Source organism: Aquirufa sp. (genome assembly GCF_044239315.1).
Lineage (GTDB): Bacteria > Bacteroidota > Bacteroidia > Cytophagales > Spirosomataceae > Aquirufa.
The window spans coordinates 1-43192 of sequence record NZ_JBIIBQ010000024.1; the positions used below are offsets into that span (position 1 = coordinate 1).

Annotated in this window: 32 protein-coding genes, 2 tRNA genes and 1 pseudogene; 10 read left to right on the forward strand and 25 right to left on the reverse strand. The window is 43.2% G+C overall.

Features of this window, described 5'->3' with window-relative positions; translation table 11 throughout:
* From ACILP5_RS09060 to ACILP5_RS09085, 6 genes are all read right to left on the reverse strand, one after another.
* A partial coding sequence (locus ACILP5_RS09060) for a hypothetical protein (RefSeq protein ID WP_395618338.1) occupies nt 1–309 on the reverse strand: 309 nt, incomplete at its 3' end.
* Between the two features lie 269 nt (nt 310–578).
* Entirely contained in the window at nt 579–6224 is a 5646-nt protein-coding gene (locus ACILP5_RS09065) for a beta strand repeat-containing protein (RefSeq protein ID WP_395618339.1), read from the reverse strand.
* Between the two features lie 10 nt (nt 6225–6234).
* A complete protein-coding gene (locus ACILP5_RS09070) occupies nt 6235–6924 on the reverse strand; it encodes a hypothetical protein (RefSeq protein ID WP_395618340.1) in 690 nt (229 codons plus the stop codon).
* A gap of 113 nt (nt 6925–7037) precedes the next feature.
* Nucleotides 7038–7715, reverse strand: coding sequence for a helix-turn-helix domain-containing protein (locus ACILP5_RS09075; protein WP_395618341.1), 678 nt, complete (start codon nt 7713–7715; stop codon nt 7038–7040).
* A 724-nt stretch (nt 7716–8439) separates the two neighbouring features.
* Nucleotides 8440–8525, reverse strand: a tRNA-Leu gene (locus ACILP5_RS09080).
* A gap of 43 nt (nt 8526–8568) precedes the next feature.
* Nucleotides 8569–8641, reverse strand: a tRNA-Gly gene (locus ACILP5_RS09085).
* Nucleotides 8642–8739: 98 nt separating this feature from the next.
* Here ACILP5_RS09085 and ACILP5_RS09090 point away from each other — a divergent pair.
* Complete coding sequence (locus ACILP5_RS09090; protein WP_395618342.1) at nt 8740–9210, forward strand: Lrp/AsnC family transcriptional regulator; 471 nt, start codon at nt 8740–8742, stop codon at nt 9208–9210.
* Nucleotides 9211–9214: 4 nt separating this feature from the next.
* Here the strand turns inward: ACILP5_RS09090 and tgt are convergent, their stop codons facing one another.
* The 6 genes from tgt to ACILP5_RS09120 all read right to left on the reverse strand — a co-directional run bounded on the left by tgt (nt 9215) and on the right by ACILP5_RS09120 (nt 17808).
* Complete coding sequence (gene tgt / locus ACILP5_RS09095; RefSeq protein WP_395618343.1) at nt 9215–10348, reverse strand: tRNA guanosine(34) transglycosylase Tgt; 1134 nt, start codon at nt 10346–10348, stop codon at nt 9215–9217.
* 149 nt (nt 10349–10497) lie between these two features.
* Nucleotides 10498–14103: a PVC-type heme-binding CxxCH protein gene (locus tag ACILP5_RS09100; protein ID WP_395618344.1), complete on the reverse strand. Its 3606-nt coding sequence runs from the start codon at nt 14101–14103 to the stop codon at nt 10498–10500.
* Nucleotides 14104–14106: 3 nt separating this feature from the next.
* Nucleotides 14107–15219: a Gfo/Idh/MocA family protein gene (locus ACILP5_RS09105; RefSeq protein WP_395618345.1), complete on the reverse strand. Its 1113-nt coding sequence runs from the start codon at nt 15217–15219 to the stop codon at nt 14107–14109.
* A 248-nt stretch (nt 15220–15467) separates the two neighbouring features.
* On the reverse strand, nt 15468–16349 hold the full coding sequence (locus ACILP5_RS09110) for a DMT family transporter (RefSeq protein ID WP_395618346.1): 882 nt from the start codon (nt 16347–16349) through the stop codon (nt 15468–15470).
* Nucleotides 16350–16352: 3 nt separating this feature from the next.
* Nucleotides 16353–17423: an LptF/LptG family permease gene (locus ACILP5_RS09115; RefSeq protein WP_395618347.1), complete on the reverse strand. Its 1071-nt coding sequence runs from the start codon at nt 17421–17423 to the stop codon at nt 16353–16355.
* A complete protein-coding gene (locus ACILP5_RS09120) occupies nt 17410–17808 on the reverse strand; it encodes a DUF983 domain-containing protein (RefSeq protein ID WP_395618348.1) in 399 nt (132 codons plus the stop codon). The genes ACILP5_RS09115 and ACILP5_RS09120 overlap by 14 nt, the downstream gene beginning before the upstream one ends.
* A 108-nt stretch (nt 17809–17916) precedes the next feature.
* On the opposite strand from ACILP5_RS09120, the gene ACILP5_RS09125 reads away from it, so the two are divergent.
* Genes ACILP5_RS09125 through ACILP5_RS09135 form a run of 3 tightly spaced genes read left to right on the forward strand, consistent with a single transcriptional unit; the run spans nt 17917 to nt 19764 of the window.
* Nucleotides 17917–18354, forward strand: a complete 438-nt coding sequence (locus tag ACILP5_RS09125; protein ID WP_395618349.1) for a hypothetical protein — start codon at nt 17917–17919, stop codon at nt 18352–18354.
* A 10-nt stretch (nt 18355–18364) separates the two neighbouring features.
* Nucleotides 18365–18874, forward strand: coding sequence for a D-glycero-alpha-D-manno-heptose-1,7-bisphosphate 7-phosphatase (locus tag ACILP5_RS09130; protein WP_395618350.1), 510 nt, complete (start codon nt 18365–18367; stop codon nt 18872–18874).
* Nucleotides 18871–19764 (forward strand): aldo/keto reductase family oxidoreductase, encoded by an 894-nt coding sequence (locus ACILP5_RS09135; RefSeq protein ID WP_395618351.1) that lies wholly within the window; start codon nt 18871–18873, stop codon nt 19762–19764. The genes ACILP5_RS09130 and ACILP5_RS09135 overlap by 4 nt, the downstream gene beginning before the upstream one ends.
* Before the next feature lie 125 nt (nt 19765–19889).
* On the opposite strand, the gene ACILP5_RS09140 is transcribed toward ACILP5_RS09135, so the two are convergent.
* The 4 genes from ACILP5_RS09140 to rnr all read right to left on the reverse strand — a co-directional run bounded on the left by ACILP5_RS09140 (nt 19890) and on the right by rnr (nt 27274).
* Entirely contained in the window at nt 19890–20726 is an 837-nt protein-coding gene (locus ACILP5_RS09140; protein WP_395618352.1) for a sugar phosphate isomerase/epimerase family protein, read from the reverse strand.
* A gap of 7 nt (nt 20727–20733) precedes the next feature.
* On the reverse strand, nt 20734–21564 hold the full coding sequence (locus ACILP5_RS09145) for a ThuA domain-containing protein (RefSeq protein WP_395618368.1): 831 nt from the start codon (nt 21562–21564) through the stop codon (nt 20734–20736).
* Nucleotides 21565–21620: 56 nt separating this feature from the next.
* Nucleotides 21621–24776: a PVC-type heme-binding CxxCH protein gene (locus ACILP5_RS09150; RefSeq protein WP_395618353.1), complete on the reverse strand. Its 3156-nt coding sequence runs from the start codon at nt 24774–24776 to the stop codon at nt 21621–21623.
* Nucleotides 24777–25039: 263 nt separating this feature from the next.
* A complete protein-coding gene (gene rnr / locus ACILP5_RS09155) occupies nt 25040–27274 on the reverse strand; it encodes a ribonuclease R (RefSeq protein WP_395618354.1) in 2235 nt (744 codons plus the stop codon).
* 104 nt (nt 27275–27378) lie between these two features.
* On the opposite strand from rnr, the gene ACILP5_RS09160 reads away from it, so the two are divergent.
* Genes ACILP5_RS09160 through thrC form a run of 4 tightly spaced genes read left to right on the forward strand, consistent with a single transcriptional unit; the run spans nt 27379 to nt 31470 of the window.
* Nucleotides 27379–28374: a M28 family peptidase gene (locus tag ACILP5_RS09160; protein WP_395618355.1), complete on the forward strand. Its 996-nt coding sequence runs from the start codon at nt 27379–27381 to the stop codon at nt 28372–28374.
* A gap of 3 nt (nt 28375–28377) precedes the next feature.
* Nucleotides 28378–29463 carry a glycine cleavage system aminomethyltransferase GcvT gene (gene gcvT, locus ACILP5_RS09165; RefSeq protein WP_395618356.1) on the forward strand — a complete coding sequence of 362 codons (1086 nt, stop codon included), beginning with the start codon at nt 28378–28380 and terminating at the stop codon, nt 29461–29463.
* Nucleotide 29464: 1 nt separating this feature from the next.
* On the forward strand, nt 29465–30169 hold the full coding sequence (locus tag ACILP5_RS09170) for a 2-phosphosulfolactate phosphatase (RefSeq protein ID WP_395618357.1): 705 nt from the start codon (nt 29465–29467) through the stop codon (nt 30167–30169).
* Entirely contained in the window at nt 30166–31470 is a 1305-nt protein-coding gene (gene thrC / locus ACILP5_RS09175; protein ID WP_395618358.1) for a threonine synthase, read from the forward strand. Before ACILP5_RS09170 ends, thrC begins: the two co-directional genes overlap by 4 nt.
* Here the strand turns inward: thrC and ACILP5_RS09180 are convergent.
* Genes ACILP5_RS09180 through ACILP5_RS09205 form a run of 6 tightly spaced genes read right to left on the reverse strand, consistent with a single transcriptional unit; the run spans nt 31462 to nt 39874 of the window.
* Nucleotides 31462–31827 carry a hypothetical protein gene (locus ACILP5_RS09180; protein ID WP_395618359.1) on the reverse strand — a complete coding sequence of 122 codons (366 nt, stop codon included), beginning with the start codon at nt 31825–31827 and terminating at the stop codon, nt 31462–31464. The genes thrC and ACILP5_RS09180 overlap by 9 nt on opposite strands.
* Nucleotides 31828–31862: 35 nt before the next feature.
* Nucleotides 31863–33599 carry a single-stranded-DNA-specific exonuclease RecJ gene (gene recJ / locus ACILP5_RS09185; protein WP_395618360.1) on the reverse strand — a complete coding sequence of 579 codons (1737 nt, stop codon included), beginning with the start codon at nt 33597–33599 and terminating at the stop codon, nt 31863–31865.
* 1 nt (nt 33600) lies between these two features.
* On the reverse strand, nt 33601–35298 hold the full coding sequence (locus ACILP5_RS09190) for an OmpA family protein (protein WP_395618361.1): 1698 nt from the start codon (nt 35296–35298) through the stop codon (nt 33601–33603).
* On the reverse strand, nt 35295–35876 hold the full coding sequence (locus ACILP5_RS09195; RefSeq protein WP_130895520.1) for a TIGR00730 family Rossman fold protein: 582 nt from the start codon (nt 35874–35876) through the stop codon (nt 35295–35297). The genes ACILP5_RS09190 and ACILP5_RS09195 overlap by 4 nt, the downstream gene beginning before the upstream one ends.
* The gene (locus tag ACILP5_RS09200; RefSeq protein ID WP_395618362.1) at nt 35869–36759 is read right to left on the reverse strand and encodes a TIGR01777 family oxidoreductase; all 891 of its coding nucleotides are present in this window, start codon (nt 36757–36759) and stop codon (nt 35869–35871) included. Before ACILP5_RS09200 ends, ACILP5_RS09195 begins: the two co-directional genes overlap by 8 nt.
* A 1-nt stretch (nt 36760) precedes the next feature.
* Complete coding sequence (locus ACILP5_RS09205) at nt 36761–39874, reverse strand: glycoside hydrolase family 3 N-terminal domain-containing protein (RefSeq protein ID WP_395618363.1); 3114 nt, start codon at nt 39872–39874, stop codon at nt 36761–36763.
* A gap of 135 nt (nt 39875–40009) precedes the next feature.
* Here ACILP5_RS09205 and tpiA point away from each other — a divergent pair, with 135 nt between their 5' ends.
* A complete protein-coding gene (tpiA, locus tag ACILP5_RS09210; RefSeq protein ID WP_395618364.1) occupies nt 40010–40771 on the forward strand; it encodes a triose-phosphate isomerase in 762 nt (253 codons plus the stop codon).
* 193 nt (nt 40772–40964) lie between these two features.
* Nucleotides 40965–41645: an HAD family hydrolase gene (locus ACILP5_RS09215; protein WP_395618365.1), complete on the forward strand. Its 681-nt coding sequence runs from the start codon at nt 40965–40967 to the stop codon at nt 41643–41645.
* Nucleotides 41646–41815: 170 nt separating this feature from the next.
* Here ACILP5_RS09215 and ACILP5_RS09220 read toward each other — a convergent pair whose 3' ends face one another.
* The 3 genes and pseudogenes from ACILP5_RS09220 to rplU all read right to left on the reverse strand — a co-directional run.
* Entirely contained in the window at nt 41816–42409 is a 594-nt protein-coding gene (locus ACILP5_RS09220) for a NifU family protein (protein ID WP_395618366.1), read from the reverse strand.
* A 289-nt stretch (nt 42410–42698) separates the two neighbouring features.
* Nucleotides 42699–42956, reverse strand: a pseudogene (rpmA, locus tag ACILP5_RS09225) (50S ribosomal protein L27); the annotation flags it as partial.
* A gap of 45 nt (nt 42957–43001) precedes the next feature.
* Nucleotides 43002–43192, reverse strand: a 191-nt coding sequence (rplU, locus tag ACILP5_RS09230) for a 50S ribosomal protein L21 (RefSeq protein ID WP_395618367.1), incomplete at its 5' end; no start/stop codon positions are given.

The following is a 43192-nucleotide window of genomic DNA, read 5'->3' on the forward strand; positions in this document are numbered from 1 at the left end:
AGTAACGTTATAATTATTTGTTCCAACAGGTTGGGTTCTTACTGGTGCAATTAGATTAATATCACCATTCGAACTATTCAACTCTATTGCATGGGTATTATAGTAATTTGTGCCATTTCCACTATTAGCTAATGATATTTGAAAGTTCACATTAATATCACTATTCGACTGGATCTTTAATAACTTATTATAAGTGGTCGATCCTAAATTTGCATCCGCGTTAATGGGAGTACTAACCGTGACAGTTCCGGGCTGAGTACAAGAAATACAAGAAGTTAAAATAGTTACATTACTAAAATTTGTGGACAAGCGAGTGTTAATATCACTAACATTAATATTTGCACTATTGGCACTTGGTGTAAAAACATAGGAAACGTTGTTACCGGTTGCAGGCGACCAACTACCCCCACTCGTAGCTGAAGTACTGATAGTAACATTACTATTCTGAGCGAAAACAGTAAAATTAGAAAAACTGAAAAATGCAAAAATCATACATCCGCTTAACAAGACAGAGTCTCGAAAAAACCGGTGAAGTATGTTAATGATTTTGTACATAAAAACGTAAAGAGAAAAACCTATCAATAAAAATAAACAAATGCAACCCGATCATTGGCAGAAATATCATATGATCCGTTAAAGGTTTTATTATATACCACCCATTTTGTAGGAGTTGTTGTGGTGGTTGCAAAAGTTGCATCTGTTCTATATGAATAAGCATTAAAACTAATTAGGATACCATTGACAAACATTTTGAGCTTAGAAAGGCTGTTAGGTGTTTGGGTGAGGGTAAAATTTGTTTGCAAACTTGTAGTCGCGGACATAGTTCCCGTTGAAGCTCCTACGGTTGTTTCATCAAAAACTTCCCTAACTGTAGTGCCAGCAGAACTCCAAATGGCTACGCCTGCAGAACTTAGGGTAAGCACTTGTCCGGTTGTACCTGTCGCAGTTGGGAAAGTGGTACCTCCTGCTGTTAATATATTTGACCCAGATACAGTTAGTGCACCTGTTACAGAAGTAGTTCCTGACAAAATTGCGTTACTTATGGTCTTATTCGTTAATGTTTCAGTACCAGAAAGCGTAGACAAAATACCTGATGTAGGTAACGTAATATTAGTGGCCGCTGTAGTAGTTAAAATTGTATTGAAATTGCCAGAAGTGCTTAAATTCCCGGCAAGAGTAATCGTGTTATTTCCATTATTTACTCCTGTGCCACCGAAGGTTGGAGAAATCACTCCACTGATGGCAGAGGTTCCATCGAAATTAGTACCAAAAATACTTCGAGGAGTTTGTAATGCAGTAGCTGTACTTGCATTACCAGTTAAGGCAGCAGTAATGGTTGCTGCAGAGAAATTGCCACTAGCATCTCGCTTTACTAAAGCATTAGCCGTATTGCTGGACGTAGCTGCTAAAACAGTAGTACTTAAAGAAGAAATGGTCGAAGAACTGACGCCCCCGATTTGATTCACAGTAGGTAAATCTGCGGTACCTCCTAAATCATTGGTTAATTTAAGCTTACCCTTATTGGTAGCATCCGCATCTGGTGTATATGTGCCTCCCGCCATAGCAGAAACAAATGCGGTTGTTGCTATTTGATCTGTACTTGTTCCAGCTGCTGCTGTGGGTGCCGTAGGTGTACCTGTAAATGAAGGGGATGCAATAGTTGCTCTTAAGGCGATATCTGATGTATTTAATGTGATGCTAGCCGTGTTAGCTGCGACTGAGGTGGGCAATGTCGCGATTGTAGTTGAACTTACGCCTCCCACACTATTCACTGTTGGTAAATCTGCTGTGCCTCCTAAATCATTGGTTAATTTAAGCTTCCCTTTTGTTGTTGAATTTGCATCCGGAATTGACGCACCCCCTACTAGAGTAGTGACAAATGCTGTTGTTGCAATTTGATTACTATTTGAATTTGCTGCAGGAGATGGTACGGTGGGAGTACCGGTAAAGGATGGTGAATTTATAGTTGCTTTTAATGCTAAATCTGTTAACAATGCTGTAATACTCTCTGTATTTGATGCAATAGCTGTGGTATTTGAAGTTGTATTTGATGCTAGTGAATTTGTTAAAGTGGTGAGACTCGCTGTAATCGAAGCTACTGAAGTTGGCAATGTCGCAATTGTTGATGAACTAACTCCACCTACACTATTTACAGTAGGCAAATCTGCTGTACCTCCTAAATCATTGGTTAATTTAAGCTTACCCTTATTAGTAGCATCTGCATCTGGGGTAAAAGTACCTCCTACCATAGTAGAAACAAATGCAGTTGTTGCTAACTGATCTGTACTTGTTCCAGCAGCTGCTGTAGGTGCCGTAGGCGTACCTGTAAATGAGGGGGATGAAATGGTTGCTCTTAAGGCTATATCTGAAGTATTTGATGTGATACTAACCGTATTAGATAAGATCCTCGAATCTAATAATGACTCTGCATTTTGAGCTCTCGCAATTTCCGATGTAATACTAAACGTATTTGCTGTTACTGAATTTGATAAGGAGGTAATACTCGCTGTATTTGCTGCGACTGACGTAGGTAATGTCGCAATTGTTGATGAACTAACTCCACCCACACTGTTCACTGTTGGCAAATCTGCTGTGCCTCCTAAGTCATTGGTTAATTTAAGCTTACCCTTATTAGTAGCATCTGCATCTGGAGTAAAAGTACCTCCCACCATAGTAGAAACAAATGCAGTAGTCGCTAGTTGATTTGTACTTGTTCCGGCAGCTGCTGTGGGTGCCGTAGGTGTGCCTGTAAATGAGGGTGATGCAATAGTCGCTCTTAAAGCTATATCTGATGTATTGGATGTGATGCTAACCGTGTTAGATGCAACTAAGGTAGGTAAGGTTGTGATAGTTGCTGAACTAACTCCACCTACACTGTTCACTGTTGGCAAATCTGCTGTTCCTCCTAAATCATTGGTTAATTTAAGCTTTCCCTTTGTAGTTGAAGTAGCATCTGGAGTCGAAGCAGAAGATATACCTGATTGTAAATTTGATTGAACTATAGCTTCTACAAAAGCAGTAGTTGCAATTTGGTTAGTATTGGTGCCGGACGGCGCGGTGGGTGCCGTAGGCGTACCTGTAAATGAGGGAGAATTAATAGTCGCTCTTAAGGCAATATCTGATGTATTGGATGTAACTCTTGAATCTAATCCTGAAATAGCACTACTATTCGATGTAATACTGGCAGTGTTGGAAGTAACCCGGGTATCAAGATCAACGATAGCATTAGCATTCGAGGTGATACTTGCAGTGTTCGATGCTATGTTCGAAGTGTTAGCCGTGATACTATTTGTATTCGAAGTCACCCTAGTTTCAAGTCCAGCAATAGCAATTGTATTCGCAGTGATACTTGCGGTGTTGGAAGCAATGTCTGTGGTATTAGACGTAATACTACTTGTATTCGATGTAACTCTAGTATCAAGACCTGCAATAGCATTTGTATTCGCAGTGATACTTGTGGTGTTGGAAGTAACCCGGGTATCAAGACTAACAATAGCACTCGTGTTCGCAGTGATACTTGCGGTGTTGGAAGCAATGTTTGTGGTATTAGACGTAATACTACTTGTATTCGATGTCACCCGAGTATCAAGACCAGTAATTGCATTCGTGTTCGCAGTGATACTTGCAGTGTTGGAAGCAATGTTTATGGTATTCGCAGTGATACTTGCAGTATTCGATGTAACTCGTGTGTCAAGACCAGAAATAGCATTCGTGTTCGTGGTAATACTTGCAGTGTTAGAGGCAATGTCTATGGTATTGGCAGTAATACTTGCCGTATTCGAAGTCACCCGAGTGTCAAGACCAGAAATAGCATTCGTGTTCGTGGTAATACTTGCAGTGTTTGATGTAATCCTAGTATCAAAACCAGTAATAGCATTCGTGTTCGCGGTGATACTCGCGGTGTTAGAAGTAACTCGAGTATCTAGTCCTGTAATAGAATTAGTGTTAGTAGTTATGCTGGAAGTATTCGCGACAATACTATTTGTGTTTGCTGTAATGCTATTGGTGTTTGCATTTAGATTATTTGTTAATACTAATTCAGCAGCTGTTGCTCTATTCATCTCTGCGGTAATACTGGCCGATAATACATTCGCATTTAAAATTATGGCCGCAGTATTATCTGCTACTGAATTTGATAAAGAGGTGATACTCGCTGTAATTGACGCGACTGATGTAGGCAATGTCGCAATTGTTGATGAGCTAACTCCACCCACACTATTCACTGTTGGTAAATCCGCTGTACCTCCTAAATCATTGGTTAATTTTAGCTTACCCTTATTTGTAGCATCTGCATCTGGTGTAAAAGTACCTCCTACCATGGTAGAAACAAATGCGGTGGTTGCTAATTGATTTGTGCTTGAACCAGCTGGTGCTGTAGGTGCCGTGGGTATACCCGTAAATGAGGGTGATGCAATGGGAGCTCTTAAGGCAATATCTGATGTATTTACTGTGATGCTAGCCGTATTAGATGCAACTGAAGTGGGCAATGTACCAATTGTAGTTGAACTTACCCCTCCCACACTATTTACGGTAGGTAAATCTGCTGTGCCTCCTAAATCATTGGTTAATTTTAGCTTACCCTTAGTCGTAGCATCCGCATCTGGCGTAATAGTACCACCCAAAATAGTGGAAACAAATTCGGTTGTCGCTAATTGCGTTGTACTTGTTCCAGCTGCTGCTGTGGGTGCCGTGGGTATGCCAGTAAATGAGGGTGATGCAATTGTTGCTCTTAAGGCTATATCTGATGTATTTGATGTAATACTAACCGTATTAGATAAGATCCTAGTGTCTAATAATGACTCTGCATTTTGAGCTCTTGAAATCTCAAATGTAATACTCGCTGTATTCGCAGCTACTGAATTTGTTAATGAGGTAATACTCAATGTATTTGCTGCTACTGATGTAGGTAATGTCGCAATTGTAGTTGAACTTACTCCTCCCACACTATTTACAGTTGGTAAATTCGCGGTGCCTCCTAAATCATTGGTTAATTTTAGCTTCCCCTTAGTAGTGGCATCCGCATCTGGTGTATTTGTACCTCCCAAAATAGTGGAAACAAATTCTGTTGTCGCTAATTGAGTTGTACTTGTTCCAGCCGCTGCTGTGGGTGCCGTGGGTATGCCAGTAAATGAGGGTGATGCAATAGGCGCCTTTAATAATAGTTCATTAGTATTAGATGTAACTCTTGAATCTATTCCTGAAATAGCACTTATACTCGAGGTAATACTAGCCGTATTTGAATTAACTAGTGTTTCTAGTCCTGTAATGGAATCTGTATTGGACGTAATACTTAGGGTATTTGCTTGAACCTTTGCCTCTAAGGAAGTAATACTCGCCGTATTGGAGGCAACTGCTGTAGGTAAAGTACTAATTGTCGACGAAGACACTCCTCCTACGGTATTCACTGTGGGCGATTCTTTTATACCCCCTAAATCTCCACCTAAACTTACCGCGTTCGGATTACTTCCTCCTGTACCAGAAACCCCTAGCATAGATGTCACAAAAGCCGTGGTAGCTATTTGATCTGAATTGGTGCCATTGGGTGCCGTAGGAGCAGTAGGTATGCCGGTCAAAGCAGGTGAAGCCAGTGGAGCCTTCAATAAAATATCGGCTGTGTTGACATTAATTTTGGCCGTATTTTCTAAAACGACCTGTCTTAAAATAGCCACTCTGGATATTAACGTATCTAAATCATTTAATGATACAAACTGCTTATCATTCAGGAATTCAGATAATTTGGTTGGTGCATTTTGGACGTTGCTATACTTCACATTATCCGCGTAAAATGAATAAGGAGTATAGGTTAATAGTTGAGAACTTACCTCCGAAAAGGTTTTACAACCATCTAAACTGATTGCTACTTTTAGGGTCTTGGTGTCCGATGACCAAAAAACTGTTTCAAATGAGTTATAATTCGGTGTTGCATTTCCACTGTATACTAAGGGTTGTTTTCCTAAACCAATAGATAAATCCACCAGTCCATACCCATCAGTGGAATCCTCTTGGATCTCTTCGTACTCTAATTGTTTTTGTGGATTGTAGAAAGAAAAGCGAATACATACCTTACCGTTCGCATAAGGTTGATTCGATAAGCCCGTACCGGGAATATCCTTTGTGCTGGGATCAATTATTACCGCCTGGTAATTCAATGTCCTTTTACTAGCTTGAGAAAACCCAACTAAAGAACATAAAATTAATACGAAGACGAGTAAAAGTCTTTTCATAGGTTAGGTCTTACTTGTTTATTCTTAAACCCACTGAAAAAATGGCGGGGGCAAAATTTAGCAAGGAATTATTTACAGGGGATACTCCCATGGTTTGGCCTTTCTGGTATGAAAAATGGCCGACCAATTTATCGGTAAAACTTTTTTCAATTTCAAAACCATAACCCGCTATAATTTTTATTCCTGAAAATTGAGGGTCGTCAATTAAATTCAAATAGCGATTACCCAATAGCTGATTGCCGTGAGCTATTTTATTAACACTCAAAATTCCCTGCACATTAATGGCAACCTGATAGGGAAGGGGAACTCGAACGCCTAGTTTTCCAAAGACTCCTAGAAAATCTGTTTGATAAGAAAAAGCTGTAGGTGGAATGTCTCCTACCGCATTGAGCTGAGTAAATTGAGCGCCCACATCATAATTCATGTAGCTTAAAGCTTTAGCAAGGAGCTTGTTTTTACTTAGGTAGATGGCAAAGGGTTTTTGGGAAACTTGATATTTCGCTAAATCAACAAGCCTTGGCTTGTGCAACGAGATTTGAAAAGCAATTCCAGAACCAGACTTTAATGACGTAATCGCCTGCCCTTGATTATTTACGTAATCATAGGTTGTGAAGGAAAGACCTTGACTTAATTTAATCTGTTGACTAAACGAAGAAAAGGCGCAAAAAATTATTAGAACAGTGAGCTTTAATAATTTCAATTTACAGTTGTTTATGGAGGGGACTTAGCAACATAAATCTACTTTAGTAAAATTCAACTCTGATTAAAAAGCAACGAAGGGTTGCTCCCAAATATTACAAAGGAGCAATGATATCAATTTGATACGTTTGAAGGGAGGACCCCTATGCGACTCTTGAAGGCTGTAGAAAATTTACTCCGACTTTGAAATCCGACTAGAAGAGCTAAACTCTCAATTGTATGGTTTTTTAAATAGCCATTCTTTACCAAATTATTAGCATAGTCTATCCGCAAATCTGACTTCCATTGGGCAAATGAGCTGCCTAAATATTCGTTAAAATAATAGGTAAAAAAACGGTCAGAAATTTTTAATTCAGTAATCAACTTTGGCTTTCCAAAATCCGAAGAAAGATAGGGGAGAGTAATTAAGTATGCCTGTAACATTTGCTCAAATTCTAGAATTTGCCCTTTCTCTGGCTGCAAGGTTTCTGGAGGATCTATCTGCTTTTTAACTTCTCCGTACAGAACATTGGGAAAGAATAAGACACTGATATACAGCATTGTCCCCACTATTGATGATACAATTAATACAGGATAAGGATTTACAAAATCTCCATTCCCCAAATTAGTAAGCCTATATGCAGTAAAGAATATAATTAATAGGTTTGAAATCAATATGGAAGGGATGAAAAAATCTAACCACTTGCTTTTCCCTTTATGCAGTATTAAAATGCCCCTATTTTTAATTAATAAATACCAAGCACTTATATACAACATGTAACCTGTCAGGATTATATTTTTAGCGATAAACATATATTTTACCGGAATAATCAGGAGATTCATTTTATCAATGGCCTCGTAATTGGAGACATGAAAGAACGCAACAAATCTATACTTGTATTCTAATGTTTGAAAAACATAGGGGGATATGACAAGTATACATAGAATAAAAGGCAAAAAATGGATTAAATCAGACGACTTTATCTGATTCGACTTTGTCAATTCATGCCTGATATAAAAGTAAATGCAAGGCCCCAATAATAAAAAGAGAGGCGAGATGTGCACTAAAAGGATGACTGAGATGATTGGAATTTTATAATAAAAAACGGCAGCATAGAAAACTCCATACAAGCTGTTCAAAAAGTAAAACGCCGCTAAATATCGATTATTGGGATTAAATCGAATGATGACTAAACTTAACAGTATTCCTAGAAACGAAAAGAACAGGACTAACATACAGATAAATTACATAGAAATATAAGTATTTCAATTGATAAGGCAACATCTCCCCCAATTAATCGACTCAAAAGTCCCAGCATTTCAGGTAATTAAGCCAGCTCTTATCTTTAAATCAATGAGCCCAAATTCTCAGAGGCTAGCTGAGAAAACTCAAAAAACAAATCGCAGGTATCAATTTTAGAACATTTAGCTAATGTTAAGGTAAGAAAAAATAATCTAATTGTTATCCTTTTGATATGAGTCGGGCGTAAAACAAAAAAGCCTTCCCGAAGGAAGGCTTTTTCAGACGCTTGAATTGTACTTGGGATGGGAATCGAACCCACACGAGCGTTACGGCTCACGGGATTTTAAGTCCCGCGTGTCTACCAGTTCCACCACCCAAGCGTCCTGATAAAACTAAAAGCACCGATGGTGCTTTTTCGTTTCGAGCGAAAGACGGGGTTCGAACCCGCGACCTCGACCTTGGCAAGGTCGCGCTCTACCAGCTGAGCTACTTTCGCGTTTTGTGGATGCAAAAATAAGCCCTCCTATTGAATTATGCAAGTCGAAATCAAATTTTAGTAAAAATATTCTCTAAATTTATGCTTTCGAAAAAAATATGAGCATCAACAAACTCGACCAAACTGATCACAAATTATTGGAGATTCTTCAGCAAAATGCGAAGATCACAAACGCACAATTGTCTAAGGAAATCGGTCTTTCGCCGGCACCTACTTTGGAACGCGTAAAGAAACTAGAAACGGTAGGAATTATCCAAAGCTATCACGCTCAGGTGGATAGAGAAAAAGTAGGCTTAGGTGTGAGCACGTTTGTGACAGTAACCTTAACCGGACACAAGAAGCAAGTGACCGAGTCTTTCGTCAAACAAATCAACCAAATTCCAGAGGTGATCGAGTGCCATCATGTGACGGGTTCAGGCGATTTTATGTTGAAAATTATTTCGAAAGATATTTCTTCTTATCAGAAATTAATGCTCGAAAAAATCAATGAAATAGAAGAAGTAGCAGCCACATCGACTATGGTGATTCTGTCTTCGTTCAAAGAAAGTAAAGTATTGCCTATTCCTTGATAACTTATAATCGATGCATAAACTGCGGGATCATTCGGTTTTTCCAAGCCGTAAACGTCCCCGCTTGAATTTCCTTGCGAGCCTCACCTACCATCCACAAATAGAAACGTAGATTGCAAACACTCGCGATCATCGCTCCCAGCATCTCCTCGCAACGCACGAGATGACGCAAATACGACTTCGTATATTGACCGTGAACATCGTTCACAAAATGTGGATCAACCACAGAAAAGTCAGACTCCCACTTCTTATTCTTGATATTGATAATTCCTTGTGTCGTAAAAATCATCCCATTACGCGCATTTCGAGTAGGCATCACGCAGTCGAACATATCGATTCCGAGTGCTATTCCTTCTAAAATATTCGCCGGTGTCCCCACGCCCATTAGGTAGCGAGGCTTGTCTTTGGGTAAAATATCGGTCACCTCATCCGCCATTGCATACATATCTTCTACTGGCTCGCCCACGGATAAACCGCCTATAGCATTACCAAAAGCCCCTTTGGAGGCAATATACTCCGCCGATACCTTCCGTAGATCGGAATAAACACTTCCCTGAACGATAGGGAATAGCGTCTGATTATAACCGTATTTAGGATCAGTTTCATCAAAACGTGTGATACAACGATCCAGCCAGCGGTGCGTCATATCCATCGATTTGCGGGCATATTCGTAAGTGCATGGATACGGCGTGCATTCATCAAAAGCCATGATAATATCCGCCCCGATTGTGCGCTGAATATCCATCACTCCTTCTGGCGTGAAATAGTGAATACTTCCGTCGATATGTGATTTGAATTTAACTCCTTCTTCCTGAATTTTTCGTCCGGTTCCTGCCAAAGAATACACTTGATACCCTCCTGAATCCGTCAAAATAGGCCCTTGCCAGCCATTGAATTTATGTAATCCTCCCGCCCTTTCAATCACCTCTAAACCCGGACGCAGGTACAGGTGGTAGGTGTTTCCGAGAATGATTTGGGCTTTAATCGGGTCTGTTAATTCTGAAATATGAACGCCTTTTACGGTTCCAGCCGTGCCTACAGGCATGAAAATGGGCGTTTGAATCGTCCCGTGATCGGTCTGTATTTCTCCTGCGCGCGCTTTCGAGCTAGGATCCGTGTGGCTTATTGAGAATTTCATAGCGCAAAGCTATGAAACAGATAAGAGATTATAGAGTAAAGAGTAGAGATATTTAAAAACATCCTCCGACTATATTCTACAATCTCCTATCTATACTCTCTACTCTATTATCTCTACTCTCATGAAAGTTGAATAATTCCCAGGGGGAATTATTCAACTTTCATCACCCCATTCATAATCCTCCAGTGACCTGGGAAGGTACACAAGAACGGGTAATTGCCTGGAACAATTGGTGCCTTGAAGACCACTTTCACCCGGCCATCGGATTCGACTAATGGAGTGTAAGCTAACACTTCCGGCATCGCAGGAATATAATTTTTTGCCGCGCCATCCGCTGCGGTGATCATTTTGTCAGCCGCCAAACCGATTTTTTCTTGGCTACCTAAAGCGCCTAAAACCCAGTTGTGCTGCATCGCATCGACGTTTTCGAAGATCAATTCGACCGTAGCACCTGCAGGTACCGTGAATTCCGCTGGGCTGTATTTCATCGCTTCTTTGATCGTCATAATCGTACGTTTTACGACTACACCTTTCACCTCGGCAGTAGGAATTTCTACTTTCCAAAGTCCGGCTAAGCGTTCATACGCCTCCACATCTTGCGGACGCAATTGCTTGCCTAAGCCTTTGATGAAACTTACATTATCAGCTAATAAATCTGCTGAGCGTTTCGCATTCCAAGTTGCAGAAGCCCCTTTCAAAGCAGCTCCCATCGTAGGACTAGCCACTTGTTTGATCGAGCGCAATAAAGCAACGATGTCGTTAGCGGAGTCATCTGAGGTCATGCCGCGGAACGATTTCTCTACAATGTACGAGCCTAAATCAGCTGGCAATGAAACCACAATCGGTTGTCTGAAGGTGTTGTTATTACGATTTGATTCGCCTAATACCGCTTTTGTGTCTAGGTTGATTTCCATCACATAGTTACCTGCTTCGTCAGCTGTCCAACCTAAGTTTCCTGTCCAAGGACCATTGTTGTTTTTCACCACTGAAACCGTTTCACCTGGAGCTGCACCATCTGTGAAGGTATAGGATTCTAAATCAGTACGACGACCCATGCCTTCGATTTTGACGGTTAGGGGAAGTGGAGTGCCTTTTGGTAGTGCTTTATCGCCTCTGTTTTTCACGCGGATCACGAAACTAGCACCTTCACGTAAACGGAAGTTGCCGCCTTTGATTTGAACTTCTTCCACGACTAAGTCTAGGCCTGATTCGGTGCCAGTAGTTGATGGATTTTTCGCTTCTTTCGCTAATTTCTCGGCTACTACTGCACTTGATTGAGCCCCTTGTTTTGCGATAAATGCAGCACGACGTACAGGGCCACCTGCCATTACGTAAGCTGTTAAAGCATCTGGAATCCAACGGTCAGTGGTTTTCGCCGAGACTGCGATTTTACGCGCCATCGCCGCTTCAATTGCTGGGGAGGACGGGGATTCGATTAAGGCTAAAATAGAATTTAAAACAACTAGAGAGTCTTTGTCGTTGAGCATTTTTTGGTCCAAAATCAATTTCGCTGACGCCGCCGTGCGAGGTAAAACTTGTACCGCTTGCTTACGCACTGCGGCTGAAGAATGCTTCATTGCACGTGCCAGAACGTCCATCGGTAAAACGCCTAATCCTTCTAAAGTTCGTAGGGCGTGAATTGCACCGGGAGCGAGACCGATTTCATCGGTTTTGGCAGAACCAATTAAAGCCACCAGAGCCGGAACCACGTCTTTATTTCCGCGCTCTACTAATAAACGTTGCGCGTTCAATCGCCAAAATAAGTTCGAATTGCTCAAGGCAGCCACACATTCTGCCGGAGTCTTTAAAGAAACAGGTGTATAAGCTGGCGCTTTGTTATAGCCCACGCGATAAATACGACCGTGGGTAAAATCACGTAAATCCGTATCGTAGGCATTTCCTCCACCATTCTTAAATCCTTGCGGCGTCGGGTTGTGCTGGATGATGTACGAATACCAGTCCGCCACCCAAACAGCCCCATCCGGACCTACTTGCGCAAACACCGGAGATACCCATTCGTCTGCTCCAGCAAGGAAATTGAATGCTTCTTTGTCGTTGAAATCTGAACCTGTAGAAACCTGGCGATTCTGATGAATCACGTGGCCTGTCGGCTCTGAAACGAAGGCGATTTGGTTCCAATATTCTTTCGGGAACGAGCGCGCAGAATAGAAATTATGTCCAGCTGCTGCTGTAAATCCACCAAAAACATCGACCTGACGCACTTTCTTCGTGATCGTCCGCATATCCTTGTGCGTATCCGTATTTTTGGAACCATTCAAAGTCATAGGTGCATGCCAAATATTGCGGTGCGGAATGGCCATATACCAGCCATGAGCGTTATTGGCGGTTGAACCAAACACATCGCCCGCCTCGTTAAAGTCAAAACCCCAGGTATTATTCGAGGTCGTGGTCATGTGCTCCATCTTCGAACCATCTGGCTTAAAGCGGAAGAATGCCTGTGCAAATTGCAGCGAATCCGCTCCCACTTTGCCCTTGTAACCTGAATAACCTACAGAACCCCAGATCCAGTTATCGAATCCATAATGCAAATTCGAAGGACCTGCGTGTGTATCACCTGTCCCAAAACCGGTGAACAAAATCTTCTTCTCATCCGCCACGTCGTCGCCGTTCGTGTCTTTCAACAAGATCATGTGCGGCGCCTGCGAGATGATTAAGCCACCATTAGCGAACACCATTCCAGTAGGAATACTCAATCCATCCGCCCATTTCGTGAACTTATCAGCTTTGCCATCGTTATTCGTGTCTTCACACAATAAGATATAATCGCTACCGCCCGTTTCTTTTCGCTCGTTAGGATAGTCTTTGGTAATCAACACATACAATCGTCCGCGCTCATCCCAAGCCATCGCAATCGGGTGCATCACGTTCGGTTCAGACGCAAAAACCTGCAAACTGAAGTCCACAGGCACTTGAATAAACTTCACCGATTCCTCCGGACTCAAAGGCAATTGCTGCAATTGAGCGCCTTCACGTTTCTCGTAGTTAGGCAATTTGGCCTCGCGGTATTTCAATACCGGAATATTTAATGCCGTTAATAAAGCCCTTTTTTCTGCCCCTACCGCGTGTAAAATGCCTTGGGTTACTAGATCCTGAAATCCTTCCGTTTCCCACGTGCGCTCGTCATGACCATAAGCCGTATAGAATACGTTACCCTTTCCATAAGTTCTGGTCCAAGTATAAGGTTCAGTAGTCGCACCCGGTTTGTCTTTCGCTTGTTCTGGGCCTATAATTCTAGATTGCCAAATCTGGTTATCCGGCTGTAACTGGCTGTGCAAATACGTCTCGTCTACTGTCTTAATCTTCACGAAAGTATTCGCCTCGTTTTTCACCCGAATCGAATCCATCCCATGACGCCAAAACTGCCCACCCACCATCTTCACAAATTCTTTCGAATTGCGGAAGTTAAACGAAGCACAGTGAATGGCCACTAAACCGTGACCCGAAGCCACATAATTCAAGAGCGCTTTCTCCTGCGGTGCGGCGATAGAATCGTGGTTCGCATAGATCACCAAGGCATCGAATTTGTTCAAATAAGCCTCATTTAAATCTTTCAAAGATTCCGTATAGGTGATGTTCATCCCCTTAATTCCCACCGCAGATTGCAGCGCAGGATATCTGTCAAAAGGTTTGTGGTGGCCTTTATCACCTAAAAATAATAATTCTAAACGTCTGCCAGGTGCGGCAGAAACCGAGAATTGAAACAAGAGTGCCGCAGCAAATAAGAGAAAACGCATCGTCTAGAATTTAGGTATTTCAATAATTTTTCCGCCTTGTAGCGCTGATTCGTGTGCTAAAATCCCCACCGAAGTCCAGTTTGCGGACTGTGGTGCATTCGGGAATGGATCGCGATCTGCTGCCAAAGCTTGTAAGAATTCGTTTACTAAGTGAGGGTGCGAACCACCGTGGCCTCCGCCTTGTGTAAAGGAAAGGTGAGTATTTTCGTCCTCGTCATACACGCCTTTTGTAGTGAAGCGTTGGATTTCTTCCGGTAAATAGTGGGCGAAATCAGGGGTAGAAACTTTAGAAGGAATCTCTGGCTCCGGTTTTTTAGCGGTATGCACCACTAATTCTTCGCCTTCAATTAAAGGCCATTCCACCGATTTCTTCGATCCATAGACCTCAAAACTCTCGCGGTATTGACGCGCCACATCGAATAAAGAGCGGTATACCATCGCGCTTAAATCAGAATCGCGGAACTTAATGTGCGCTGATTCTACCGCAAATGGCGAGTTATAATGTTGGATTAATTCCTCGCGAATCGTTCCAGATCCGAAGCAAGAAACATACTCCGCCTCCAGACGTAATAAGCCCGCTACCGGACCTACGCAGTGAGTCGCATAGTGCATGGGAGGCAATCCTGGCCAATAATCCGGCCATCCATCCATATCTTGTTGATGGGATGCTTTCAAGAATTGAATCTTGCCTAGCTCCCCTTTTTCATATAATTCCTTGATGTACAAGAACTCGCGGGCATAGACCACCGTCTCCATCATCATGTATTTCTTGCCCATGCGCTTGCTCGCCTCCACGATCGCCTTGCATTCCTCCACTGTCGTCGCCATAGGCACCGTGCAAGCCACGTGTTTCCCTGCATTAAGGGCTTTGAGCGTCTGCTCCGCGTGTAAGTGAATAGGAGAATTGATATGTACTACATCTACATTCGGGTCCTGGATAAGCTTCTCAAAATCCGTGTAGCGCGTCTCGATCCCATAAGCATCCCCGATGGAGTTGAGTTTGTCTTCGTTTCTTTGGCAAATTGCATACATATTTGCCAACGGGTGTTTCAAATAAATCGGAATAAACTCCGCACCAAAACCCAGTCCAACAATCGCAACGTTATATTTTTTCATAGTTTAAAAGATTTCAATCATTCATTTACCATTCACCACTTACCATTTACCATTAAATATAAAAGAAATAAATGAAGAAATCTACCGGGCTGTCCTGATTCAGATTAGAGAGAGGAGAGAGGAGATTAGAGAGTATAAAGAATAAAGCACAAAGCATAAAGGTGGTTTCGCTTCGCGACGTATAGAAAAAATATTTCACGAATTCATCCCCAGAGGGGATTCCGACTTTGTTCTTTGTACTTTATTCTTTATTCTTTGTGCGTCCGCGACAAAAAAGGATGCGCCATCACCGTCAGCACCAATAGTGATGTTCCCCAGTAGAAAGCGGGTTGCATGACTTCTTTTTGGCCAAAAATAAAAACCGCTAATAGAATCCCATAAACGGGTTCCAGCGTGATCACAAGATTGATCGAAAAGACGGAGAAAACCTTGTACAAATGGATGGTCTCGGTGTAGGCATAAACGGTACAAACCACCGCTAAAATACCGATCCAGAGCCAATCAAGGCCGATAGGGATGAATCCGGGTGATCCGCCTAAAAGCCCCGTTAACCAGACGGCGCCGGTAATTATTCCCGCCGATAGCATCTCATAGACAGTAATCATTTTAGGGTCGTGCGTGTGGGTATAATTTCCATTGATGACGGAGAAAAGGGCTCCAAAAAATCCGGCTCCAATACCCATCACCAAGCCGATCCATTGGCCGGGTTCGACGGAGAAAATGATACTTAAGGCAATCACTACCAAAATTCCAAGAAAGACTTCGATCTTCGCGATTGGCTGCTTCTTCGCAATGGGCTCCAGAATGGAGGTCCAAAAAGTTTGGGTAGAAAGACCGGCGAGGCACATGGCGACGGTCGAAACTTTCGCCGCACTAAAAAACAGGAGCCAGTGCAAGGCAACAAAGGCCCCATTTAACACCCAGATTTTAAGAACTGAGGCAGGAACCCGAAAAGATTTTTTTGCAGCGGCTAGCATCAAACCTAAACCTGCTGCAGCTATGAGGCAGCGAAAAAAGACCACCGTTAACGCATTCGCATTTGTCGCATTTCCTAAAATGGCGGTGAATGCATACAAAATCACGATAAAATGAATTTTGAAATAATCGAGAAGCCGAGGAGCCTGTCTCATCTTTTAGCGCGGAATGGTATAATAAAGCCCCACACCCACGGCAGAGAACACGATATTAGGCAGCCAAACTGCCAGCAACGGAGGCATCCCACCGCCTTCGGCAATCCCCTTGCTCATCATGAAGAAGAGGATGTAAATAAAAGCTAAACTAAAGCCCAAAGCAATTTGGAAACCCACGCCGCCACGGGCTTTTCTAGCCGAAACCAAAAAGCCGATGATCGTTAAAATCATGACGGAGAAGGGGTTCGCGAAACGAAGGTATTTTTCGATTTGGAAGACCTCTATGCCATCTGCTCCGCGTGATTCAACTAAAGCTATGTGTCGATTCAGCTCTGGGAGGGTAAAGGTTTCGTGGAGTAAATGCTTGTTATCGAAGTCTTTGGGAAACAGATTTAGGGTCGTATCAATCAACTTTCCAAATTTCAAACTCGTAGCGCCCGCCGTCCGAATGCGATAGTCGTGAATCGACCATTTCTTTGTAGTAGAGTCCCAAGTGATACGGTCTGACATCAATTTTTGTTGAATTTCCGTTCCTAAAATACGCTCTAAGGTAAATCTATAGCCCGTATTTGTTGTGTTATCGTAGGTCTCTATGTAAGCATATACATCTGGCGCTATCTTAATGTGTACGTCACGTTTATCGAAATAATAGGTGTTATTAATGTATTTATGCTCGAATGGAACACGAATCTTGTTTGCATTCGGAACAATCCATCCAATCACAAAAAAGGTGCCTACTGCTAATATTCCAGAACCGATTAAATAAGGCCGCATCAAACGGGTGAAACTCACCCCAGAACTCAAAATCGCAATAATTTCCGTCTTAGCAGCAAGATTTGCGGTGAAAAAAACGGTCGCAATAAAGACCATCAGTGGACTGATATAGGAGGCCCAATAAGGTATAAAATTCAAATAATAATCGAAAAGAATTTCCTTGATAGGGGCCTCCTTGCGAATAAAATCGTCAATTTTCTCCGTGTAGTCGATCACCATCACGATGAGTACGATGATGAAAACGGCGAAAACGTAGGTCTTCAGAAATTTCTTTAGAATGTAATAATCAAGAATTTTCATGCTTAGCAGCAGCGCTTGGATCGTATTTTAAACCAGAGAACCAATGTATAAATAATACACGAGCTGTCCTAAAATTAAAAGGCACTAAGATAAGCGAAACCGTCGTAATAGGTACGACATAGCCCATCGCTGGAGGATCGTTTAGGAAATTATAGACTAAAATTCCGCCTACTAACATAATTCCTATGGAGAAAGCATACGAAATATACATGGCCCCGTAGAAAAATCCAGGCTCTACTTCGTATCGAACGTCACAAGTGGGGCATTCTTCGTGCATTTGGGAAAAATTGAATACATTCCACCATTTGTATTTGAATAAACGACCGTCGTGGCAGTGCGGACAACGGGCATTCACCATGGCCGTTAGTTTGCTAGAATTAGGCATATAAATAGAATAAATATGCCCAAAGGTAAAGAAAATTAGACGATTAAACGTAACAAAGGTCACGTTACGGCGTCTTTTCGTATCTTTGCTAAAATTAAACACACTCTTATGTATTCAACATTCGTTACCATTCACTCGATATTGTTTCTAGTCGTGTTAGCACTAGGAATTTTATCTATCTACAAAGGTTTAACAGGCAAAGTATTTACGGAATCTGATCGTAAAGTAGGCTTGTTCTACATGATCTCTTTGCACACGCAATTGTTAATCGGTTTAGTACTTTACCTAGCGCTTAGCCCGGTGACGACAGCTGCTTTTGCTGATTTTGGTGCAGCGATGAAAGATCCAGCAACTCGCTTGATTTTAGTGGAGCACTTTACGGTTAATATCATTGCGATCGTTTTAGCGACGGTTGTTAATGCCAAAAACAAGAAAGCCATCACCGATGCCGCGAAATTCAAAAACATGTGGTTATTAAACGGCCTTGGTTTGGTATTGATTTTAAGCCGTATTCCTTGGAGCCGCTTAGCTGCTTTATTTGCCTAAATAGTATTGAATGAATAAGTGCATTTTTTTAGATCGCGATGGCGTTCTAAATGTGGATCGCGTTGATTACGTGTACCATTTAGGACATTTTGTGATCCCACCCGGCGTGCAAGAAGGCTTACAAGCTTTAAAGGACGCAGGGTATTTATTGATTGTGATAACGAACCAAAGTGGTATCGCTAAAGGCGTTTACAAACGTGAAGACGTATATTTAATTCACGATGCAATCCAAGAAGGAACAGGTGTGAAATTAGATGATATCTATTTTTGCCCTTACCACGAAAACTTTGACAGTCATTCTCTGACACGTAAACCGGGGTCCTTGTTAATCGAGAAAGCCGCTGCGAAATACAACGTGGATATGGATGCCTCCTGGATGATCGGTGACCACGAACGAGATATTACCGCAGGGACACGCGCAGGCTTACGTACTATACGTTTAGCCCCAGCTGGAACTGAAACCAAAGCCACGCATTTAGTGGACGATTTGTTAGCCGCATCAAAAATTATAGTAGTATGAAAAAAGTTTATTTAAGTGACGCAGGTCCTAAAGTTTCACCAGCCATTTATGGTTTTTGGCGTTGGGAGAAGGAAGACAAGAAAATGGAAGAAATTGTTCATTTCTGTCTAGATAAGGGTATCAACACTTTTGATCACTCGGATCGTTATGGAGAATATACGGCGGAAAAAACCTTCGGTGAGCTTTTGGCAAAAAAATCCATCCAACGTTCTGACATCGTTTTGTTTTCCAAATGCGGAGTGAACATCCCGTCTGCCGCTAGACCCGATTTCCGTGTTACACACGTGAATACATCCGCAGCCCACATCACAGCATCGGCTGAAAACTCGCTTCGAAACTTACAAACAGATTATTTAGACGTCTTTTTACTCGATCAATTAGATCCCTTATCAGACATCGAGGCGACAGCCTTAGCCTTAGAGAAATTAAAGAGTTCTGGAAAAGTGAAAAACATCGGTGTTTCGAACTTCTCGGTTTACCAACACCAATTATTGGTTTCCTTCCTAAACATCCCGATCGTTTCAAATCACATCGACTTGAACTTGTTAAACACGAGTGCATTAGATAATGGTATCGTCGATTACATCAAGCAAAAATACATGCGCCCTTTAGCGGTTTCACCGCTTGCCGGCGGTCGCATCGAACACGGGACAGACGAGCAAGCCTTAAAATTGCGCAAGAAACTGAACGAGATGGCCACGAAATACGATAGCAATATCGAATCTGTTGCTGTGGCTTGGCTAATTAAATTAGGAGCCTTGCCTTTAATCGGAACGCTCGAAGAAAACCGTATCCAAAACATCGTGGATGCTTTTGCAATTGAGATGGATCACCAGGATTGGTATGAACTATATAATACGAGTCGTCCTACACCTTTAATTCAAGATTAAACGCGGAGCGTTTCATCTTGAATTAAAAGATTAGAGATAATAGAGTAGAGAGAGGAGATTTAAAGCACAAAGAATAAAGTTGGAATAAAAAAGAGGCTTCATCAATGGAGCCTCTTTTTTAGTATTTACTTCCCTAAATACTTTTGAATATGCTGGTAACTTTTTAAGATTAACTCTGCCTCTGTGGTATATTTCTTACGCCAAATGCACGCAGCAGGCAATAAAGGAGTAAATGCCTCCACGACTAACCAGCCTTTGTAATTCATTTTCTCTAGGTGAGAAAACACATTATCCCAATGCACTTGACCCTCCCCTAAGGTGGCCCGAGTACTTTCAGACAATTGAATATGCGCCACCTCATCCGCAATTCTGACCATGGCTTCCCCTGTATTGAATTCTTCAATGTGCGCATGAAAGGTATCAAACATGATTTTTACATTCGGATGATTAATCGCTTTCACCAAACTGTATAGTTGGTCTGCGGAACTCACCACATAATTTTCAAATCGATTTAAATACTCCAATCCCAAAATCACATTTTTTTCCTTGGCATGTTCCGCCACGGCTAACATACTTTCCTTCGACCAATCTAGTTCTTGTTGGGTCGGTGCCGCGCCCGAAAACACCGCTAATGCAGAATGAAAAGGTCCAGAAAGATAAGACGCGCCTAGATATGCGGTAATATCTACGGCTTTTTTAAGAAAATCGACTCCTTTTTGACGCACGGCTGGATCCGAAGAAATGGTGTTCATATCCGCTCCTAAAAAAGTAACCGTAAAAACGGTTAATCCTAGGCGGTCTATTTCCGCTTTCCAAGGTTTCCAATAATCTTGGTCTACCACAAAAATGGGTACCTCTACGCCTTCATAACCCACTTCTTTTATGTAGGCTAAATGTTGAATAATGGATTCATTCATGTCTGGCCCATAGACCAGCGTATTCATTGCAATCGGGTATTTCATTGTATCACTATTTTGAATTGACCATTCCTCTATAAGGAACATTTATATCTAATTTTCCAGCCCATTTTTGTGGGACTTTAAGACCTAATTCCCAATGGACAGCATTGACTACAAGTCTTTGAAAAGATTCAACTGAAAAATCCTCTGGATGTCCCATGGTGGTAAAAAATACGCGCCCTTTGTATTGATTTTCCCACGTCCATGCGATGGGTTGGTCTTCTGCTTTCTTGTCGGGATTCACCGCTTTGCCCATCAGGAGCCACTCGGTTCCTTTGGCTGGGTAATCAGGTAAAACGCGGTATAGCCATGACCTGACATGGAATGTAGGGTCTACCCCCGTTAATATTGGGTGCTTAGCTTTTTCTGCAATGACCGTGGCATCAGTACTAGCGTTGTGGCCATAATGTGTATGCTGGGAAGGTCCACCCCATCCCGGAGGCGCTCCAAAGGCTCTTTCAGCAAAGCCATTATAAGCAACTAATGGATCTGTTTTCGGATAATTAAACGCATGTGTGCTTGTCCTAAACCCCATGATCGGCTTTCCAGATTGTAAGTACGCCTCTATGTGAGCCACTTGGTCTGCTGGAAGTAGGCGCCAGCGAAGGAAAAACACGGCTAAATCTGCCTCCGCTAATATGTCTAAACCCGGTATGTCCCGCTCCGCGTTTTGATCCGGAAACGATTTTAATATTTTCGTCCGAAAACCGTATTGTTTTTCCAAAGCCGCTGCTAACAAAGGAAGCGTACTCTCGCCTGAGTATTCATGGTCACCACAAACAAAAACCACCAAGGGCTTTTTCGCTTTTATAGGGTCAGGTTCACGCGAAAAACTTGGCATAAACGCCGACAAAAAAAATACAAAGCTCAGACTAATATGAATTAATTTTTTCATAATTATTTTTCGATAGGGTGTTCAGATAATAGCATATTGGCATTATATAAATCCTTTTTGTCAGCAATTTTAGCGCGCACTTCCTTCACTTTTTCCGGGTCAATAGGCGTTGCTTTATTACCAAATGAATTTCGAATATAGGTAAGAACTGAGGCAATCTCTTTATCAGACATTAAGCCGCCATAAGGGGTCATCGGAACTTGTCCGGCATATTTAACGCCATTCAATTCCATAGGCCCCATGATTCCCTTGAGCACTAATTTAATTAAACGCTCCTGATTTCCCGTAACCCAGATGGAATTGGATAAGGGAGGAAAACCTGAGGAAGGAAGTCCTTTTCCATTGGTCTGATGGCAGGTGGTACAATACCCTTCTTTCGTATATAATTTTTGGCCAGCGGTATACAATTCTAAATCTTTCCCTTTTAGAGATGAAACGACAGCTGCTTCTTTATTTTTAACCACGTTCACACCACTCGCGTGAGCGACGGCTATTTCGTATGGTTTATCCATCCAAGGGTCTAGTGGATGTTTTTTTGCCAAAGCTAGTATAGGCATAGCCGTTTGTTTAGGTAACCAAGAAGCGGCCACAAAAGCCTCCATTCGAACACGCCCATGTTTATCCTCCACTGCTTTTGCTAATAATGCCGCTTGGTTTTTCACTTGGTGGCCCGTGTAGCGCAAAACGCGAACGGCAGCCGCACGAACATGGTAATCTTTTGATTGCAAGAGTTGGTTTAGTAGTTTTTGGTCTACTTTATTCAATCCCCAAGAAACCCACAACGCCTCTAACACATGATGCTCATAGTCGGCGTCTTTTTTATCCAGATTCGCAACCCAGGCTGTAATTTTAGGCAATACATCAGCTGCCTTGCGCCCACGGAGTTCTCTGCGCACCCGGTACCGCGTTCTGTATTCAGGCAATTTTAAATTATCAAGTAACTGATCGATAGATGCCCCATACACTTTGGCAGGTGTCACTAAAGGCCTTGAAGGATACGTTACTCGGTAAACGCGACCATGCGTATGGTCACGCAATGGATCCCGCGCATTGTGCTGCATGTGTCCAATCAAAATATTGTGCCAGTCGATCACATAAAGTGAGCCATCGGGAGCAAACTCCATGTCCACAGGGCGGAAATTACGATCCTCGCCCACAATCAAATCTTGGCGGTGCTTCGATTTATAGCCGGTACCATCATCGGTTAATTGATGTTGCTTCATTCCTAAAAATCCGATGGTATTATTAATTAAAAAATCGCCTTGCACATTTTCAGGGAAATGACGACTAGAAACAAATTCTAAACCGGAGGTAGGGCGAACTAAATGTTTTTCTTCCACTAGGGTGAATGACTTGTGACCTGTTTCACCGTAGCGATTTTTAGTAGACCCCGGCATCATCCAGCGAACGTCTGGTCCAGAGGTTTCTGCAAAAAAGTTTTGACCCCATTTGTCAAAAGCGATCCCCCAAGGGTTAGGAATCGACAACTGAGCCACCCGCTCTAAATGATGTCTGGCAGGATTATACCGCATAAAGCCCCCATTCGTTGCACGAACAGTCCCGTAAGGTGTTTCTACATTCGTGTGCAAAAATACCCCTTCTCCCATGTAAATAGCACCTGATTCGTCAGTGACAAATGCGGAAATCTCATGGTGCGTATCATGGTCGTCAAACCCACTTAAAATTACTTCCTTCGTATCCGCATGATCATCGCCATTCGTATCTTTCAATAAAACCAAATTTGTTCCTTGGCTTACAAATACCCCAAATTCCGTGATTTCCATCCCTACGGGAACGTGCAAACCTTCCGCAAAAATTGTTTCCTTATCCGCTTTCCCATCCTGATTCGTGTCCTCAAGAATGATGATTTTATCGTTAGGTTTCGGATCCCCCGGCTTGTAGTGTGGATAGGAAGGCATACAAACTACCCAAAGTCGGCCCTTATTATCGAAAGTCATCTGAACCGGTTTGGCCAAATTCGGAAATTCCTCTTCCGAAGCAAACAGCTCAATTTTATATCCCGGAGCTACTTTAATGGCATTTAGCGCCTCCCCCCCATATAAGTATTTCAAGCTGCCGTTTTTATCCGGATTAAAATTCGTTTTTACGGGATCTAACTTCCGTGTCTTCGCATCTGCAGCGGCCAGATCATACGGAAGCCCTTTAATTGTTGCTTGGATCGCAGCCTCTCGATTATCCGTCATTTGACGGATTTTTTCGATCTCTGCAGGATAATTATCGGGTCCAAACGGATTGTAACGGCGACCATACACGTGAACGCCATTCGGAATTTTAAAGTCGTTATGCCACATCCAGTTTTTCTCCGCAACGGCTGCATACACCTCCGCTCTTTTAGATTCGATGGCAGTCGATTTCTTCCCAAACACTTGATCCGCAAGTAATAACGCTAATTTTTTGTAGCCCGCCTCATTTAATTGAAACCCGTCGATGGTCAAATCCTCCGCTGATGCAGCATACCATTTTTTAGAGGCTTCAAATGCATTAATAAATAAGACATTATTCTTCTCACACACCTCTTTCATCGCCTGCGCGTACAAGGTGATGTTCGCATTCTGTGCCGTTCCGCTAGGCAAATCTATTTTAGCGCTTAGATCTTCAAAAGCCGTAGGAGAAACAATGGCTAACTGGGGAGCTGAAACCCCATTGTATTTTTGCGCTAAGGTGTGCTTAATGAATGCCTCCAATTCTGCCTTATAAGTAGCAATCGCAGCCTTCCCTTCGTAGGATTCACTATATCCAAAAAAACCGATGACCACATCCGTTTTTAATCGACTCATCCATTGGTCATGCGTGTCTAGGTGGCCTTCACTTTGCGAGGGATTCGCGAATTCCGATTGGAATTTTTCCGCTCCAGGGAAAGCCCAAGGCAACATACGAGCTGAGTGTGGACGAAATCCAGGCGTATCTCCACCGTCGCACATATTGCGAACCAGTAGATTAAAGGTGGGATAACGAAGATGTAATTCTGTTTCAAAATGATCATAATTGATCATGCGAGAGCCTAAATTGCCCCCTACTAATGCAATCTTTGTATTTTCTTCAATCGATAAAAAAGTAGGAGCTTTGGGCTGAAAGAAGCTAATCGTAAAAACGGAGATTACGGTCAGAATCAATCCGAGTTTTATTTTATGCGACATTTTGTATAATTTTTATAGGTAAATAGGTTTTTCAAAGTATAAACTAAGTAAAAAAATTAATTCGGCAAAGAAATATTAAATTCCAATGGATTCAGAATCTTCCACTTATGCCAAAATCCATTAAAAAAGGCTTCAAAATTGAAGCCTTTTTTAATACCTACTTTATACTTTGTGCTCTATTCTTTATGCTTTAAAATAGAGAGAGAAATTTTATGTTTCATTCGAAAATTATTGCGTAGCACAATTTTGAATGAAATATAAAATTATCTTCTCCTTTTCCCCTTCGGAATCACCCTCCCGCCCCTCGGCGCCTCTCTCTTGCGAGAACGGTTGTTCGCGAATTTACCTACTAGGCCAGAACGCATACCTACTAATTCGAGGTCGATGGTGCGTTTCGCTAAGTTCGTGTCGCGGACTTTCACTTGAACTTTATCTCCAAAGGTGAAGACACGTCCGTTTGATTTACCCACGATGCGGTAATTGTTTTTATCTAAATCATAGAAGTCGTCATTCAAATCGACCATCCGAACAAGACCTTCGCAAGAGGTTTCGCCGATTTCGACAAAAATTCCGAATTCGGTTACGCCCGTAATGATACCATCGAAAACTTGTGGCTCGTGCAAGCTCATGTATTCCACTTGCTTGTATTTGATGGAAGCTCTTTCTGCGTCAGAAGCAAGTTTTTCGCGGTCTGAGCTGTGCTTACATTGAATTTCTAAAGGGGCGCGTTCCGCTGGAGTGCCTCCGTCTAAATAATGCTGCAACAGGCGATGCGTCATGACGTCTGGGTAACGGCGAATCGGGCTGGTGAAGTGCGAATAGAACGGGAATGCTAGGCCGAAGTGACCGACAGGATCGGTGCTATAACGGGCTTTGGACATGGTACGAACCGCTAAACTCTGCAAAACGTGCTCCTCGCCTTTGCCTTCGATGTTCTCCATTAAGGCATTGAATGACTTGCTGACGTGTTGCGGGTCTGTCGTAACTTGGTAGCCGAATTTCTTCGCGAAAGACGAGAATACCTGTAATTTTTCTGGGTCTGGTGCTTCGTGAATACGGTACACCATCGTGTTGCGCGGCTCGTCTTTTTTCTTGTTGAAGACGAATTCGGCCACTTTTTTATTGGCTAAAAGCATAAACTCCTCAATCAACTTATGTGCATCCTTACGAATACGTGGATAAACGCCGATTGGCTTTCCATCTTCGTCTAGTTCGAAGCGAACTTCGGCTGTTTCGAAGTTCACAGAACCGTGCTCGAAACGTCTGTTGCGATAGCTTTTCGCGATACGATTCAAATCCCGAATGACCGGAACTAAAGCATCATCCGAATCATTTTCGATTAATTCTTGTGCCTGCTCATAAGCGAAACGGCGGTCCGAATGAATGACCGTACGTCCAAACCACTCTTTCACAATCGTGTCATTCGCGTCTAGTTCGAAAACAGCAGAGAAGGTTAATTTATCTTCGTTTGGACGAAGGGAACAAAGTCCGTTTGATAGCTTTTCTGGCAACATCGGAACGACGCGGTCTACTAGGTAAACCGAAGTGGCACGTTTGTAAGCTTCGATGTCTAATACACTACCAGGTTTCACGTAGTGGGAAACGTCGGCGATGTGGACACCGATTTCGGTGTTGCCGTTCTTTAGTTTTTGGTAAGAAATGGCATCGTCAAAATCCTTCGCATCGATCGGGTCGATCGTGAAAGTTAAGACATTACGCATGTCCTTGCGCTTTTTGATTTCGGTGGCTGGAATCTGCACTAAGATAGAAGCAGCTGCCTTTTCTACTTCTTCTGGGAAATCGTAAGGGAGGCCGTATTCCGCTAAAATCGAGTGCATTTCTGTCTCGTTTTCGCCTGCCTTACCTAATACTTTGATAACGCGACCTTCGGCTTTTTTGCCGTCCGAAGCCCAGCGTGTAACCTCTACGATGACTTTGTCTAGGTGCTTTGCGTCCTTGATTTCGAACTTAGGCAAGTAGACATCTTCATAGATTTTCTTCGAATCTGGGATTAAAAAAGAATAGTGTGGAGTCACTTGAATAACACCGACTAATTCGGAGGAACGACGTTCCAATATCTGTACAACCTCCCCTTCTGGGCGGTCATTTTTTCTCTTTTCTGATGGGCGACGGGCTTGAACGATGACTTTATCCCCGTCTTTGGCATTATTTAAATCCCCTGTCGCCACCCAAATGTCCTTCGCTCCATCTTCTGGAATCACAAACGCAAAACGCGAATTTACGTGATCCACACGTCCAGTCACTTGGAAAGATTCATTGTCAAAGCGAACATTCCCCTCCTCATTCTTAATCAAACGGTTTTCTAAGATCAATTTTGCCACTAAGTCAGAATAAATCTCCTTCGTCTTGCGATCGCGGATGGCAAAAGCCTTGTGTAATTGGTTCAAAGAATACGAACGGTAGTCGTTCAATTCAAAAAACTCCAATATTTCAGCTTTCAAGCCGCTCAAAAATTTCAGTTCCTTAGGGGAAGGCATGGTATTTCAATTCAAATTATCCTGCAAGGTACACATTATTGATTTCTTAATTCCTAATTCGGCATTCTATTGCTACCTTTGAGCTTGTTTTTGAGCCTTTTCAGATGAACCGTTCCCGCATTGCCCTCTTTTTACTGCTCGTATTCGCACTGACTGGTGCTTACTTTGTTTGGAAGCCAGCGGCGGAGGTTCCAGCGGCGGAAGTCAACCTCGTGGAAACACCTGATTTTAAGGCGGATTCAGCTTATGCGTTTATCGAGAAGCAGGTGCAATTCGGACCCCGTATTCCGGGTTCTGTGGCGAGTCAAAATACCCTACAATTTTTAGTGGCTAAATTGAAATCCTACGGCTGGACCGTGACTGAGCAGCCTTTTACAGCTTTCCGCTACGACGGGAAGAAACTACAAGGCACAAACATCATTGCGCAATTTCAGCCTTCAGTCGCTAAACGCATACTATTAGCTGCCCACTGGGATGCGAGAAGTATTGCGGATAAAGACAGCGTTCGTAAGGATGAGCCAATCGATGCGGCAAATGATGGCGCGAGTGGCGTGGGTGTATTATTAGAAATCGCGCGCAATTTGCACGAGGCAAAAAATAAGCCTGCTGTGGGTGTAGACATCGTTTTATTTGATTTAGAGGATCATGGTGAACCGGAGGATTATGCCGGAGAGCACAAGCCGAACAGCTGGGCTTTGGGCTCACAGCATTGGGCTGCAAATTTAGTCCCAGCTAATTACAAAGCCTATTACGGTATCTTGTTAGATATGGTAGGCGGAAAAGGTGCGATGTTCCCGCATGAAGGATCGTCCATGCAATATGCCCCAGGAATCGTTCGCTCGGTTTGGTCGACAGCAACGGATTTAGGATACAGTAATCTGTTCGTAGATCAGGATGCGTTTGGGATTTCGGATGACCACACGGCGGTGAATGAGATTGCCAAAATCCAAATGATTGACATAATTGATTTACGGGCGGCAAATGGCGGTTTCGAGTTTGGGAGCTTCCACCACACGCATGCAGATAATTTAGCTAACATCGACAAAACGACCCTAAAAGCGGTCGGCCAAACACTTTTACAGGTTCTATACCGCGAATAATTCATGGAAGAAACAAACTTACAACAGGTCCATTTAAATGACCTTCACGTATCTCTAGGCGCTAAAATGGTGCCCTTTGCTGGTTTTAATATGCCCGTATTGTACACGAACCTAATCGAAGAGCACTTAGCTGTGCGTAATTCGGTGGGTGTTTTCGACGTGAGTCACATGGGTGAATTCTTCTTAAAAGGAGATCGCGTGTTAGATTTCATTCAATATGTGACTTCGAACGATGCGTCTAAATTAGTGGACGGAAAAGTGCAGTATAGCTGTTTTCCAAATGCGGATGGCGGCATCGTGGATGACTTGTTAGTGTACCGCGTGAACGAGAAAGAATACATCTTGGTCGTGAATGCGTCGAATATTGAGAAAGATTGGAACTGGATTTCTTCTCATAATACCTTCGGGGTAGAGATGGTGAATCGAAGTGATGAATATAGTTTATTGGCGGTGCAGGGGCCTAAGGCTATTTTGGCACTACAAAAATTAACGTCTGTTACGTTAGCGGACATGCCTTATTATACGTTCAAAATAGGTGAAATGGCCGGATTCTCCGACATCATCATCTCGAACACCGGTTATACGGGCGCAGGCGGATTCGAGATCTACGTGAAAAACGAAAATGCGTTAGCCATGTGGAACGCCATCTTCGAAGCAGGTGCAGAATTCAATATTCTACCCGTAGGACTAGGTGCACGCGACACACTCCGCACAGAAAAAGGCTATTGCTTGTACGGTCACGATATCGATGACACAACATCTCCGATCGAGGCTGGCTTAGGCTGGATCACCTCCTTCAACAAGGACTTTATTATGAAAGACCACCACGCCGCGATTAAGGCGAACGGTCCGTCTAAAAAATTAGTTGGCTTCGAAATGATTGACCGCGGAATCCCTCGTCAACACTACCCAATTCTAAATGCAGCAGGCGAAACGATTGGCGAAGTGACCTCAGGCACTCAATCTCCCTCCCTTTCCAAAGGAATTGGCATGGGTTATGTGAGCACAAAACACGTAGGATCTGAGATCTTTATTTCGATTCGCGACAAAGCTATTAAAGCCGAAATCGTCAAATTACCCTTTTTATAAGATGAAGAAAATCGACGTCTGTTTATCGCCGGACTTGATCCATTTATATGATTTATCCTCCGTAGCGGTGGTTGTGGTGGATATTTTCAGAGCGACCTCTTGCATGGTGACTGCTTTTGCGAGCGGCGCATCGGAGATTGTTCCCGTAGAGGAGATCGAGTTTTGCCAAGCTTACGGCGCTCGAGGTTATTTGACGGCGGCAGAACGCAACGGGATTACCCCAGCAGGATTCGATTTCGATAATTCTCCTTTTTCTTATCAAGTAGAAAAGGTAAAAGGAGCCAAAATTTGCGTGACTACCACGAACGGCACAGTCGCCATTCGTCGTTCGAGCTCTGCTCCTGCGGTGTATGTGGGGGCCTTTTTGAATATTTCCCGAGTGGCCTCCGCCCTAAAAGACTGGGACGGAAACGCTTTAGTCGTTTGTGCCGGCTGGAAGGGAAAACCAAATTTAGAGGACACATTGTTTGCTGGTGCCTTAATTGATGCATTGACAGGGGTATACGAAGTGGCGGATGATGCTGCGTTGATGGCCTGGAAACAGTATAATCTTGCATCTTATGACTTATTAACAGCCGTGAAAAATTCTTCTCACGTGAACCGTTTATTAGGTTTAGGAATCGAAAAAGATATTGCCTTTTGCCTTGAATTTGATCGGTATTCTGTCCTTCCTAAACTGGAGGGAGATACCCTACGATTAGTATGATTTTATACAGCACCGAGCATAAAAGCCCTAATGTCAGCCTAGAAGAGGCTATTTTCCGTGGTCTTCCCCCGGACAATGGCTTGTATATGCCTACTTCCATCCAACCTTTGCCGGCTTCGTTTTTCGAAACGATACAAGACCGCAGCTTGCCGGAAATTGCGGTTGCGGTGTGTGAAAATTTGCTCGGAGATAGCTTGAGTTCGGCAGATATTAAAAAAATCATCGATCAGTCGATGACCTTCGAGGCACCCATTGTTTCTTTAGAACCGGGTGTGGAGGTATTGGAATTATTCCACGGGCCGTCGATGGCGTTTAAGGATTTTGGCGCGCGCTTCATGGCCGCGATCATGTCTCATTATTTAGTACGATCGAAGCGTGAAATTCGAATTTTGGTCGCCACTTCTGGGGACACAGGTGGAGCGGTAGCACAGGGTTTTTATAATACACCGGGCATCAGCGTAACGATTTTATATCCGACCGGCAAGGTGTCTGATATTCAAGAGAAGCAATTAACGACGTTAGGGGGAAATGTAACTGCTTTGGAAATCGACGGAACATTCGATGATTGCCAAAGACTCGTCAAACAAGCTTTCCTCGACGAAGAACTTCGCGCCGCCTTTGATTTAGCGTCCGCGAATTCCATCAACATTGCCCGTTTAATTCCGCAGTCCTTCTACTACTTCGCAGCCTATGCGCAAGCGAAAAAGAAAGGATTGAATGCCCCTGTTGTGTTTAGTGTGCCGTCAGGGAATTTTGGCAATCTTAGTGCTGGATTAATAGCCTACAGAATGGGTCTTCCGGTAAAAGCTTTCATTGCTTCTTGCAATGAGAACCACCCGGTAGCCGATTATTTGCGTTCAGGAGACTATAATCCCGTTCCTTCAGTAGAAACGATTTCGAATGCCATGGACGTGGGTAGTCCATCAAATTTCATTCGGATGCGCTTACTAGCAGGTGACGAATGGTCGAAAGTCCGTGAGATCATTAAAGGCTATTTTACAAACGATCAGAAGACGAAAGAAATCATGTCTGACGTCTACAACCGCACTGGATACGTCATGTGTCCGCATACGGCAGTGGGATATGATGGCTTGCAACAATACAAAGCAGAATACCCAAGTGATGTGACAGGAATCGTCTTATCGACGGCACATTATGCGAAATTCTTGCCTACAGTGGAAGGAACGCTGGGGGTTTCTGTTCCCGTACCTACCCGCTTAGCGGAGCTTTTAGATAAAACAAAAAAGTCCATCCCCATGGGGACGGACTTCGCTGAATTCAAAGGGTATTTATTACAATAAAGCCTTGAATTTATCTCTTTCTTGGTAAGCGATAACCGCTGATAATACAGTTAAAGCCACTCCTACACTAGGTGTATGAGCTAAGCAAAGTTCAAATAATAAGATATTCACGGTGATAGGAGCTAAAATGGTTAGCCCTAAAGCACGTTTACCCGGAACTAAAATTAAGACCCCACCGATTACTTCTAATGCTTTTACCACTGTCATCATTCCGGATGACATCATAATTCCCATGTAAACACCAGGATCACCCGGGATAGGGGGCATAGGAGTAAAATTAAAGAAGTAGTTCAATCCTCCGAATAAGAAAAGAGCTCCTACAAGTACGGAAGGCAATAAATCGAGTACTTTTTTCATAAATAGTTTTTTGGTTACGGGTAAATTTATAATTATTAATTAAGTGACGCAAAATCTAAGGCCCGTAATTGAATCGTTCGATTACCTAAGTATTCGTTTACTTCCAGGTGATAGACTAGTTTAATGGGCAAACGCTGCTCATAAGCAGTGCATAAGCTGTCATAGAAATCAGCCTTCATCCCAAAGCCCACGACCTCTAATCCCCGCTCATCCGGCGTCGATCCCACATAGATTTTCAAGTGCTCTTCCTTCATCACAAACGGGCTCTTCGTCACAAAAACAGGTCCTGAAACAAAATTTGGCAACATATTACCAGGACCATAGGGTGACAGACGTACTAATAATTTGTCATAAAACGACAGACTTAGTGCCTCCAATGGAATCTGTAAATCTACAGGCAGATCCGCTTTAGGTGAGATATTCGCTAAGCCTTCTTGCGCAATGCGCTCAAACTTTTCAATAAAGGCCTGCAGATTCGATGGCTTTAGATGTAAACCAGCGGCATGCGTATGCCCTCCGAACTGCTCTAATAAATCCGCGCATTCTTCTAAAGCCTGGTGCACATCAAAGCCGCGCACCGAGCGAGCAGAACCCACTAATTGCCCGTGTGATTCCGTTAAAATAATGGTAGGCCTAAAATACTGATCTTGAATTTTGCTGGCTACGATTCCCACCACTCCTTTATGCCAGCTGGGATTAAACAAGACGGTGCTGCGCGCAGATAGCAAGAAATCATTTCCTTCAAACATCGCCAAAGCTTGTGCCACAATCTCTTTTTCCACCACACGGCGATCCAGATTTTGTTGAATGACTGCCTCCGCTAAAGCCTCCGCCTCCTGATCATCCGAAGCTAGCATCAATTTCACGGCTCCATGCGCATGGTCCATTCGACCCGCCGCATTGATAATAGGAGAAATGGAGAAGACTATATCAGAGATCTGAATAGGCGCTTTTTTCTTCGCCTTCTTCAATAAATAACCTAACCCTGGGCACGGATTTGAGCCTAATTTAGCTAGACCGAAAAAGGCTAACACCCGGTTCTCCCCATTCATCGGCACAATATCTGCCGCAATACTGCAGGCTAATAAATCCATCGATTCCCACAGTGGATCGAGTTCTAAATCGTTTGCAATGGCAAAGGCCATCATCAATTTGAAACCAACTCCCGCACCCGTTAATTCCTTGAAGGGATAGGGGCAATCCTTGCGTTTCGGGTCTAAAACCGCGACCGCTTCTGGGATCGTCGCCTCCGGCAAGTGATGATCGCAGATGATAAAATCGATACCGTTTTCATTACACCAGGATACGCGTTCGTGTGCCTTGATACCGCAGTCGAGGGAGATGATTAAGGTATATTCGTTGTCTAGCGCATATTGAATACCTGCCTGTGAAACACCATAGCCTTCCGCATAGCGATCTGGAATGTAGTAGTCACAATCTGCTCCTAAAATACCGGCTAGATAACTATAGACTAAAGTAACAGCTGTGGTTCCGTCCACGTCATAGTCACCATAAATCAAGATTTTTTCCCCGGATTCTAATGCAAGGCCTAGACGCTCTACCGCTTTGTCCATATCCTTCATCAGGAAGGGGTCGTGCAGTTGATTGACCTCTGGAACCATAAAATCTTTCACTTGTTCGAAAGTCTTGATTCCGCGAGAGACTAATAAGGATAAAAAATAGGAGTTCTTGAGTCCCAAAGCCTCGCCTAATGTCTCCACCTCCGCAGCCGGCGGTGCGGATACGTATTTCCAATTCTTTTTAGGCTCCATGTTATAAGATTTCTATTTCTACGCGGCGATTGATTTGGCGTCCTTCCTCTGTTGAATTATCCGCCTTAGGCTTCGATTTTCCATAGCCCTTTGTCCGAATTCGAGATGAATCAATATTTCCATTTAACAAGTAATCCTTCACCGCATTTGCTCGCTCCAAGGAAAGTTTATTATTGATTTCATCCGATCCCGTATTATCTGTATGACCGCTTATCTCAATAATTAAAGCCATATTTTCCTTCATTACTTGTTGAATTCGTTTTAATTCCGGTTCCGATTCTGGTTTTAAGGTGGCCTTTCCTAAGTCAAAAAATAGATTATTTACGGTTGCCGTGCTTCCTTTCACTAGCGGAACCATCGATAGGTCTCGGTCGTCTAATTCAATATAACGGCCACGAACCGTACTTAAATCTAAGTTTATAGAGGTAGGAATTAAGCCTTTGGCCTTCGCCGTAATCCCATAATTCTTCCCATAAGGGAGAACCAATTTGTATTTTCCTGTGTTTGGATCAGGCTTAGCCTGACCTAGGGTTTTTCCTGTCGCTAAATCCTCATAGGTGACAGAGGCGTCATCTGGTACTTTTCCTGTCTTCTGATTTAACACCGAACCAGAAAGCAAGACCACCGGATCCGATTCCTGTGAAGTAACAGAGCGGGTGGATGTAGGTCCAAAACGACTCTCTCCAATTGCCGCATCTGTAGGCGCATTACCCACTTTCCCACCGGCGTCTTTGCCTGTGGACTTATTGACTGAGCCGGGAACTCCCGGCGACTCATTGACTGAGCCTCCAGCAGCTTCGCTGCCCGGAGGCGACTCTAACGCCAGTCGAAATATATCCTTCTTCCCCAGCGACCCTTTGGCTGACATAAAATAAGCATAGTCCCCTTTCGCCGAAATAGAGTAATAAGCGTCATATTCATCCGAATTTACAGGCGGCCCTAAATTTTGTGGCTTACGCCAATTTTGCCATGTGTCATCTAATCGACGGGTCAAATAAATATCCTGACTTCCTTGTCCCCCAGGTCGATCAGAGGAAAAATACAAGGTCTTACCATCAGCAGAAAGAAAGGGGGTGGTTTCAGAGTATTTTGAATTGATCCCATCTCCTAAATCCATGGGACGTGTCCATTTTCCATTTTCCAAAAAGCTCACATAAATATCATCATCCTCACTGTTCTTTTTTCTGGAAAATGCCAATAAAATGGCTTTGCCATCCATCGTTAAATAACCATATTCATTCTTCCCTTTGCTCATTTGCTCATAACCAGGGATATCAATTTTTTGGGGCACTGTCCAACCTCCTGCGGTCTTATTGGCTAAAGAAAATCCTCTAGTTACATAGGATCCGTTCACATAGGCCCCTTTTAATAAGATCGTTTGGCCATCTGGAGAAATAGATAAAATGGTGTTGTATTGATCTCGGTTTAAAATATCTGATAATCGACGGGCCGTACTCCAAGCATTTCCCACTTTTTCAGAAAACCAAATATCTTGAGATCCCGAAATTGTCTCCGAACCCTTCACTCCAAACCGATTCGCAGGATGACTTTTACGCCCAAAATACAGGGTCCTACCATCAGGCGAAATCACCGGATTCAATTCTGCATATTCAGAATTAACGGCGGAGCCTAAGTTCTCAGGGGCTTTTTGGGCCACTAGAAATCCTGAAAACAATAAGAAGAATACTAGTTTTTTCATCCTACGTATATCCACTTTTTCTCCATCTTTTCTGGCTCATAGGCCATGATCCAATCGGCTAATTTCTCCGGGTCTGATTCCACCTGTAAAGCATCCATATTAGGTTGCTTCAAGAAACCTTCATCCACCATGTGCTGAATTTGCTTCAATTGATGATCAAAATACCCATTGATATTAAATACAGAAACCGGCATCTCGTGCAGATCTAATTGCTTCCAGGTGAGAATTTCAAACAATTCATCTAAGGTTCCAAAGCCTCCCGGCATCGCAATCACCCCATCCGCCATATCCGCCATCAGTGCTTTGCGTGTGTGCATTGTATCCGTCACGTGCAGTTCTGGCAAACCCTTGTGCTTAACTTCCCAAGGTTCCATAAATTGAGGAATCACACCAATCGCATGACCACCTAAACGCAAAAACTCATCAGCTAAAACCCCCATCAAACCTACGCTTCCAGCACCGAAAATCACCTGGCAACCATGGGCGTGCAAGGCTTGCGCTAATTTCACCACTTGCTCCGCATAAACCGGATTATGGCCTTTCGAAGACCCACAATAAATCAATATTTTTTTAGACATGTACGATTTGTTTTAATGCTTCCTCGAAGCGAACAAAGGTAAAGGAAAAGGACGCGTCTTTCTCGATTTTTGCTGAAGACACCCGACTTCCACCTAACACTAAACAGGCCATCTCGCCTAAAACCAAGCGAAGTAAAAAGCCAGGAATGGAGGGCAAAAAGAAGGGTTTACGTAAAGCGGACGCAATTTGCTTATTCATTTCGCCTGCCCGAATCGGTTCTGGAGCCACGCCATTATAGACACCTGACAACGTTGGATTTATCAATAACTCGTTAAAAATTCTCACTAAATCGGTAATATGTATCCAGGATTGCCATTGTTTCCCGGAACCTAGATTTGCTCCTACACCCCATCGAATCGGCTTTGAAATCACCGGAAATATTCCGCCCTCTGCACCCATCACTAATCCGATACGGACTTTGGCTAGTCGAATGCCTAGCGTGGCTATTTGGTCTACGGCAGCTTCCCACTGCTTCGTACAGTCCGCTAAAAAATCAAGTCCTACAGGCGAGGTTTCTACACACTCCGCTTCCCCCGTATCCGCTCCATAATATCCGATGGCGGAAGCGGAGACAACCGTTTTAATCGAATGAGGAATGGTGGAAAGTGCTTGATATAAAACCGCTGTACTGCGAACTCTACTATTCACTAATTCTCTTTTTCGGGCAGCAGACCAGCGCTCTTCAGCAATCCCTGCCCCCGCTAAATGTACAATCGCATCTACGCCCTCGAAAGCAGCTGGGTCGATATAACCATAGGAAACATCCCATTGGAAATCGCCACCAGAGCGAGATAAAATCACGACCTCATGACCCTGAGCTAGCAAAAATTGCTTCAGAGCCGCCCCCACAAAACCCGTACCTCCCGTGATCAGTATGCGCATATTAATTTCCTTTTTTAATGGCTTGGTAAATCACTTCATTAATTCCGGTACGGATATTCATATCCGAAATTTTGGAATTATTCCGCGTCGGATACACCCGGTTCGATAAAAACACATAGACTAAATCAGATGCAGGATCGATCCACGTGTAAGTTCCTGTGAAACCAGAATGTCCAAAGCTTTCCGAACTAGCCGAAGCTGCTGCAGAAACGCCCGGCTTATTGCGATCTACCTTGTCAAAACCTACTCCGCGGCGTGCATTTTCTGCTATGCTAAACGGATAAGAAGTCCATTGTTTGATCGTCGATTCTTGAATGAATTGCTGGCCACCGTAGTATCCTTTTTGCAAGTACATCTGCATCAATTTCGCTAAGTCATTCGCATTACCGAACAAGCCCGCGTGACCCGAAATACCCTCTAATAAAGCAGCCCCCTCATCGTGCACCTTTCCGTGAATCAAGGTCTTGCGGAAAAGTGAATCGTATTCTGATGGGACAATACGTGTTAATGGGAAATGCTTTTCTGCCTGATAAACTAATGTCGATGCCCCTAATGGTTTATAAAACGTATCTGATAAGAAATCTGTCCATGGTTTTCCAGTCATACGAGGCGATTCCGAAGGCAATAAATAGTAAGACAAATCCGAATACACATACTCCTTTTTCTCGCGCAAAGGACTCTCCTTAATCGCCGTCATAATCTGCTCTTTCAAGGTCTTATGCGCCCATAAAGTAGGCGCTACTTGCGTCGGATATTCCTCCGATTGCGCATAAGAAAGGGTGAATGGTTTCCAACGCGTTACATCTTTCGTGATGTCCACGTATTCTTTCCACATGGCCTTTTCGTCTTTGATGTTTTTCTTCAAACGGGCCTCGCCTGAAGCAGGGCTTAAGAAACGTTCCACATATTTGTACTTCACATCATCTTGCGTGAATTTTTGCTGGAATTTCTTGCTGTGGAAAATCATATCGGTACTATCAATATAATCCATCCAGAACGGAATCCACGCCTTTAAGCGCGATTGGTGCGTTAATACATCCTCATAAAGTAGACCTGATTTATTTGATTTCGCAAACGAGGGAACCAGTTGTCCCATCGTCGTTTTCAACGAGAATTTGCCCTCATCTTGCCATTTCATGAGCGCCGGAACTGAGGTGGAGATCTTCGTAATAGACGCTAAATCAAAGATATCAGACGTCTTTAATGGAACCTGAGTTTCGTAGATTTGATTGCCAAAAGCTTTGTGGTAAATGACCTTCCCCTCTTTCGCAATCAAGACTACCACTCCCGGAGCGCCTTTCACCGCGATGGCTAATTTCGCCATCGAATCCACTTTCGCATTTAAGTAAGCAGAGGAAATCCCCACTGCCTCTGGCAATAAATTGTATTGCAAACGCGCTAGAGAAGTAGTCGTCAATCCTATTCCTTGCTTATAAGTTGAGTTCAAACTGACGGGCAATTTACCCGTCGCCGGAATCGCCCCAAAGACAATCTCCGCCGCCGCTTCCTGCTGCGTAATACCATCTTGATAAGCGGTCATTAATGCTCCCGCATTCTTCAAGCTATCAAATTGCGTTAGCGTATTCACGTTCGCGAAATGAATTGCTACCGTTTTAGGCGTTGTAAAACGATTCACCAAAGTCTTAATCGCTGGCTTCAAGCTGTAATTGTTCGCTGGACGAATCGAAATGCTGTGAATTCCCATTAAGACCACATCATAGGTTTTTAAGGTATTTTCAATACGCGTAATCATCGTATCTGCACTCGTTTCGTCTAAATAGAAATGAGGCATTTCGACATAATTGTTAGCCATTTTTTGAAACTCCGTAGGGAAAGTAGACCCATAAGAAGGCTTCCCTATCGCAAGGGTTGCGATGCGCGTTTTGTCTAGCGCTTTTATAGGAACCAGTTCCCCTGGATTCTTAATCAACGTAATTGTTTTCTCTGCAAACTCACGATTTAATACCTCCGACTTTATTGGATTCAAATCCTTAATCAAGTTCTCTACGACGATGGGCGAATAGTGGGCGAGACCTGCCCAGGCTTTGGCATTCAAAATACGCTTCACGCGCTGATCAATATCTTCTTGCGAAATTTCGCCATTTGTTAATGCCTTTTTAATCGCCTCAAAAGCCGCTGGAACGTCCACAAACGTCTCTAAAATATCATTCCCCGCTAAAATAGCCCTCACGTTCGCGGTGCCTTCTGGGAACATCTTCGTCGCCCCTTTCATATCCATTGCATCCGTGAAAACGAGGCCCTTAAACTTCAATTCATCCCGCAATAAGCCCGTTACAATCGGTTTTGAAAGCGTGGATGCTAAGGAAGCCGTGGTATCCAAAGCCGGCAAATTCAAATGCGCCACCATTATCCCCTGCAAGTCATTGGCTATCAACTCTTTATAAGGATATAATTCTAAACTATCCAAGCGCGCACGCGAATGATTCAAGACAGGAATATCAAAGTGAGAATCAACACCGGTATCCCCATGACCTGGAAAATGTTTCGCAGAAGTAATGATTCCAGCCTTCTGTAAGCCTTTCATATAGGCCAAAGCCTTCGCCGTCACATCCTCCCGATTCTCCCCAAAAGAGCGGAAGTTAATCACCGGATTAGCTGGATTATTATTCACATCTACTACCGGCGCATAATTAATATGAACCCCAATTCTACGGCATTGCTCCCCGATTTGTACCCCCATCTTCTCAATCAGCGCCGTATTGCCTTGCATCGCGCCTAAAGTCATTTGGTATGGAAAACGGAACGTAGAATCCAAACGCATCGCCAATCCCCACTCTAAATCCATCCCAATAAATAACGGCACCTTCGTCCGGCGCTGCAATTCATTTACTAACACCGCCTGCTTCACTGGATGTCCTTTAAATAGGACAAAGCCCCCCACATGGTAGTCTTTCACGATCGAGTACAAACGCGTCGTATCGTAGGTATCCGCCACATTTCCGCGAGGCATCAATAATTGCCCGATTTTTTGATCTACACTTAAGGAATTAAAAACGGAATCGACCCAATTTTGCTGAGTATGTGGGAATAAATCCTGTGAAAAGGCCTGGAAACTAAAAAGGAAAAGCAGTAATCCGGTGCTGATTTTTTTCATAGCGAGGTTAACGTTCATATAAGGTGTGAAAATACGCTAAATGTGGGAATCTTCTGAAATATCCGGCCTAATTTTTCTGGGTAATTTTCATTCCACGGAAAGCATTCGTAATTTTGGGACTTAAATGATGAACGTATGAGAAAAAAAATTGTTGCAGGTAACTGGAAAATGAACAAAACGGCGCAAGAGGCTTTCGTTTTAGCTACAGAAGTAACAGAATTAGTGAAGTCTAGCGTTTCCGCTGATGTTCAGGTGATTATGTCGACACCTGCTTTGTATTTAACGGGTGTTAATCAAGTAATTGAAGGCATCCCTAACTTAGCTGTCGCAGCCCAAAACTGCCACGAAAAAGCTTCAGGCGCTTACACAGGTGAGATTTCAGCACCGATGTTAGCTTCTGCTGGCGTACAATACGTGATCTTAGGACACTCAGAGCGACGTCAATACTTCGCTGAAACGAATGAGCAATTAGCCGCTAAAACAGACGCTGCTTTAGCGAATGGCTTAACTCCCCTATTTTGCTGCGGCGAAAGTTTAGAAACACGCGAAGGCGCAGATTTCTTAGGCCACGTTGCACAACAATTAACTGAAAGCTTATTCCACTTATCGGCAGAAGAGTTCGGTAAAGTAGTGATTGCATACGAACCTATCTGGGCGATTGGAACAGGCCTTACCGCTTCTTCAGATCAAGCACAAGAGATGCACGCATTCTTACGTGCACATATTGCTAAAAAATATGGCCAAAGCGTAGCCGACAATTGCTCTATCCTATACGGTGGAAGCTGCAACGCGAAAAACGCGAAAGAATTATTCGCTTGCCCAGACGTAGACGGTGGTTTAATCGGCGGCGCTTCGCTGGTGGCGGCTGATTTTATTACGATTGCAACGAGCTACTAAATTTCAAAGCGAAGCTTTGAAATTTAAAGCATAAAGAATAAAGCACAAAGAATAAAGGTGGCATCGCCTGCGGCGATAACATTTATGAAATGTTTAATCACATCTGAATACATAAAAAATGGGGACCGTGGTCCCCATTTTTTATTCCAACTTTATTCTTTGTGCTCTATGCTCTATTCTTTATTTTAGCGTTATGAACCACGTAATCGCATTCGACGCTGACGACACCCTTTGGGTGAACGAACCCTACTTCCGAGAGACAGAAGATAAATTCTGTGCACTTATGGAAGACTACTTGCCCGTTCACACGACAGGTCAAGAGCTCTTCAAAGTAGAAATGAATAACCTCGCTCTGTATGGTTATGGGGTCAAAGGTTTCATGCTTTCCATGGTCGAAACAGCGATTCAAGTGTCGGGAGGCACGATGGGCCTTGATGGAATCGAAAAGATTCTGAATTTAGGCAAAGAGTTATTAGAGCGTGACATCGAAATTCTTCCTAGTGTGGAAGAAGTATTAAAAGCACTTCAAGGGAAATACCGTTTAGTCGTTGCCACCAAAGGCGACCTTTTAGATCAACAACGTAAACTCGCAAAATCTGGATTGGAGCAATATTTCCACCACATCGAAATCATGTCAGATAAGCAGGAAAGCGATTATTTAAAATTGATCAAACACCTCGATGTGGATCCTGCCCATTTCACGATGATAGGCAATTCATTAAAATCAGATATTCTTCCTGTTCTAGCGGTGGGTGGACACGGAATTCACGTTCCTTTCCACACGACTTGGGCCCACGAAGTAGTTTCGCACAAGGTGGAGCATGCGAATTTTAGGGAGGTTATTGAATTGCGGGATGTTTTAAACTATTTGTAAAGAATAAAGCACAAAGTATAAAGAATAAAGATGGCATCGCCTGCGGCGATAGCCTTCGTGAAATGTTTAAATCATTTCTGAATACATAAAAAAAGGGACCGAGGTCCCTTTTTTTAATCCAACTTTATTCTTTGTTCTTTATGCTCTATTCTTTGTAAAAAACGGAAATTTTAAACCCCTTCCGCCACTACTTCCTTCACACCCGGCACCATGCGCGTTAATAGCGATTCGATACCTTGCTTTAGGGTTAACGTAGAAGATGGGCAGCCTGAGCAAGAACCTTGCAATAAGACTTTTACTTGACCTGATGCTTCGTCAAACGAGTGGAACGTGATCGCGCCACCATCGGACTCTACCGCTGGACGAACGTATTCATCTAAGGCTTGCTTGATTTGCTTGATGGCAGGAGTGTCGTTAGATTGATCATCCGCGATCGTAGCTTCTGGTAAAGAGAAAACAGGTTGTTTCTCTTCGAAATACTTCTTTAAATAGGTCTTGATCCCGAATAATTCATCTTCCCAAGCCACTGACTCGGATTTTGTTAAAGTAATGAAGTTGTTCGTGATGAAAACGCGGGATACGAAATCGAATCCGAATAGGGCAACGGCTAATGGGGAGTTTTTCTCCTTCGTTAATCCGTCTGCTGGTTGGGTATAGTCGAATGACATGCCTTCCGGAAGTAGTTCCATATTGAAGACGAACTTCATGGAATGAGGATTGGGCGTAGATTCGGTATATATGTGAATGGTAGTCGAAGTGTTCATGGAGGGGTATTTTAAAATCTAGAACAAAGGTACGGCCTATTTGGTTTCCAAAAAACAAAAAAACCCGGCATTTTCATGCCGGGTTCTCTATGTCTAGCGAAGAAAATTACTCAGCCTTAGCTGCTTTTTTCGCTGGTGCTTTCTTCTCTGCTGTATCAGCTGCTGCTTTCTTTGCAGGAGCTTTCTTTGCTGGAGCCTCTGCTGCTGCTTCTACTGCCGCTTCTGCTACTGGAGCTGGAGCTGCTTTCTTAGCAGGAGCCTTTGCTGGTGCATCTGCTGGAGTTGCGTCAGCTGAAATAGGCAACACGTGAACGTATGAACGTCCTTTGAAACCTTTTTTGAACTTAACAACACCATCTGCTAAAGCAAATAATGTGTGATCTTTACCAACTCCTACGTTTAAGCCAGGGTTGTGAGCTGTACCACGTTGACGAACGATGATATTTCCTGCAATGATTGCTTGACCTCCAAATAACTTAACGCCTAATCGTTTTGAATGTGATTCGCGACCGTTTTTGGATGATCCGGCGCCTTTTTTGTGTGCCATGGTGTTATGTATTTATGCGTTCCGAAGAATCGCTTAGTTTAAGACTTATTTTACGTTAATTGATTCAATCAATACTTTCGTCAAATCTTGACGGTGACCATTCATTTTTTGGTAGGTCTTTCTACGCTTTTTCTTGAAAACTAAAACTTTCTCGCCACGAACGTGTGCAACAATTTTAGCTGTAACAGTGGCTCCAGCTACTGTGGGAGCTCCTACGGAAATTTTTCCGTCATTGT

Excerpts from the sequence above, each read along its gene's own strand:
- ACILP5_RS09065 (WP_395618339.1), bottom strand. The coding sequence starts at position 6,224 with ATGAAAAGACTTTTACTCGTCTTCGTATTAATTTTATGTTCTTTAGTT.
- ACILP5_RS09075 (WP_395618341.1), bottom strand. The coding sequence starts at position 7,715 with ATGTTTATCGCTAAAAATATAATCCTGACAGGTTACATGTTGTATATA.
- ACILP5_RS09090 (WP_395618342.1), top strand. The coding sequence starts at position 8,740 with ATGAGCATCAACAAACTCGACCAAACTGATCACAAATTATTGGAGATT.
- tgt (WP_395618343.1), bottom strand. The coding sequence starts at position 10,348 with ATGAAATTCTCAATAAGCCACACGGATCCTAGCTCGAAAGCGCGCGCA.
- ACILP5_RS09100 (WP_395618344.1), bottom strand. The coding sequence starts at position 14,103 with ATGCGTTTTCTCTTATTTGCTGCGGCACTCTTGTTTCAATTCTCGGTT.
- ACILP5_RS09105 (WP_395618345.1), bottom strand. The coding sequence starts at position 15,219 with ATGAAAAAATATAACGTTGCGATTGTTGGACTGGGTTTTGGTGCGGAG.
- ACILP5_RS09110 (WP_395618346.1), bottom strand. The coding sequence starts at position 16,349 with ATGAGACAGGCTCCTCGGCTTCTCGATTATTTCAAAATTCATTTTATC.
- ACILP5_RS09115 (WP_395618347.1), bottom strand. The coding sequence starts at position 17,423 with ATGAAAATTCTTGATTATTACATTCTAAAGAAATTTCTGAAGACCTAC.
- ACILP5_RS09120 (WP_395618348.1), bottom strand. The coding sequence starts at position 17,808 with ATGCCTAATTCTAGCAAACTAACGGCCATGGTGAATGCCCGTTGTCCG.
- ACILP5_RS09125 (WP_395618349.1), top strand. The coding sequence starts at position 17,917 with ATGTATTCAACATTCGTTACCATTCACTCGATATTGTTTCTAGTCGTG.
- ACILP5_RS09130 (WP_395618350.1), top strand. The coding sequence starts at position 18,365 with ATGAATAAGTGCATTTTTTTAGATCGCGATGGCGTTCTAAATGTGGAT.
- ACILP5_RS09135 (WP_395618351.1), top strand. The coding sequence starts at position 18,871 with ATGAAAAAAGTTTATTTAAGTGACGCAGGTCCTAAAGTTTCACCAGCC.
- ACILP5_RS09140 (WP_395618352.1), bottom strand. The coding sequence starts at position 20,726 with ATGAAATACCCGATTGCAATGAATACGCTGGTCTATGGGCCAGACATG.
- ACILP5_RS09145 (WP_395618368.1), bottom strand. The coding sequence starts at position 21,564 with ATGCCAAGTTTTTCGCGTGAACCTGACCCTATAAAAGCGAAAAAGCCC.
- ACILP5_RS09150 (WP_395618353.1), bottom strand. The coding sequence starts at position 24,776 with ATGTCGCATAAAATAAAACTCGGATTGATTCTGACCGTAATCTCCGTT.
- rnr (WP_395618354.1), bottom strand. The coding sequence starts at position 27,274 with ATGCCTTCCCCTAAGGAACTGAAATTTTTGAGCGGCTTGAAAGCTGAA.
- ACILP5_RS09160 (WP_395618355.1), top strand. The coding sequence starts at position 27,379 with ATGAACCGTTCCCGCATTGCCCTCTTTTTACTGCTCGTATTCGCACTG.
- gcvT (WP_395618356.1), top strand. The coding sequence starts at position 28,378 with ATGGAAGAAACAAACTTACAACAGGTCCATTTAAATGACCTTCACGTA.
- ACILP5_RS09170 (WP_395618357.1), top strand. The coding sequence starts at position 29,465 with ATGAAGAAAATCGACGTCTGTTTATCGCCGGACTTGATCCATTTATAT.
- thrC (WP_395618358.1), top strand. The coding sequence starts at position 30,166 with ATGATTTTATACAGCACCGAGCATAAAAGCCCTAATGTCAGCCTAGAA.
- ACILP5_RS09180 (WP_395618359.1), bottom strand. The coding sequence starts at position 31,827 with ATGAAAAAAGTACTCGATTTATTGCCTTCCGTACTTGTAGGAGCTCTT.
- recJ (WP_395618360.1), bottom strand. The coding sequence starts at position 33,599 with ATGGAGCCTAAAAAGAATTGGAAATACGTATCCGCACCGCCGGCTGCG.
- ACILP5_RS09190 (WP_395618361.1), bottom strand. The coding sequence starts at position 35,298 with ATGAAAAAACTAGTATTCTTCTTATTGTTTTCAGGATTTCTAGTGGCC.
- ACILP5_RS09195 (WP_130895520.1), bottom strand. The coding sequence starts at position 35,876 with ATGTCTAAAAAAATATTGATTTATTGTGGGTCTTCGAAAGGCCATAAT.
- ACILP5_RS09200 (WP_395618362.1), bottom strand. The coding sequence starts at position 36,759 with ATGCGCATACTGATCACGGGAGGTACGGGTTTTGTGGGGGCGGCTCTG.
- ACILP5_RS09205 (WP_395618363.1), bottom strand. The coding sequence starts at position 39,874 with ATGAAAAAAATCAGCACCGGATTACTGCTTTTCCTTTTTAGTTTCCAG.
- tpiA (WP_395618364.1), top strand. The coding sequence starts at position 40,010 with ATGAGAAAAAAAATTGTTGCAGGTAACTGGAAAATGAACAAAACGGCG.
- ACILP5_RS09215 (WP_395618365.1), top strand. The coding sequence starts at position 40,965 with ATGAACCACGTAATCGCATTCGACGCTGACGACACCCTTTGGGTGAAC.
- ACILP5_RS09220 (WP_395618366.1), bottom strand. The coding sequence starts at position 42,409 with ATGAACACTTCGACTACCATTCACATATATACCGAATCTACGCCCAAT.